The organism is Alteromonas sp. K632G, assembly GCF_017653625.1.
Classification (GTDB): domain Bacteria; phylum Pseudomonadota; class Gammaproteobacteria; order Enterobacterales; family Alteromonadaceae; genus Alteromonas; species Alteromonas naphthalenivorans.
In genome coordinates, this window is record NZ_JAGGDM010000004.1 from 1 (window position 1) to 57671 (window position 57671).

A 57671-nucleotide genomic window follows, 5' to 3' on the forward strand; every position below is an offset into this window, starting at 1 on the left:
TTTAGCAACTGGCTGATATGCTATTTACGACAAAATCGCTCGGTAATTAGACCGACACAATCCCTTGGTAATCACACTAGTACAAATTATGTTGTACAAATTATGTTGTACAAATTATGTGATAGAACGGTGTTTGTACCATCTGATTCATGTCTTGACATGGTAGAGGTCCCCTGTTCGAATCAGGGTAGTCGCACCATTTCTTAGATTCAATTTATTATCACCTGATTTCTACCGTTTTCTTTTGCCTGATATAGCGCATTATCGGCATGCTTAATTAATGTATCTAATGATTTGTTAGATTTATTCCCAAGCGATACCCCAACGCTAAACGTCATGCTTAAATCTTCCTCAAGGGCATCAATGTTGTTGCAGTACTTTTGATAAGTTGCAGCTAGCTTTTCAAACATCAGTCGAACCACTTTTTCGTCCGACGAATGTAAAATGAATAACCATTCCTCGCCGCCGTAACGGCCAAAATCATCATGTTTAGACAGTGTCTCTTTTGCAGCATTGGCAAAAGCAATCAGCACTAAATCACCCACATCGTGTCCATACTCGTCGTTAATTCTTTTAAAGTAATCTAAATCAACGATGGCGATGGTTATGTTTTGTTGGGCAAGTTTAGAGTTGGCAGTAGCCAATATTCCCCGACGATTAAGACAGTTTGCTAGGTGATCAGTGGATGCCATACGATGATATTTTTTTCGTTGGCGTGATTGTCTGTAAACTAAAAGCGAGGCGACAAGAACTAAAATAAAAGCGATGGTAGCACTTAAGCGCCATATGATTTTTTGCTGATATTCCTCTTTAGCTTGATGGTTACTAATATCTTTTTCGTATTCTAACTTACGGATTGTGTCTTCTTTTTCTTTTACTTCAAACTTTACTTGTAAGGCTTTAATGTTACTTTCGCTCGTGGCCTCGAAGTGTTTTTTAGTATAAAAAAACTTTTTTTCTATGGCATCAAATGCTTCATCAGTACGATTAAGTTTTCGCTTTAATTCGTATCTTTCACCAAAAAATTCCGCTTTATAAATACTACGGCTAAATTTATCTATGATGAGAAAAACGTCATCATTAATTTTATTAGCTTTCTCTAATGCATCTTGTTTTATATATACATTGCTTAGCAAAATCATCGAAGCAAGTTGCATATCATTAATGCCCGCTGACATAGCAAGCTCGATATTTTCTTTAGCTAATATCTGCGCGCTATCGTAATGGGCCTGAAGATATTGAATATTTGCAATTGAGTATTGGGCAAAAGCGAGCCCCTTGTTCATATTAACTTTTTTAAAATAGGCTAATGCTTTGTTTAGATAGACTAATGCGCTTTGTGGGTCGCCAGTCTCAAGAAGTATATTACCCAAGCTCCAATACGCTTTTGCCGTAAAAAGCCCATCATTTGTTTTCTCGAATGTCTCTACGGCCTTTTTCGCGTAACTTACCGCTTTGTCCTCATCTTCCTCTAAGTACCCATAGGCATCGGCTATCTTTCTGTAAAAATAGCCTTGCGAAGGAATGTCATCGCTTTTTATTGCTAATTCAAGACCTTCTAACGCGGCACTCAGCGTTTTTCTCAACGCATCATCAGCCGTATAGTAATAAGCTAACGCGCGAAAAATAATAATTTTTTCATTTACTGAGTGTTGCGAAATTTGCGCTTCTAGCTTTTTAGAAAGATTTTTTGCTGGGGTGGAATCATCTAATCTGGTAAGAGCTTTTAGTTTTGTCTCTAAGAACAGTAGATAAATATCTTTTCGATTTATTAATTCTTTGTGATTTAAATAGTGTGATAAATGAGCCGTTAAATCAGCATATTTTTCTTGTCTAAAGAGGAGTTCAGAATAGAGCGCTGCTGCTTCTAGGTGAAGCTCCTCCCAGCCTTGTTCCTGACTTACTTTAAAGGCACTTTCTAATTTTTCTTTGTTACGCAGGTAATCAAGTTTGTTTTGCCTAATGTCATTAATAACGCTGCGTGTACTTTCAAAGTCGGGAACGCCTAAAAATGGGTTTGAAGCGCTTTCGGATGCACAACTAGTTTGAGTCACAGACATTTGAGTCAAGCATAAGAAAAGTAAGATCGCCCAAGCGTTACGCCAACGCCCGTTAAATAACCCTTTATTCTGCAATTTCTTATTGATAATTATCACTTGTAAACCAGTAGATATTTATTGCACCTAGCACTGTAGCATTAGCCGAAAAATTAATGGCTTATGCTTAGAAAGTAATACTTACTCAATTGTTATAAATTGAACATATATTGTTTGCATCATGGTTGTAAAATTACATACCTAGTTTGCTTTGTGAACGCTACAAATAGCAGGGTTATCTCTACTCATCAGTCATAGCATCTAATTCTCTGTATCAAGGTTGCCAACCTTACCTTTGTCAAAAAAGCTTCAATTATTACGTTAATAAAGTGTAATGCATCATAATCCAACGCAATCTGAAAATGTTGACTACACTTGAAGTTTACATTGGATTTGTAGCGTAGCGGGTAGTGAATGGATAGTGCGGGGCTAATGAGAGAAAAGGATATTTTTGAAAAAACATTTGAACAATGTGGCGTAGGATTAGCGCATGTTAGCCCGCATGGTGACCTTATCCGTGTGAACAGTAAGCTAAGTGGTTTTTTAGGATATGATAGCGCGACACTTGTTAAAATGTCGTTTCAAAGCATTACAGAAGCTTCACACGTTCAAGAGGATTTATACCTTCTTCACCAAGTGCTTCGCGGCGAAATAGACACTTACAGCATAGAAAAAAAATACATTCATGCTAAAGGTCATCACGTTTGGGCAAAATTAACGGTTTCTTTGGTTCGTGATGAAAGCGGAGAGCCTGATTATTTTATCTCGGTCGTCGAAGATATCGATGATAAGAAACGCATTGAATCAGAGCTATATAAAGCAGAGGCGCTTTTCAGTAAAATAGTGGCCGCGTTTTCTGCGCATTCTTTTGTTTGGGTTGCGAACCCAGAACTAACCCGCCTTCATTACATTAACGAAGGTTATCGTAATATTTACGGGCGTGATGAATATGAATTGCATGCTAAGCCCGATGCGTTTTTGTCTTATGTGCATGAAGACGATCGTTTGCTTGTAGAAAAGGTATATGAAGCGAAACCGTTAGAAAGTTGGGACTTACAATATCGCATCAAAAATAGTAGCGCAGAGATAAAGTATATTCACGATAGGGGCATGCCACTATTTGACGAGAACGGGCAACAGATACTGGTGGTAGGCACTGCGGACGATGTTTCTCATGAAAAAGAGCAACAGCAAACATTGTTAGAGGCTATTTCTAAACTTGAGTATCTTTCCAAGACAGATTCACTCACCGGCATTTCAAATAGACGAGAAATGTTCATTCAACTAGATAGAGAAATACAACGAATGAACCGCGGTCAGAAACCGTCAACGCTTGTATTTATCGACCTAAACGACTTCAAAAGTATCAATGACACCTTTGGCCATAAAGCCGGAGATAGAGCATTGGTGGGTTTTTCAGACATTATGAAAAATACCCTGCGAGAAACCGACCGTTTTGCTCGCTTAGGCGGCGATGAATTTGTTGTGCTTTTATTTGGTTCAGATGACGCCGATGCCGAGGTGTTTTTCGAACGCTTAGCAGAAACCTCATTCGATATTGAATTTGGCCGTGAGTTTGACAGTGAATTAGCAGATTCCGACGCTAACCAAGACAGTCGCGTGAATAGTGGAAGTGATGGTATCACTACCACCGGAACCTCTCTGTCATTTAGCTTGGGCTGGCACACGTGGGATGCAAATATTGTGACGGCACAAAACTGGGTAGATGCCGCTGATGAAGCCATGTATAAACAAAAACGCCAGCACAAAAGGCATGCTGACGTTTAAAGATAGGTTGAAACATTGGCTTATTCTAAACTAATCCAATTACGCTAAACCTCTTAACTTAGAAGCAGTGAAGGTATACGATAACATGAATGGCAATGCTACATTGCCCCATCAGATTTTAATTTTCTCTTTTGGCATGCGAAGTAGCAAACCACGCCGCTATTTCAGCCCGCTCTTCCTCTGTCATGCCGGTTTTATTTAAAAATGGCATGTCTTTGGTCACGGTAGTGCGTCTTACTAACTGAGGCGCATACCGCGTGATACCTTCCCAGCTATCTAACACCACACCTAATGGCGCAACTTTAAAAATTTCATCGGTAGGGGTGCGTGAATGACAGCCTACACAATGGGTATTCACAAGCTCGGCCACGCGTTCATCAGTTACCACGGCTACACTTTCATTTTCAGTACCCGCTACCTCAACATTCGCTGGCGTTTTCGGCCACGAAACCCATAACGCAATGGCAAGCATAGCAACAGCACCTGTGACTAATATCGATGGTTTAGTTTTGCCAACATGACGTAGGTTGAAGAAGTGACGAATCCATGCGGCAGCCGCCATTAGCGCAATAAGCACTAACCAATTTTGCTCGTGTTGATAAGTCATAGGGTAATGGTTTGAAATCATGATGAACAATAACGGCAAGGTGAAGTAGTTATTGTGCATGGAACGCAATTTAGCGCCCGCGCCCCATTGAGGGTCGATACTTTCTTTCGCTTGTACTGCAGCAACCATTTTACGTTGGTTGGGCATAATGTTGAAAAACACATTACCCACCATAATGGTGCCAATTAATGCCCCAACATGAATGTAAGCGCCGCGGCCGCTAAACCATTGTGTTGAAAGGTAAGTGACTACACAAATAAGCGTAACCAAACATAACGCAAAAACAATAGGATATTTAGCTAGCGGGCTTCTACAGGCAAATTCGTAAATGGCTATGCCGCCAAAAATAAGCCCTAAACCTAACGAAATAGCAGTAGTAGGCGACATATTATTAACTTGAGGGTCAATCAAGTATGCCGAAGCACCAAAGTAATACACAATAATGAGTAGCGCAAAGCCTGATAGCCAAGTGGTGTAAGCTTCCCATTTAAACCAGTGTAGGGTTTCAGGCATTTTTTCTGGGCCATAAGCATATTTGGCTACTTCATAAAAGCCGCCGCCATGTATCGCCCATAAGTCGCCTTTTATGCCTTTATCTTCTTTCCACTTAGGTGGGGTGCGCAAATTATTGTCTAACCAGACAAAATAGAACGACGCACCAATCCACGCCACACCGGCAATTACGTGAAACCAGCGTACAAATAAGCTTATCCAATCAAGCCATGGCATAGTGTGTTTCCTTCTTATTATAACAACATTGACCGCTTATCCAGGTTTCTGCAATAGCGCGATCATCACCCAAAATACTGAGTGCAAAAAAGACATCGTCAAATTCTGCATTGGGCTTAATTCGTAATTCCATGAGTTCATCGTAACGGGGCGTTACAATAATAAAATCGGCAACCGTATTAGGGTTTAAGTTTCCAATTTCGTCATCGAGTTTATGTGCTACCGCAGCGCCTTGGGTCATTAAGTAAAACCCTTCAATAGGATCGATAGGCGCGTGGCGCAATTGGCTAACCTTATAGGCATCGCCGTAGGTTTTTAACATACTAAAGCTCGTACCTGCGCCTACATCGGTAGCTAATGCAACATGCACATTATTGGCTCGTGCGGTTTGCAAATCAAACAATCCGCTCCCCAAGAATAGGTTTGATGTGGGGCAAAACGCCAATGTAGCGTCTGCTTCACCTAAGCGCTGCCATTCTTCGCTAGAAAGGTGAATACCATGACCGAACACCGCGCGTGGGCGCACTAAATTGTACTTATCGTAAACATCTAAATAGCCAGATGCTTTCGGGAATAAAGATTTCACCCATGCAATTTCATCTACATTTTCAGACAAATGGGTTTGCACAAAGACATCTTTGTATTGGGTTGCCAGTTCACCTAAAGCGGCCAATTGCGCCTCTGAGCTAGTCGGCGCAAACCTTGGGGTTATTGCATAGCGATTTCGGCCTGTGTTGTGCCATTTTTCTATTAATACAGCACTGTCTTTTTGGGCGGTTTCTGGGCAATCTTGTAAGTCTGCAGGGCAGTTTCTGTCCATACACACTTTACCTGCCACAATAGCCATGTCTATTTCGCTGGCGGCACTGAATAAGGCGTTACAACATCCTTGGTGTACCGATGAAAAAACGAAGCCAGTGGTCGTGCCGTTTTTCAACAACTGTTGCAAAAACACCTTGGCAATCTTTTGGGCATGTTCCACGTTAGCAAACTGTTTTTCGGTAGGAAATGTATAGTTTTCAAGCCAACTTAATAATTGCTCGCCATAGCTAGCAATACTTTCAGTTTGCGGGTAGTGCAAGTGGCTGTCGATTAACCCAGGTAAAATCCAGCTGTCTTTATGATCATGTAACAATGCATTGGGGTACTGCTCACGCATGCTAGAAAACGAGCCAGTGGCGATAATTTTTTTACCATCTATTACCAAGCCGCCATCGTGAATAACGACAATATCTTCGGCAAACGTGGATGACGCAGTATTAGGCGTTGGAAAGTGTGCAATATTCGCACGAAAAAGCTGCATTATAATTAGCTGCCTCTGTAACTGCTAAAACCAAAAGGAGAGATAAGCAAAGGCACATGGTAATGGCCGCCGTCGCTTTCAAGTTCAAACGCAATATCAATATGAGGGTAAAAACTCTTGCCATGTGTAGCAATTAAGTAGTCATGGCTATGAAAACGCAGTGTATACACACCTGCTTCAAACTTCTGACCCCATTGATTGAAACGTCCATCGTTATCGGTTTTACCAGTAAGTACGTCGCCATTAGGCAAGGTAAGGGTAAGCGCAATGCCTTCAACGGGTTTGCCCGATGTAGTATCTAATACATGACTTGATAAGGTATTCATTAATTTTCGTCCTTGGCAGTTAACGCTTTGTCTATGCGCAACAGGGTAATTTTAATTTGTTCTTGGGCGGCGGTGCGAATTTCTTCATCGGTGCTGTTCGGTAATCGCGTTTGCAAGGCGTTAAGCATCGCGTCGGCCGAAAGCCCAGTGGCACAAATGATGAAAATAAAACCATGCTTATCAAGATACGCTTGATTCGCTTCTTTTAATGTAAGCAGCGTCGCTTCTGATGCACTGGCTGTGCCTGATTGTTCGCCGCTGGCTATGGTTTTCGTGTTGGCAAACTTTTTACGCAACGAATCAACATCGCCAATCATTGGATGGGCGGTGAAAGCCTCTAAAAAATCGTCTTTGCCGCATTTTGACCAAGCGGTTTTCGCATATTCTTTTACATCGTTAGCGGTGTCAAAAGGGCGGCCGTTAACCATGCTATATATCCACGACTGTGCTGCGCAGGTTTGTTGAAACCAATCGCTAGCATCGCTGGCCGATAGGGTATTAAGTTCGTTTAAGGTCATACATTATGTTCCTTAGTGTTAAATCTATCGGCGTTAGTCACCGTAGCACCTTCAACATTGTCTTCACCGGCGTGTAAACGCTGAATAATTTGTGAAGCAATTGATACCGCCACTTCAATAGGACGCTTGCCGGGTATTGAAGTATCGCCAATAGGGGTTGCTAATCGAGCTAAGTCATTTTCATCAAAACCGCGATGTTCCAATTTAGTGATAAAACGCTTGGCTTTGGTTTGTGAACCAATAAGGCCAACAAAGGGCAACGCAGGGTATTTTAATGCTTGCTCGGTAATGCGGTAATCGAGCTGATGATCGTGAGTTAATATTACTAACCAGGTGTTTTCTTCCAGCCCACGCACTTCAGTCTCTGGCGCTTCTTCTACCACCATTTTTACGTTTGCTGGTAGCGGGTGGCTGAACAAATCTTCACGGCTATCAATCCAGGAAATACGAAGTGGAAGCTGGGCCAAAATAGGTACTAAAGCTTTTGCTACATGCCCTGCGCCAAAAATAGCGATGTGCTGCGCATGGCGATTGCACACTTCAAACAATACTTTAACAGCGCCGCCACAGCATTGGCCTAGCTTACTGCTAAGAGGGTATGAGCGTATTTCGGTGCTAGTATTATTTTTACCACGAGTACCGCCACTTAGCATCTCACGGGCTGTGTTGATTGCATCGAACTCTAAATGCCCGCCGCCAATGGTATCTATGCTTTGTGCATCGGTAACTACCATTTTGCTACCGGCTTCACGGGGAGTAGAGCCAGCAATACTAATCACCGTCACAATAACGTAGGGCGCACCGTCTTGTTGACACTGCGCTACCGCTTCATACCAGGTACTCGCTTTCATTGCTGTGCCTGTTGCAACTGCATTACAGCATTCAGTACACGCTCTGGCGTGGCTGGTGTATCTAGTTGCGGGTCTTGGGTGTAACCAGAAATACTTGAAATGGCATCTTTCAAAGCACACCATACTGAAATTGCTAGCATAAATGGCGGTTCACCTACCGCTTTTGAATGGTAAATACTGTCCTCAGCATTTTCTCTGCCAAACAGTTTTACATCAAAATGTTTAGGGGTATCGCCAATAGCAGGAATTTTGTAGGTGGCCATGTTTTCACTGGTTAAGCGACCATCATTATTCCACACCAGTTCTTCGGTAGTAAGCCAGCCCATGCCTTGAATAAAGGCACCTTCTATTTGGCCAATATCAATAGCAGGGTTCAAGCTATTACCCACATCATGAAGTACGTCTACTTTATCAACGCAGTACTCACCACTTAAGGTATCAACAGATACTTCACTTACCGACACACCATAAGAGAAATAGAAAAACGGGCGGCCATCGCCAGTTTCGCGATTGTAGTGTATTTTAGGGGTTTTATAGTAGCCATTGGCCGATAATGACACGCGGTCAAAATACGCCACCTGAACTAAATCGCTAAACGCTTTTTGGTGTTCACCTAATACTAAGTTACCGGCAGTAAACTGTACCTTTTCAGCTTGCTCTGGCATGCCTAGCTCGGTAGCAAAGCACAGTGCTAAGCGTTCCTTCAACGTAATACATGCATTTTGCACCGCTTTACCGTTTAGGTCTGTACCGCTCGACGCCGCCGTTGGAGATGTGTTGGGTACTTTATCGGTGCGGGTGGCAGTTACTTCTATCATGTCCATAGACACACCAAATTCATTCGCCGCAATTTGGGCTATTTTGGTGTGCAAGCCTTGGCCCATTTCTGTGCCGCCATGATTCACTTGAATGCTACCGTCAGTATAAATATGTACCAGTGCGCCTGCTTGGTTCAAATGCTTTGCGGTAAAGGAAATACCAAACTTAACCGGAGTCAGAGCTAGGCCTTTCTTAATGACAGGGCTATTGCGGTTAAAGTCGGTAATCGCGTCTCTACGTGCCCAATAATCGGCGTCTTTTTCAAGCTTTGCGATCATTTCTGTCAGTAGGTTGTGCTCTACTTCCATGCCATAAGGAGTAGTGGTACCAGTTTCTGGCCCGTACAAATTTTGTTTACGTACGGTAAGCGGGTCTACTGCTAGCTTGCGTGCCATGGCATCCATCATGGCTTCAGCCATGATCATACCTTGCGGCCCGCCAAAACCACGGTACGCCGTGTGCGATACCATGTTAGTTTGCAAGCGGTGACCTACAATGTTGCTTGCACCTAAAAAGTAACCGTTATCGGCATGAAACATGGCTCTGTCGACAATAGCGTCAGACAAGTCAGGTGAATGCCCACAATTACCGTTTATATCTACTTTTGTGGCAACAATTTTACCGTTTTCGTTAAAGCCAACCTCAAAGCTATTATCGAAAGGATGGCGCTTGCCTGTCACGTGCATATCAGTGCTGCGAGGTAAACGACACTTCACTGCACACTGGTTGCGAGAAGCTAACAAAGACGCTAAACACGCCCACTGAGCGGCTTGGGTTTCTTTACCGCCAAAACCGCCACCCATGCGGCGCATATCTACCATCACATGATGCAGCTTAATATCGAGTACTTCAGCCACTAGCTTTTGCACTTCACTAGGATGTTGGCTTGAGGTATATACCTTCATTCGCCCGTCTTCATCGGGAATGGCAAGCGACACTTGCCCTTCAAGGTACATATGCTCTTGGCCGCCAATAGAAAGGTGGCCTTTACAGCTTAAAGGTGCAGTGGCAAGTTGAGTATCAGCATCACCTTGGCCAAACCTGTGAGTAGGGCGCACAAAGCGTTCATGTTTATGCGCTTCTTCGGTGGTAAATACCGCGGCGGTAGGAATAACCTTAATAGTGCCTTTTAGTGCCGCTTTACGGGCTAAATGTACCGAAGTTGCAAGCACTGCAAAATAAGGCTGGCCGTAAAATTTTACTTCGCCATTAGCGAGAAGGGGGTCGCCTTCAAAAACCGGCCCAATATCTTTATGGCCAGGAACATCGTCGATGGTAATAACATCGACCACACCTTCACTTGCACTTACGGCAGATAAATCTATTGATTCAATAATGCCCGCCGCGCACCTGCTGGTCCCTACAGCGGCGTAAAGCGTGCCTTGCGGCTCTACCAAATCGTCAATATATTTCGCGCTTCCTTGAACCTGTCTGGCAGCACTTTCATGCTTTACCGACGTATGAACAACCTGTGTTGAGGCTGAATCTTTCGCGCTATCGATAAGCTTACGCATGTTGCACCACCCGAGTTTCAATCTTGTTTTTTACATGGCTGCTTGTACCACTGGCTGATTGGCTAGTGTTTTGATGCTCTAGCCAGAATCGATGCCATAAATTAGCCAGTACAGTTTTACGGTATTCTGCACTCGCTCTCACATCATCTATTGGGGAAAATGCTTCGCTTAAAATTTGTTTACCAATACTCAAGCATTCGATACTTGCCCATTGTTTGCCTTTTAATGCGCTATTTAATGCTTCGCAACTAACTGGCGTTGCGGCAACACCACCAAACCCAGTGCTAACGTGTTCAACTTTACCGTCATTCAAGGTTACGTTGAACACAGCACACACGGCAGAAATATCATCTTCCATGCGTTTTGAAATTTTGTACGCGGCCACTAACTCATTGGCCGTCAGGTAGGGTATTTCAATGTCAGATAGCCATTCGCCTTTTCCTAGCGCCGTTTGGCGATAGCCAGTAAAAAACTCACTTACAGGTATAGCGCGAGTTTGTGTACCATTATCAATATGCAGCACGGCCTTTAAGGCTAGCAATACAGGCGGCATATCGCCAATAGGCGAAGCGTTTGCCACGTTACCGCCCAAGGTGGCTTGGTTACGTATTGGCAACGAAGCAAAGCGGGTGATTAATTCTGCTAATTGAGGAAAGTGCCCTAACAAAGGTTGCGTCAAATCACTTAACGGCGTGGTTGCACCAAACGTGATCGAATGTTCGTTTGTAGTGCATCCATTTAATGATTTGACCCCACTTAAACTAATTAGCGTGTTCACATCTTTCAGTTGTTGAGTAAACATCAAGCTTAAGTCGGTGCTACCTGCTACTAAAAGCGCATCTGGGTGCTGAGCGATAGCATTGGCTAAGGCCGAGCGAGAGTCTGGAACAAGTAAATTACTGGAGCCAAGTACGGGGGTAGCGGCTAGTTCCTTCAACGCGCTTAGCGTAGAAGACTCATTACGTGCGAATGTGTCATCAGGCGTGTTTCCACACACAGATAATGCCGCATCAATAATAGGGCGATAGCCAGTGCAGCGGCATAAGTTACCGGACAATGCATGCAATACATCATCGCGATTTGGCGTGCCATCTTGATGATACAACGCAAACATAGACATGATAAACCCTGGCGTACAAAAGCCACACTGCGAACCATGAAAGTCGATAAGTGCTTGTTGTACAGGGTGTAAGGTGTTGTCTTGAGTTAAATGCTCTACCGCAATAAGTTGTTTGCCATGTACAGCCGACATCAAGGTAATACAACTGTTTACCGTGCGGTAATGTAACCCATCGAACTGTGGGTTAGGCTCGGCAATCACTACGGTACATGCACCGCAATCGCCTGCTGCACAACCCTCTTTAGTACCGGTAAGTTTTCTGTGCTCGCGTAAGAATTGAAGTAACGTCAGGTCAGCCCGGGTATCGTCCAATTCAACGAGTTGTTGATTAATAAGAAAGCGAATCATACCCGCACCTCATCACTATTTTCATTGATATATCCATTAATATAACGGTATTCTTGATAGAAAAGTAGACCATTTGGTCAAATAATTGCTTTAAAAAAAAGGCTTCCCTGAGAATAGCCCCTAATTTGGTAAGCAAAACTGCATACTTGTTGGTGTAATACAGGCAAGAATCGTGCAAGGTTGAACATAGAGAACACAAAGTTAAGTAGGGGTAACGGTATAGTGATTACGTTTTCTATTTTACGCTAAAACCGTGATAACGTAATACAAACGGATGCCAGACGTGTAGTGAAGGATAAAAAAATAACGATGACCAAATTAAGAGACACGGACGCAGGCGTAGGTGCCACAAACAAAAGAAATATTCTGCAAGCCGCTGAAAAATGTTTTGCCCAGTTTGGATTTAAGGGCACTGCGGTTCAAAAAATTGCAGATGAAGCGAACCTGCCTAAAACCAATGTGCTTTATTATTTTAAAACGAAGCAAGAATTGTATGTGGCAGTGCTAGAAGAAACATTGTCGTTGTGGAATTCCCATTTCGACAGAGCCACTGTAGATGACGATCCTGCTGAAGTGTTAGCGGCGTACATTACAGAAAAAATGGAAGTATCTCGTACCCATCCACAAGCTTCTAAAATCTTCGCGATGGAAATTATTAACGGTGCGCAGAACTTAACCGGTTATTTTGACGAAGAACATGCCAAATGGATGGAAGGACGATTAGCACTTATCGACCAATGGATTGAAGTAGGTAAACTCCCTCAGCTTGATGGTGAATATTTACTTTACACGATTTGGGCTAGCACCCAGCATTATGCAGACTTCTCCGCTCAAATTACTCGTCTTCGTGGCCGTAAAATGATTAAAGCTGATTTTGAAACGGCCACACGCCAATTAATTCAATTGGTGCTAGGTGGGTGCAACCTGCCAGTGCCAAGTCGTTATATTGAGAATATTGATGCCGAATAATTCCCATACTTACCCTCGCGACCTTATTGGTTACGGGGCTGATGTACCTAAGGCCAATTGGCCGAACGGCGCTAAAATTGCGCTCCAGTTTGTTTTAAATTATGAAGAAGGTGGTGAGAACTGCGTACTACATGGTGATGCGCACTCCGAAACCTTTTTGTCTGAAATTATTGGTGCGCAAGCATTTAATGATAGGCACCTTAGTATGGAGTCTATTTATGAATACGGGAGTCGTGCGGGATTCTGGCGACTTCATCGTTTGCTCACCAGCTACAATATTCCGGTAACGGTTTTTGGTGTCACTATGGCCATGCAACGTCACCCAGATGCCGTGCAAGCCATGTTAGATGCTAAATGGGAAATTGCCAGTCACGCTATGCGTTGGGTTCATTATCAAGATATGGACGAAGAGACTGAACGAAAAGAAATAGACGACGCTATCATGTTGCATGAGCAACTTACTGGTAAGAAACCGGTTGGCTGGTACACGGGGCGAACCAGCCCTAATACGCTCAAATTGATTGCTGAGCGTGATGACATTCTCTACTGCGCCGACTCTTATGCCGACGATTTGCCTTATTTTGATAACCATTACAGCAAACCTCTTTTAATGGTGCCTTATACGCTAGATACCAATGATATGCGTTTTGCTGCCCCACAAGGTTTTAACAGTGGCGAGCAGTTCTTCCAATATCTTAAAGATGCGTTCGACGTGTTGTACGACGAGGGCAGCGAAGCACCTAAGATGCTGTCGATAGGCATGCATTGCCGTATTTTAGGGCGGCCAGCGAGAATGGCGGCGTTAAAACGTTTTATTGAATATGTGCAATCTCATGACAAAGTATGGCTTGCTACCCGTGAAGACATTGCCCGACATTGGCTAGCCGAACATCCTTTAGTTGAAAAATCCCAGTAAAGTGTAAAGCTATAAGAAGCAAGCTACGCTATATAAAGTGGAGATATAAAAATGAAAGTAAAAATTGCCTTATGTTTATTAACTGCGCTCGTATTAACGGGCTGTTCAAAGCTAAATAAAGAGAACTACGACAAATTAAAAATGGGTATGTCTAAAGATGAAGTCTCATCGGTAATTGGGGCGGCAGATAATTGCTCAAAAACCATGGGCGCAGTATCTTGCGTTTGGGGTAACGAAGAAGCGAAGCATGTAAAGATAGTCTTTATGGGCGATAAAGCCGTTACCTTTAGCTACGATGGTTTAGAGTAGGGTTAGCAAGCTCAATTTCTATGAGCTATGTAATCTAAGTTGCCTGAATAGATTACCCAAAGCATAAAAAAAACGGTGAAGATTATCTTCACCGTTTTTTTTGTTAAGCATAGGCTACCGCTTGCTATTTTAAGTCAAATATATAGCGCAGTATAAACACACCCGCTAACACGTAGGTTAACCCACTGACTTCTCTGAATTTACCGGTCCCCACCTTAATGCCAACGTAGGTAATAAAACCTAGTGCAATACCTTCACTAATACTGAACGTGAGCGGCATAGCTAATAGCGCAACGGTTGCGGTAGCAAGAGCACCTAAATCGTCGAAATCTATCTGGCGAATGGCTTCCATCATTAGAATGCCTACCATGATAAGCGCTGGAGTAGTGGCCATCAAAGGAATAACCTTCATTAAAGGGGTAAGGAACAAGGCAAAAATAAAACACAGTGCAACCACTACCGCGGTTAATCCTGTTCTACCACCTGCAGACGCCCCAGTAGCAGATTCTACGTAACTGGTTACTGGTGATGTACCAATAAATGCACCTACCACACTGGCAGACGCATCGGCGGTCATGGCAGGGCCAATTTTAGGCAATCTTCCGTTTTTATCTAGCAAGTTTGCACGGCGAGAAACACCGATTAACGTACCTATAGTGTCGAACATATTCACAAACATTAGTGCAAATATTAAATCCCAAGTTTCAGCGATATGGTCAATAGGGTACCAAAAGTCCATTGCCATAAAGGTATTCGAAATTGGTTCTGGTAAGCCGATAATGGCTTCAGGCGTTGCGGTTAACATGCCATTCTCGGTTGGCACGAAGGCACCAATTACGGTAAGCAACACAATAGATATAAGAATGCCTCCGGTAACCTTTTTCACTACCATCACAATAGTAAAAATAATACCAAGTAGCGCAAGCATTACCGCAGGGTCAGATAAATCACCAAGACCCACAAAGGTAGCCGGATTGTCTACAACCAGCCCCGCATTTTTAAGGCCAATAAAGGCAATAAATAACCCTATGCCGCACTGCACACCAATTTTGAGGGCCGGGGGAATAGACTCAGCAACTTTAGTCCTCACCCCAGTTAAGGACAGAATTAAAAAGAGAATACCGTTCCAAAATACTATGCCAAGGGCCGCTTCCCAGGGAATCTCTCGAGATAAACAAATAGTAAAAGCAAAAAAAGCGTTTAAACCCATACCTGGCGCAAGCGCAATGGGGTAGTTAGTCATAAACGCCATCAATAAAGTGCCCAAACAGGCAGCTAGCGCGGTTACCGTTATTAACCCTTCGATAGGCATGCCACTTAAACCAAGGATCCCAGGGTTTACCACTAAGATGTACGACATGGCAGCAAAAGTGGTTAGCCCCGCTACCACTTCTGTTTTTATTGTGGTTCCATGCGCCTGAAGCTTAAAAAGGCGCTCTAATACGTTATTAGACATGTAGATTTCTCTATGCGTTGAGTCATTTATCATTATTTGTTGTTGCATGAAGCAAAAACTTGACCACTTAGTCAGTTTGTTGGTGCGTTTTGTGCTACGGTAAACATAGCCAGAATACGCAAAGTCAGTGTTACGCCAGTGAAATTAACTAATAAAGGTTTTAAAAACCGCGTATTTCACATTGGAAGCGTTATAAAAACGCCTGACTAAATCAACGCTAGAAAAGAAGTTGCGCACTAATTAAGATCAAATTGCATCAAAATGGTGCGCTTCTAACTGTGAGGGGCCATGTCGCTATCAACAATAATTCAAAAACTCCCGAAGGCTGAACTGCACTTGCATATAGAAGGCAGCCTAACACCTGAGCTTATGTGGCACCTGGCAAGTAAACATAGTATCACGTTGCCATATAAAAGCATTGAAGAGATAGCTGCTGCCTATCAATTTACTAATTTGCAAAGCTTCCTCGACATATACTATGCCGGTGCGGGCGTGCTCATTGATGAAGATGATTTTTACGCGTTAATGTGGGCGTATTTCACCCGCTGTCATGAAGATAACGTGGTTCACACTGAAATCATGTTCGACCCGCAAACCCATACCGCAAGAGGTATAGGATTTGATGTGTTCATGCCAGGTTTTTTACGGGCCATGAAAGATGCACAAAAGCAGTACGGTATTTCTAGTTACTTAATTATGTCTTTCTTAAGGCATTTACCAGAAAGCGACGCGTTCGCCACACTTGAAGCTGCCAAACCTTATTACAGTGTTATAGATGCGGTGGGTTTAGACAGTTCTGAACTGGGTCATCCACCATCTAAATTCGAACGGGTGTTTCGAGAAGCGCGAGCTCTTGGGTTTAAAATAGTCGCGCATGCAGGTGAAGAGGGGCCGCCAGAATATATTTGGGAAGCATTAGACTTGCTTAACGTTGACCGAATTGATCATGGCGTAAGGTGTCAGGAAGACGAGAAGTTAATGGCTTACATAAACGCCAATCAAATTCCTCTTACCGTGTGTCCATTAAGTAATCTGAAATTGTGTGTGGTAGATGACTTAGCCAAACACAATATATTATCGCTACTCGATGAGGGTTTAATGGTTACTGTAAATTCGGACGATCCTACCTATTTTGGTGGTTTTTTGAATGATAACTATATAGCCCTGTGTGATGCGTTGCCTGTAACCGAAGCACACGTGAAGCAACTTGCTATTAATAGTTTTGCGGCTAGCTTTTTACCGGATGACATTAAACAACAACACATTGCGCATATACATTCGTTAACACGCTAAAATGATAAGCCGCTCATCTCATCTTTCTAGGCGTGGGCGGCAGCCATTTCTGATTTGGTGGCGTCGATTACTGACGCCAACGCGCTAACGTTTACTTCAATTTCATTCCAATCACCTGATGCCGACAATATTTCGATGGATGAGGCTTTCTGGCGCAATGCCTCGGCGCCCACATCACCCGATACACCTTTAATAGCATGGCTGGTAAAGCGAACGTCTTCTAAATTTCTATTTGAAACCGCTGTAGTAAGCGTTAAGTGTTTTTCATCGATTTGATCAATGAACATTTCAACAACACGTTTTAAAAGCGCGTGGTTTCCTGCTAAGCGTTGCAGTGCTTTTTCACGTTGCCAAAGCGACGTACTTTCAAAACTCATAAGTTATTTTTGCCTTGTAAACCAAGTGTGTAGTGAGAACATTTACTGTAGAACGAAAACTGTATATCAAAAAAATTTAAATGTGAACCCAGTTCTAGCGAGATTTCGGCTGTTTTAATGAAGACAGACTTAAGTATTTCTTTATCGCTCTTGTGGCACTTATCGTATAACAACGACTTCTCAGTAGCGCTTTAGGACATAATCGGTACTGTAAATGCATCAGCAATTACAATCAGCAAGAACAATCAGCAAGAACAATGCCGACAACATAAGTGCAGTTGAATGTAGACTAAAGGCTAATAACGAAAAGCATAGCATGGCCGATACTTGATAGAGAAAAAGGTAAATAAGGAGAAACGATAGCTATGGATATGCGAGCGCAAAAAGTGCTTATTGTTGATGACGAACCCGTTAATATCGTCATTATAGAATCTGCTGTAAGTAGTTTAGCGAACGTAATTAGCATCAGCAACAGCTTAGAAGCCCTTCATCTTATTGAAATTCATAAACCTGATTTAATTATTCTTGATATTAGTATGCCTAAGCGCTCAGGGTTCGACATCTGTAGAGCGGTTAAGGCTGATATGAGCTTGCGAGATATACCGATACTTTTTGTAACGTCTTTTACCGACAGTCAGAACGAGCGAAAAGCACTCGAATTGGGTGCAATTGACTTTATTGCTAAGCCTATCGATATCGAAATTTGTAGGATGCGGGTAAAAAATCACCTTTTAATACAACGTCAAAAATCACAGTTATCTATTTACAACGAAAGAATTCTTGAAGAAAAAGAACAATTAAACATTACGCTTAATGCTATCGCTGATGGCGTTATTGCCACCGACGCAGAAGGCGTTGTGACTTTCATTAACCCTGTTGCTCAGCGCTTAACTGGCTTTAATGAATTTCAGGCGTGCGGGCGAAAGGTTGACGAAATTATGGATTTACGAGACGCCACGACTAATGCCGGAATGATTAACCCTGCGTTATATACCATGAAGGTTAAGCGGCCGGTTTCTATAGCGTTCAACGTAAAACTAATCAGCAAGCAAGGTAAAGAGTGCAGGGTAGAAGATACCGCTTCACCGATATTAGACACACAAGGGAGAGTTAAAGGCTCAGTCGTTGTATTCCAAGATGTGTCTGAATCGGTGGCGATGGCCGTTCAAATGACCCATGTCGCTAATCACGATCAACTTACTGGCTTACCTAATCGGGTGTTATTGCACGACAAAATTGTTCAGTCTATTAATCGCACCGACAAAGCGCAGCATAGTGTCGCTTTGTTACTTATAGACATTGATAATTTCAAATATTTGAACGATGCGCTAGGCCACAAAGTCGGCGACTCCATTATTCTATCTGTATCGAAACGTCTTCAACATGCATGCGGTTCGTCAGCAACGTTAGCAAGGGTAGGCGGTGATGAGTTTGCGTGTTTATTAACCCATGAAGATAGTGGGTTAAGTGCAGATGAAGTCGCAATGAGCTGTTTACAAAGTGCAAGAGAGCCTATTCATATTGATGGGAAGCATCACCAACTTAGTTTAAGTATTGGTATAAGTTTGTTTCCTCAAGATGCTGCTAGTGCAGAAGAAATGATGCGTCACTCAGACACGGCCATGTATCGCGCGAAAGCCACAGGTAAAGATAAATTCAGCTTCTTCTCAAAAGATCTGAAACTTGCTATGCGCAAGCGGGTTGAGACCGAAATAAAGCTTCGCACAGCGCTTGATAACAACAGCCTGACGGTATTTTTCCAACCTAAATATGATTTGAATTTGAATAAAGTCGTTGGCGCGGAAAGTCTAGTTAGGTTAATAGATGAAGATGGCAACATAACGCCACCAGATGAATTCATTCCTTTGTCTGAAGAAACAGGGTTGATACATCGGTTAGGTAAGCAAGTTTTGGTCAAAAGTTGTGAGTTTATTGCTAAATGTGTTGAAGCGAATGAACTGTTTAAAATTGCGGTAAACGTGTCAGCGCAGCAAATAGCGAACCCTTACTTTGCAAAAGAAGTTGAGGAAGTCATTGTGTCGACCGGAGTCGATCCGGGGCTATTAGAATTAGAGGTAACGGAGTCTGCATTGATGGCTGATTTCGATCAAACGCGAAACGTATTACTAGCGCTTTCCTCGTTAGGGCTCTCGTTAGCACTAGATGACTTTGGCACCGGCTACTCAAGCTTGTCTTACTTACGTCAGTTTCCTTTAAACGTACTTAAGATTGATCGATCTTTTATAAAAGACATGGATACCGAACCCCAAGCGCTTGATATAGTGACGGCTATTGTTCGTCTCGGTAGTTGCCTTAACATGGTCTTAGTGGCAGAGGGGCTTGAAACCGAATTGCAGTTTCACTCGCTTAGGCAGTTAGGCTGTGAATATGGTCAAGGCTACTACATGTGTAAACCGGTATCAGAAGATGAATTTACTGAACGATTTTTGAATAAGGCGCCTATAATGACCTAAAGGCAAAGTATAAAAACCTGAAAAGATGGCAGTTTGTCTTTTTTGGCTTAATATCTTTTAAGTAATGCTGTAACATGACTTAATGCTTTTTTCCCTTCATTCTTTTAAGACAGTCCTGTTAAATTTATGCAGTTAGAACTAAAACCATACTCGGCATGCAAGGTACTCGTGGTCGATGATGAGCCTATTAGCAGAATGCTGCTTACTTCTATACTTGAGTCTTTTGTTAACTGTATTGCTGCGTCAAACGGTGAAGAGGCTATTGACCAATGTGTGATGCACAAGCCTGATCTCATTCTATTAGATATGAATATGCCGGATGTCGATGGCCTTACTGTTTGTCGTACCTTAAAAGACAAAGCTGATACCGCCCAGATACCTGTTGTCTTTGTCACCTCTACGATTGATGTCGAAACTGAAAATATGTGTTGGGAAGTGGGAGCCTCTGACTTTGTGTTGAAGCCGGTTACCGCCTCTACACTGGTTCACCGCATAAAAAACCACTTGCAAGGCAAGCTACGCACAGAGCTGCTTGAAAGATTGACGTTTCACGATCAATTAACGGGCTTATACAACCGGCTGTACTTAAGTAATGAAATTCCATTATTAGTAAAACAAGTGGCTCGTGACCATAGCACGCTCGGCGTCATTATGATGGATATCGATTTCTTTAAGCTCTACAACGATAACTATGGCCATCTTCAAGGTGATATCTGCCTTCAACAAGTAGCAGCCATTATTGAGGAGCATGCGCGCCGTCCCAAAGATGCAGCCATTCGATTTGGCGGTGAAGAGTTTATGCTGGTATTGCCGTATACCGACATGAACGGGGTTAAGAAAGTTGCTGAAGACATTGTGTCTGCAATAAGAAGTGAGAATATCACGCATTATGCGGGCAAGGATGGTAAGCTAAGTATTAGCGCTGGCTATGCTGTTAGGCTCGCTAATGAATTAAAGGACACGGGCGTATCTTCACTTATCGAATCAGCTGATATTTTCCTTTTTGAAGCCAAAGAAGCTGGGCGTAATCGCGCAATAGGTTAATCGGCTTCTCCCTTAGAATAATAGCCTATTGTTTAATTTTTTTTCTTTTCTAAAACCACTATTATCTCCTTAATGGAGCAGTGTAAAAACTGTAGTAGCTCCTCTCTCCCTTAGAGGGCTTCTTGATTTTAATGGCGGTTTGCTATGTCTCAACAATTCGATAGTAAAGAACAGTACCCTATTTCCGTTTCATCAACAGTGCTTAACTTTGAAAAAGTACTTAAATCTGGTTGTGACATATTATCCATGCAGCAAGGCTTACTCTTGCACGTTACGGGTGAGCATATAGACGTTATCGCTAAAGCCGCCGCCTCTCTAGCGCCTAATAAATACCTACTACCCCCTTTTCCTGTTGATATTGACTCTCTTCCTTCCAGTCAGTTAGAAAGCTGCGCTGAGGTTAAACTATGGGCAAAGCAAAATTTATCGGCGAAAGACTTTATTATTGGCCGTATTCACCGTGTTGGTCACTACCACGTTGTGTTAATACTGGCAAACAGCATAGAAGATGTCGATTTTTCCTACGATAAAGGGAAGTTATCGTTGCTCGATAACTGGCTGGAAAGCGTTTTACAAAAAGAACGTGGAGCAGACGACAATTCACTTAAACATGCCGAGTTATTTGAAAAGCTACAGTCAGTGGCAAATATCGGTGTGTGGGAAGTTGATATCGTTGAAAATGCCCTTTTCTGGTCTTCTCAAACCCGCGTTATCCATGAAGTGCCTCAAAACTACGCCCCAGAGCTTGGCTCTGCTATCGAGTTTTATAAAGAGGGTGCAGATCGTGATGAAATAACAAGGTTAGTTAATCACGCTATAGAAACAGGTGAACCATGGAGCGCTACCTTGCAGATCATAACTGCAAAGGGAAAACCTATATGGATCGAAAATCACGGCATGGCTGAAATGTTTGAAGGCCAATGTGTTCGGTTATTCGGTACGTTTCAAAATGTTGATAAGTCTGTAAAGCTTCGCCTGGAGCTTGAAGCAAGACAGAAAGAGGTAGAAGCGGCCTTTAACGAACGAGGTAATTTGTTATCTCGTATCAGTCACGAACTAAGAACGCCGCTTAATGGTATTACGGGAATGTTACAGGCCATAAAGTTTGAGCAGCGAGTGAATATTCGAGAGCGAAAAACTGATTTGGCGCTAAAAAGCGCCGACCGCTTACTGCTGCTAATAGATGATGTTTTAGACTATACCGAAATTTCCAGTGGCGAGCTTACACTGAAGAAAAATGACTTCTGCGTGCGGGCAATGGCAGAAGAGTTGATTGACGTATTTAAACCCTTGTGCAAAGAGAAAAGCCTTCGTTTATACGCGGCACTGTCGTTGCCTAAGAATACCTATATAAATGGTGATGCCAATAGAATAGGTCAGATTATTTCTAAGTTACTGCACAACGCCATTAAGTTTACTTCACGAGGGCACATTTCCATCCAATTAACGCTTAGAGAAGCGTTGACTGAGCCTAACTTGCTTATTTCGATAGAAGACACGGGTGAGGGTATGGATGAGGCAACTAAAACCTCGTTGTTCACTCCTTTCATACAAGGGCAAACGCAATCGGCAATTAAAGGCAGTGGAACAGGGTTAGGACTGTCTATCGTAAAGCAGTTAGTTGAGAAAATGGATGGCGAGATAGATTTCCGCTCTGAAATGCATGTAGGTACTAACTTTGATATTGTGCTTCCTGTCACCCTGACGGATGTTAAGCAGGGGCTGCTTGACCACGACGATGCTTTATCATCTAGCTTACTCTCTATCCCATTGTCTATTCTGGTGGTGGACGATAATGATATTAACCGCATTGTGCTTACTTCAATGTTGGAAAGGTATAACTTTATTGCCGATGAAGCTGAAGATGGTGAAGTTGCAATACAGAAAGCCAGAGAAAAAGACTACGACCTTATTTTCATGGATTGTGCTATGCCCGTGCTTGACGGGGTGTCAGCCACACAAGTCATACTTGAAGAGGGGTTGATGCACAGCCAAGGTAGTATCGTAGCAGTAACGGCTAATACGTCTGAAGAAGACAGAGAAGTGTGCAGAGAGGCGGGAATGTCGGCGTTTTTATGTAAACCAGTCGACCAACGTAAAGTCACGTTAGAACTTAAGAAAGCCTTGTTAAGTAAGTCACATGAAATACATAAGTGACAGCGGGCTCCGCTGCCACCTAATATTCATTTTTTAACTATTACTTAACTGGGATGTCCGTTTTCACCGTATCCCAATTTGCTGTAATTTTTTCAATAACCACAGAACCTACAGCGTATGCTGCTTCTACCGCTGATTGAAGTGCAGCGTAGCCTTCTCCTGAACTCTCTAATTCAAGGTTCTTAGCTGCCGTTAGCCCTGCTGGCTGCATAGTAAAGTTACTGGCAGTGCGAAGAATAAGAACACGGTCTTTATCAACCAAGTTAGCATTGTCTAGGTAAGTCAGGGCTTGTAGTGTGGCTGAATCTTCCATGCCTGAAGTCACAAAGTTACCCTTGTTTTGTGTCCAATAGCCCACCCAATCGTTTGCCCAGTCATTAAGTAATGCACCGTGCCAGAAGGTCGAAGCCGATAAATGGGAGCCTGTCATAATACTTGGTTTCTCAAGTGCTTTAGGATAGCCCGTATAGGTGGCTCGTAGTTTATCCATAGCTGGCGTGTTCGGTAATGACGTACCTTTAGTTAGGTTGAACGCCCAATCTCTTAAACTCGCATTTAAAATATACACTTCACCGTTAGGGGCCTGTTCTGGGTTTACCGATGCGGCGTTAGCGTAAGGTGAGTGGGTGAAAAGCGGGAAGTAGCCTGTTTTCCAGTCGCTTGGAATTTCACGTGCATCTATTTGGTGGGCAAGGTCGCCATCCACTACGTAGTCAGTCCAGACAGCAGAACCAATGGTGCCATCAGCAGGATCCATACCTGCAATGCCGGCTACAAGCCAGTAAGCATGCGTTAGGTCGAATCTAGGATCTAGACCAAGTGCCATAATAGCAGCCGAGGCGCGGGCTATACCCATTCCCGTTACAATACCTAATACCCCGGTTTCTTCATTAACAAAAATATCATGATGAGCATGGGGCAGGGCATAGCGGGTTGAAAGCTTTTGGCCTTTTTTCCAAAGTTGGAATTCACCAGGTTTGTCACCTTCGTCTTCACCAATTTCAAACATGGCAACCACAACGGCTTTAATCTCAATAGGGGAAGTATCGGTTGTTTCAGCGCAGTGCCCAGCAGAAGCGAAAAAAGAAAGGGCGAGAATAGCATTAGCAAAATAGCGCATTAATAATTGTCCTCTTAGGTATAAAAAAAGGTAAATCTACGAGGGTAGATTTACCTTTATAACATTTTTTATTACAACAGCTTATAATGCAGTGTCTTAGAACTTATAAGCGAACTTCGCGCTCCAATGACGTGGTAGTTCTGGCAACACAACTTGGCTACCGAACAAGTCAGGGAAGTTAGCGCGGAAATAACGCTCATCAGTTAAGTTCTTAACAGTAAAGTTTACAGACCAGTCATCTGCCTGATAAGAAACACCTGCATTCACTAGCGTGTACGCTGGAAGCATTACCGAAGCAGAGAAGCCAGAAGCTACTTCTTCAACGTCAACTACACTCACGTTAGCCGCATAACCGTTTTGGAAGTCGTAAGTTGCCGTTACTGTGTACACGTTTTCAGGGATACCCGCTTTACGTGCATCAGTGTTAGCAAAGCCTTCACCAATTAAGTTCAAGCCAATCACGTTACCACCAAACACGAGCGACGGATCGGTAAGACTTGTTAAGTCTTCAGCACCAAGGAAACCAAACTGGCTACCATTTTCAAGTGCAGTAAGGTTAATAACCTTAATGTTCGTGTAGCCTGCAGACATCACTAAGTTTTCGTTAACAACCCAACGAAGTTCAAATTCAGTACCTTTGTTGTTTGTGGTGTTGTTAGTAACCGTGTTTTGGCTGCTAAAGTCGGTTCTTTCCATTTCAAATGAAGAAAGTGCAAAGTAAAGGGTATCGTCTAGCAATGAACCTTTAACACCGAACTCGAATAACTCAGACGTATCGAAAGCACCGTCTTCTAGTTGGCCAACACCAATTTCTGCACCTTGACCCGCAACAATCGTTGCTTGCTCAGCAGCCGTGATGTAAGGAATTAAGCCAAACGGAAGTTCGTATGAAATACTGGTATTCCAAGACCAACCGCCTACTGTATCCTCAGCATATACAGGTACTTCATCGCCAGTTGCGCCAAGTAGCAGGTCGGTACGAGATGTCGTTTCAATATCAATCGTATCGTAGCGAACACCAAGTACAAGGTTTAAGCCCCAATCCCAAGTAAGGTCGGTCATGGCGCCAATACCTAAATCAAGGTAGTTACCTTCATCGTAGTTATCGTAGTTCATACCAGAGCGAGTAGATAGCAAGCGTCTATCAAGCGCCGAAGAAGGCATTGTTAAATCACGACGGTTAAAGTACTCGTACGTAAAGTCATCACCGTGTAAAAAGTCGGTGTAACGAATTGACGGAGAAATTTGGAATTGTGCTAACAAGCTGTCGTTTTCATATTCGGTAGCGAAAACAATCTTATCTTCAATTACCCAGCTATCGTGGAATTGAGAGAAGCCGTACGCATTTTCGTTGATGTTATCGTATGAATCGTAGAAGAACTGGTTACGAATTTCCCAGTTGTCTGCGTAATAAATAGTATCGAAGTAGAAAGTAATCGCTTCGTTACCCAATTGGTCATCTGGTGCAACCAATACTTGGCTACCGCTTAGGGTTGTAGTACCTACGTTTTCAAGTGCCATTAGAGCAGTGGCTTCATCATCGGTAAATGCAGCACCAGGAACATAGAAGAAGCTGTTACCCGCAATGTTTACGGCGCCATATTCTTCGTGACTAATTGAGCCGTCGCCGTCTGTATCAAGCGACTGTGCAGTACCAGTAATATACGTACCGTCGTCAATTAGCTCTTGTGTTAAACGGTTCCAACCAGCAACTTGGTTACCATCGTAATCATGATACATACCACCAAATTCAACACGTAGGTTATCAGTAATATCTATGTTGAAAGCGGCTTGTAGAATAGTTTGGTCAGTCTGTGTGTTCTCGTAGTAACTATCTGAGTTTTCAACTTCACCGTACAGGTAGTAACCTACAGTTTTGTCGCCAACCTGCGCTGGACCACCAACCTCTGCCGTTAGCACGCTCTTATCCCAAGAACCCGTAGTATAAGAAATTGCGCCTTCTGGCTTTTCTAAATACTGACCCGATGAAGCACGAGCAGATTTAGGGTTAAAGTTTAAGTAACCACCAATTTTAGACGGGCCATAAATAGGAGAAGCAGGACCACGAACAATATCAATTCGGCTAGAAGCACCAATTGGGGTAGGGTAGTTACCCGGGTTATCTAGGCGTTTAACACCACGGAAGTAAGTTTCACCAGGTGTACCACGTACATCAAGTGAACCTGCTACACCAAAGAATGACTGGGTAAATGTACCAGGTGCAAATGCCACTAGCTCATCAATATCTGAAACGTTGAAACGCTCCATTTGTTCTTGAGAAATCGTTGATGCAGAACGCGGTGTTTCAAGAATTGATTTTCCAAAACCAAAAACTGATTCAACATCTTGACCAGGCAAACTGCCCAGAGAGCCTGTTACTTCAATTTTTTCAACGTCAGCGTCTTTCGGCGCAGATTCAGCCTCTTGTGCAAGTGCGATTGAAGGCACTGACAATGTCAGACCGAATGCTAGCGCACGGGCTAGTGGGTTAAGCTTGAATGTAGTGTTAATCATGGTTTCCTCTATTTTTAATAACCTTTTAAAAGGCCTTTTATACTTTTTTATTTTTCTGTCTGGATAAAAGCACGATGAGTGCCAGCTTCTTGTCCAGTTGGTCAGGAAATTAAATAAATTTAAATTTATGATTTTATTGAACTTTTTTCTAGGCTAGAAAAATGATGATGTTATCAAAATGTGAAGCAGAACAATGCTGATGGCTCACTGCACCAGCATTGTGATATTTAGCGTGAGTATTGCACCAACTTCGCTCTTTACACTTCACCTTGAGTCTTTGACGCCGTGCTGGAAGTTTTTTGCGGTGCACGTGGTAGGGTAAGATCTAAAATGATAGCGGTTAAACCCGCAGAGGTAACCGGTGAAAGTAAAACGTTTTCAAGCCAAGTGGGTAATTGTGATAATGCGCTAGGTACCATCATTACACCAATGCTCATCCCTAACGCACACGCGGTGATTAAGCTGCTTCTTCTATCTAATGCGTAGCTGGCAAGTAGCTTCAAACCACCCACGGCCACCATGGCAAACATAACTAACGTTGCCCCGCCCAACACCGGCTTAGGTATAGCTTGTAGCACTCCGCCAACCGCAGGGAACAAGCCAACAAATACAAACATGCCCGCCACGAAGAAACCTACTTTTCTACTCGCAATACCCGTTAGCTGAATAACGCCGTTGTTTTGGCCAAAGGTGGTATTGGGAAATGTGTTAAAGGCGCCCGCAATCATAGAGTTAAGTCCGTCACCTAAAATGCCACCTTTAATACGCGATAAGTAAAGTGGGCCTGACACGGGCTCTTTGCAAAACAAGCTATTCGCGGTTAAGTCGCCTGCGGTTTCAATAGCGGTAAATAAGTAGATAAGTGCGATAGGTAAAAACAAGGTTATGTCGAAGCTAATACCAAACGCAAAAGGGTGGGGAACGGCAATAGCGGGTAAATCATTTAAGTGGGAAAAGTCTAATCCTTTAGTGAACCACACATAGGCGGTACCCAAGGTCATGCCTATAAAAATAGCCGATAGCCTTACCCAATGATTATTCGACGCGTTCAAAAATACAATAATAAGTAAAACGCTTACTCCTAAGCCTAAATTATCTAAGCTTGCGAATGATTCAGCATTAAACCCACCGGCTAAATCTGTCATTCCAACATTAATCAGTGATAAGCCAATGGCAGTAATCACAATACCAGTAGTCAGTGGTGTGATAATGCGTTTAAGTTGAGTAACAAATAAACTAAACACCACCTCAACCAAGGCGCCCGCTAGGGTAAGGCCAAAAAGAAGTGATAAAATTTCTTCGCTACTTCCACCTTCATTTTTTACCTTCATGCCAGCCAAAAGCAACGCGCTGATAAACGCAAAGCTGGTGCCCTGAATGGCCACCAAGCCACTGCCCACTGGGCCAAATTTTTTAGTTTGAATAAAGGTGCCCACACCACTAACAAAAAGCGCCATGCAAATTAGGTAGGCAGTGTGTTCTGTAAGCCCTAAGGTGGCAGAGATAATTAATGTAGGCGTTATCACGCCAATAAAGCTCGCCAGCATGTGCTGAAACGCAGCGGTTAAGCACGCTACCGCATTGGGTTTGTCGTGCAGGCTATAGAGTAAATCTTGATGTTTCTCTTGCATGATTAATCCTTATTGCCGCTGCACAGTTCGCTTTCAAATTTACAGATGAATGCACGAAACATTGGGGGAGAGGTAGGCACAGTATCTGATGCCACCTGAGTTTCAAATTCAGCAACACGTTGATGAAATAAAGTAAGCTGCTGCGCTTTTACATTTGGTTGTAAAAAGCTGTACTGCAAACTGTTGGTGCTTAATGTGAGTACTTCTTCCCAGCTTAAGTTGAATTCGGTTACCGCGACATAAAACTCATCGGTTAATGTGGAGTCGAACATGCCTCTGTCATCGGTAGATAGCGCGGTAGGGATACCTGTTCGCAAATATTCTGGAAAGGGGTGGGTATCGTAGCTGGGAATGTATTCAAGCAGTAAGTTGGAAATAAGGTTAATTTCGATAAGGTACTGGCTGTTTCTCATTAGCAATAGAGTATCTGAGTCGAAAATGGTATTTAACCCGTGCCCAATGCGCTCTGCACCAAGCAATAAGGTGTCTCGCACATTTGAATCGGCGGTTTCAGACTCACCAGCATGAAAGGCCAATGAAACTTTAGGGTATGTAGCACGAAGCTTACGAAGTGTTGATGCAAACCGTTTCGGTTGCCCGTTTATATCATCTTCTCTGCCTACTAAATTAATGCCTACGTACAATTCTCTGTGGCTATCTACAAAGTCATAAATCCATTCTAGTTGTGCTTCGGCGTCGGGTAAAAAGCGAACAACAGCATATTGTAAACGAACAGTAACTTGCGTGGCTTGCGCCTCTTCACTGGCAAGCATGTCGGTATAAATGGCTAATGCTTCGTCGGGCGTATAAGTGCTTCCATCAGGTTTTTTTGTATAGCGAACATTTACCTGGGTTTCCAAATATTGCAGATTTTCCTTTTGGTAAGCTTGCATATTACGTAGCAATATTTTTGACACTAACGTGGGGTTTGCGGTCAATTCGTTTAACCGTTGCCAATGGGTAGAAAAGAATTCTTCTCGTCCTTCCGACGCCGTATGTAAGCGAATACTATCCATAAACTCGCGTTTTAAATTGTTATCAAGCAAGCCTAATTCAGTGTAATTTTTCTGAATGCACTGAGGTAATTTAGCCCATGTCGTTTCGCTGATGGTATGAAAGCGTAAGGCACTTTGTGGGTCTGAATGGCATGGTTTGATACTTACCTGGGTGTAATAGGTATACCCACCATTTTTTGTAGGATCGGCCGCCAGTTCGTACCACCATTCACTAAACCCTGAACCTGACAAATGATGATGTAAATCACCGCCTTTTGGCATGGCGTGTAAAAATTGATACATCTGGCGTGGTGTCGCTGTTTTTTTGAAAGCTTCAAACCACAACGGCATAGAAAAGGGAGTAGAAGTAGAAGATGAAGAATTGGCTACGGCACTGGGTGCGGCAACACTTTTATAAGCAAAACTGGTAAGAGAGATAAATACAACAAGATAGAAAGGCAAAAAGGTAAGTCGCAAACGCATGAGTACTACAGCAGTATTAAAATTATAATGCGAGTTTTTGCAAGAAGCTGACCACTTAGTCTACGTCCTGCAAGAAGGTTAACTTAATGATTAACAGCTATTTTTAATTAGAAGAAAGGTGGGAAGAAAAAAGTGTAAAGGTGCAGCGCACCAAGTTGGTGCTCTAAAACGAAAAGCGCGCCAATATGACGCGCTCAAATTAACAGCAAGGCGATGAAAGTAATTAAAATTCAACACCTTCATCTAGCGTAACAAAGATGGAGTGACGCACTTCGTTGTACATGGCTTTTGAGCAGTGACCTTCACCTTCCGTATCTTCTAGCAAGATAACATCACCAGAACCAAATACATGGCGTTCACCGTTAGAAACCGTAAACTCTGCGCGGCCTTTTAAGATAAACAGAAGTTGGCGTGCTGGCGCAGGGTGCCATTTAAAGTCATAGTCTGCTGGCGTTTCCCTAAAGATGATTTTATCGGCGCCAAACTTTTCTGATAACAGTCCAATAGGCCCGCCATCTTTCAGTGGAATATCAATTTCTCCAAAGTGGCTCTTGCCTTCATCGTCGTTATATATCCTTGCTATCTTCATCTTACTCATACCTGTTTCTTATCATTTAACGAATAATGCTTAAACGTGAACCTTGCGTAGGCTAGAACTAAGTTTTAGTACTTTAACGTGCGAAGACTATGGTGCATTACCGCTAAGCTCGCGGCAACATCGTCTGTGGTGATAGACTCAGCCGGATGGTGACTAATGCCACCCTTACAGCGTGTGAATAACATAGCAACAGGGCATATTTCAGCCATTGCCATTGCATCATGCCCTGCACCCGAGGCCAGTACTTTGGGTACTATGCCTGCTTCAGTTACACCTTTAAGCAATGTATTTTGTAGGGCACTATCACAATGAACCGCTGGCGCACTGTGTGTTTGCTCTATCTTCAATTCCACATTGCGTAACACGGCAATGTCGTTGATTTTTTGCAAAATCTCTGCCAATGCGGCATCTCTCAATGGGTCTTCTTCACTGCGAATATCTAAAGAGAACTGGCATCGGCCAGAAATCACATTCACGCCATTGGGCGCGTTCTCAATTTTACCCACGGTAGCCACAACACCTGGACGCTGTTGACTAATAGACTCTACCGCTAAAATCATTTCGGCGCTGGCGCATAAGGCGTCGTGGCGCATCGACATAGGCACAGTTCCCGCGTGTCCTGCCATGCCGGTAACCGTTAATGAAAAGCGTTTCGCACCAGCAATAGCATTTACTACACCTACAGGTAAGTTCTCTTGCTCTAACACTGGGCCTTGCTCAATATGCAGTTCTAAGTAACCCAGCAAGTCAGTTTGTGCAATGGTGGCGCTGTTAATAGCATCAAAATCCAGCCCAAAGTTTTTCATCGCATCTTCTAGGGAAATGCCATCTTCGTCTTTTAGCCTGCGCCATTCGTCTTGCCACTTGCCTGTTAACGCACGGCTACCTAATAGGGTAGTACCAAAACGGGTGCCTTCTTCGTCACAAAAGCCAACAATATCAATGTGAAAAGGAAACTGTCGACCTTCGCCGCTGAACATGGCCATGAGCGTTACCGGTGCAACTACACCTAACATGCCGTCGTATTTACCGCCATTTGGCACCGTGTCTAAATGACTGCCAATAATTAAGCGAGGTGCATTGGGTACGGCTGATGTATAGCGGCCCCAAATGTTACCTACGCTGTCTTGCCAGGTTGTCATACCGGCTTCTATCATCCAGCCGGATGTTAGCTGATTGGCCAGTTTGTGTTGTTCGGTTAAATAGCGCCTGTCTAAACAGCTTGGGTTTTGGCTTAGTGAACCTAGTGCTTCACAGCGCGCCATTACTAGCGCGGCCGCATCAGAAAATTCAGACATTCATGGCTCCCGAATACACAGCAAGTGCAGCGTCTACGCCAGCACCAGCCGGTAGCGACATACCTTGCTTGCGTAATACGGTTTCTAGCGACTGAAGGGTATGCAACACCGCATCTTGGCGCGCGTTATAACCCATGGTGCCTATTCGCCAAATTTTCCCTTTAAGGGGGCCAAAGCTGGTGCCAATTTCAATGTTGAAACGCAGTAGCAGGTCTTCACGTACTTGTTCGCCGTGTACGCCATCAGGAATAACCACGCCCACTACATTGCTCATTTTGTTAGCAAGGTCGCCAAATGGTGTAAGCCCTAAAGCTTGTACACCTGCTAGCATGGCATCGCCTGCCACTTTATGGCGTGCAATCACATTTTGCTGGCCTTCTTCAAGGTGCAAAATAGCGCATTCACGGGCGCAATAAAGCATGGTTGCGGCTTCGGTATGGTGATTTAAGCGTTCATCACCCCAGTAATCCATAATCATACCAAGATCGAAATAGTTAGAGCGAATTTTCGGGCCACGGGCACTTTCATGATGTGCATCGCGAATACCAGCTTCAACGTGATGGCGAGTACGCACCACATCAACAAACTTTTGGCTCATGGTAATGGGCGCACTGCCTGAAGGGCCGCCTAAGCATTTCTGCAAACCCACTGACACTGCATCTAGCTTCCACTTGTCTACTTCTAACGGGTTACCCCCTACCGATGCGGTGGCATCGCAATAGAACAACACGTCGTTGGCTTCACAAATAGCGCCAATGTCTTCAAGAGGTTGAAACATAGTGGTAGACGTATCGCCTTGTACTATGGCTAATAGTTTAGGCTGTACTTTCTTAATGGCCGCTTCTATTTGCTCGGGTTTAAATACTTCACCCCACGGCACTTCAATAGTGTGAACTTCTGCATCGGCGCGCTCTGCAATTTCAGCCAATAGGTGGCCAAAACGCCCGAAGATAGGCACTAGCACCTTATCGCCAGGTTCAATAGCCGACACTAACACCGCTTCAATACCTGCCCGCGACGTACCATCAATCAACATGGTTTGTTGGTTTTTGGTATTAAATAGCGTGCGGTACAGCGCCATGGTTTCGTTCATGTAGCCTGTCATTACAGGGTCGTATTGGCCTACTAGCTGAGTAGACATGGCCGACAATACACGCGGATAACAGTTAATAGGGCCTGGGCCCATTAAAAGGCGTGGTGGAGGTGTTAATGGTGCAAAACCAGTCATAATAGGCTCCTAGATAAACACCTGCGCAAGCATGCGCAGGCCAGTAATAATGAGAACAACAGCAAAAATTTTCTTAAGCAGACCAGCATCTAACTTGTTGGCGATGCTTGCACCAATTGGCGCAAAAATTACCGTTAGCGGCACAATGCACGCGAAACCAAGTAGGTTAACGTAACCGTAGGTAGCAAACGGCGCATCAACAGGCGTAGTGCCTACGAATAAAAGAGTAATAGCGGCAGGCAGCGAAATAATTAGGCCAACAGCGGCTGCTGTACCTACTGCTCTGTGCGCTGGGTAATTACAAAAGGTAAGTGTAGGGACGGTAAGCGTGCCGCCACCAATGCCAACCATGGAACTAAAAAAGCCGATACACGCTGCCATAATAGACTGTCCAACACGACCTGGTAGGCCGTTAAACAAGGCATCTTTTTTACCAACTAGCATGTTAATAGCAGATAACGTGGCAATAACACCAAACATCAACGTTAGAAAGTTAGCGTCCAGTACCGTGACTAAGTAACTACCTGCTAATACGCCCATTAAGATAAACACTGCCCAAGCCTTAAGTAGGGCAAAGTCTACGTTGCCTTTGCTATGGTGAGCGCGAATAGAGCTAATAGACGTAGGTACAATAGTGGCTAGCGATGTTGCAGTTGCAATCACCATGGCGCTTTCAGCCGATACCCCTAGTGCTTGAAATAAGAAAAACAGGACCGGCACTATAACAATACCGCCGCCTACACCTAATAGGCCAGCCAATAATCCGGCGAACACGCCTGTACCAATTAACGATAAAATTACCGTCATGTTATCGAGTAAAAACTGCATAAATTAAAGATCTCGTTGTGAATGTGTGCTTGCTAAAACATGTATGCCCAATGAAATTATGGCGGGTTGCTCTGGCTTATCTTAAAAGGGGTGGACGTCCTTTAAAAACAAGCCAAAAGCAACACACCGATAAAGCGGCTTGGGGTAATGTTGCTGCTAGATGTTATCGTTTGATTAAACCTAGAATTTAGATTTTTCGCGGCGTTACACCTTATCAGTGAACGCTTTACCGTCGCTTCGCGGGTCGCTTGCTGCGCTTACTGTGCCTGTTGGCGTGCGAATAACCGCGCCAGCGTGGCCCATCAATTCGTTACAAGGGTCGACAGTCACCATGTCGTGACCTCGGGCAATAAGGCTTTCGCCTACATACTCGGCTAAGTCACGCTCGGCTTTTAAGTTGTTACTTTCATCACCCCAAGTACGGCCTAATAACCAGCGGCCTAGGGCAATGGCTTTATCAATAGGTTGGTTGTGATAAATATGGCGGGCAAATAAAGCCGCTTGTGTTTGTGGCTGACCTTCACCGCCCATGGTGCCGTAACTCATGCGTCGCCCATCGGCTAAATCGGCAAACGCAGGGTTAAGCGTATGAAACGGTTTCAGACCAGGTTTAAGGTATTGGTTGCTGTTTGGATCTAACGAGAAAGACGTTCCTCGGTTATTCCATACAATGCCGGTTTGTGGGCTAACAATGCCTGAACCGAACTCCCAATAAAGCGATTGAATGTAACTTACCATTCGGCCTTCGCTGTCACACGCACCCATCCATATGGTATCGCCAGGTTTGGCCACGTGCGGCCACGGTTGTGCTTTTTCTACCGAAATGTGTTTAACCATTTCATCTAGCGATTCATCAGTTAATAAACTAGACAAATCAACAGGCGTGCGTGATGGGTCGGTAACATTTGCATTTCGCGCAATAAACGCTTGTTTAGTGCATTCAATTAATAAGTGCACCATGTCGGCATCGGTAGAGCCTAGGTGCTGCACTTTATCGTACAGCGCTAAAATAATTAACGACGCCACACCTTGGGTAGGTGCAGGCAAGTTATACAAAGTGCCTTTGCTGGTGGTTACCGAAAGCGGCTCGACAATTTGCGCTTTGTATTGATTAAAATCTTCAATACGAATAGGTGAACCTGCGGCTTCTAAGTCGGTAGCCAGTTTGCTAGCTAGTTCGCCATGATAAAAATCATCAAGCCCTGCTTTTGCCAAGTGGCTAAGTGTTTTAGACAACGCCGTTAGTTTAAGAATTTTGCCTTTCTTAAGTGCTTTGCCCTTTATTAAAAACTGGTCGAAATTCGGGTCACCGGCTAAATCGTCAAAGGTTTTATTGCTGGCATCTACCAAGCTTTGGGTTACTTCTATACCCCAATTAGCCTGACTAATCGCAGTATCAAACAGCGTATTAAGCGATAAGCCATCTTGCCACTGGTGACTTATTTTTAATGCTTCATTCCAACCTGCAACAGCACCGGCCATAGTTAAGGCTGATTTTCCGCCTCGGCTAGGAATGGCACTTTCGTCTTTGTAAAATTCAGGAGTAGCACCTAATGCGGCAACGCCCGAGGCATCAATGCCAATAGGAGCTTTGCCAGGTTCACTAATTAGCCAAAATCCATCGCCACCCATACCATTCATGTGAGGGTACTCAACGGCAATAGACGCAGCAGCGGCCACCATAGCTTCAATCGCGGTGCCGCCTTTTTCTAAAATATTCAAACCCACTTGCGATGCCGCAAAGTGAGGGGCTGTAAAGCCTACGTTATGCTTTTCACTCATTGTCTTTTTTTATCCATTTGTTATTTGGCCAATGCAACCTTGTATATTCAGTAAGCCTAGTATGACCAATTAATTTGCTGTCAGTGCTTTCGCTAGCTTAATGAGTGCAAGATCGCTGCCTTTTTTGCCTACCAGTGATAAACCACACGGGGCATTTTGTAGGGTAAATAGCGGCATATGAATTTGTGGAAGCTCTGCTAAACCTGCAATTGAGGTAAGCGCCAGCAGGGCATTCCTATCGTTCGCTAATGTTTCTCCGTCAGCATCACACCGTGGTGCAATGCCGGGGGTAGTGGGTATCAACAATACGTCTACAGTTTCAAATAAGCTGTTTATGTATTCTTGAAACGCCACTTGTTGCTTCTTGGCGTCATCAACTTCTTGTTCAGAAATCGTTTCACACCAATTTAATCGAAGCATAATATCGTGGGCAATGTCAGGGGATGTATCTGTTATCCACTGGCCATGTTGTTGCCAAATTTCAGCACCTTGTAATACGCGAAATGTCGCGGCAGTGTTCAGTGCCGATAAATCCAATTCGTGTTCGGTAATAGGGGTAATAGTAAAACCCGCTTTGTCGCTATCCGCTTTTTCATTAAGTGTTTCAAGCCATTTTGTGGCCAAAGCGCCGTGTTTCGCGCTTTGCAGCAAATGCTGAACAGCACCAATTCGTACTGTGATGTCGTTAGCTTCGTCTGCAGTGTTAAATAGCGCTTCCTGCGAAGCATCGGCTAAACAAACGTGGCTCACTTTTTCTAGGGTGTCGAGATCGCGGGTCATCCAACCTATGGTGTCGAAAGACGGTGCCAACGCCACCATGTTGTCACACGGTATAGCATTGTGCGTGGTGCGTAGCCCCCATAACCCTTGATAACTCGCAGGAACACGAATAGAGCCGCCTGTGTCTGTACCTAAACCAATGTCAGCTAAATGTGCCGACACCGCAACGGCCGAACCTGAAGATGAACCCCCAGGGATGTGCGCAGGTGCAACGGGGTTTACTAGTTGCGGATAATGTTTATTTTGACCGTGTAAGCTATAAGCGAGTTCATCGGTAATTGTTTTACCTTTAAAGGTAGCGCCTGCATCAAGTAACTTTTCAACTGTGCTATTGGTGGCCGTTGGTACAGGATGTGTGGCCAACCAATCGGGGTTACCCGCTGCGGTTGGTAGCCCTTCAATATGAAATAAGTCTTTTACCGCTAAAGCATTGCCTTTCAGAGCATGGCCTGTTAATTCGCAAGCTGGTGAAGCATTAGCTGCTACAGAACTTGATTCAGAATCTGAAGCGCTTTTGGCGTTGACTTTATTATCAGCAGGAATCGAAACAAAAGGAGAAGACACGGCACATTCGCAATAGTTGTAAATATACCTCCATGAAACAATCGTTTCTCTTTGTTGTCAAGTGAAACGTTTGTTACTGGCGTGTAATATGCTTTGTTTTTGTGGGTTAGTTATGTGGTTTAGTTTTTAGGGCGTATCTTTAGTGGCGTATCTTTAGTGGCTTAGATTATGAAGTGTTTTCAATAACCCAACTACAGGCGATGCGAAAGGTGAGTGAACAACCAGTACAAGGGCGAAGCCGTGTTCGTATTAAAACCGACTGCCAGGCTTCAAAAGAAACGCTTCTTCTTCTTTTGTACTGGTTCTGCCCAACACCAAGTTTCGGTGCGGATATCGCCCAAATTGCTTAATAATGTTCACGTGTTTCAACTCATATTCATATTGTTGTTCTAAACCAGGAACCGCAAAAAGCTGAAGCGCAATATCATGTATAGCCAAAGATTCGCTGTGCATAAATGGCATGTACAAAAATATACATTGCTGAGGCGTAAGGGTTTTATCGGCCTCAACACTCACCGCTTCTTGGGCCAATACTAAAGCCATGGGGTCTTGCGAGAAAGCGTGGGGCGTGTCTCGGTATATATTTCGTGAAAACTGATCAAGCAAAAGAATTTCCGCTAACCGACCTGTAGGCGTTGCTCGCCAAGGCCATAGTTCACCTTGTGATGCAGCGCGGTGCAAGTTTAAAAATTGCGATGCAATAGTGCGATCAAGGGCAGAATCTTGAGTAAACCACTGTGAAGGGGTGAGTTCATTAAACCAAAATGCTAAAACTCTGCTAGACTCTTCTATAACAAGGTGGGATTTATCCATTTCAACTCCAACATCAAATGCTTGGTTGCCTTACTTACGGGAGAACGGCGCGTGTTTGTTTGCATCTCGGGTGGCAACACGAATTGTTATACGTGCTTAACGACTTATTCGATCTTCTATTCTTGCTTAAACATTATCTAAATAAAAGCAGTTAATGATACTTTAAGTGTTACTTCACATACTACTTTCGCTCGGAAGGCTCTAATTCATCAAGGTCGCCATACAGGCTAGTAATGGCCTCAACACGTTCCGATGCACTGTTTCCTAAGGCAGAATACGTAAAGTTACACAGGGTAGAAACCAAGCTCATTGGGGCTGCGTAACTGTCGAATGGCGTGTAATTATCTACCTGCGAACTTAAATGATTGCCTAAATGACACACCAATAAATGCTTTACGTTATCTCGGTATACTTGCCCGGTAGGGTCGGTGATTAAAATAGTTTGGCAATGAGAAAGCGTATTTAACACATGCTTGAACTGCCGAGTGCGCCTGCGAAAACCAAACAACACCACAACATCATCTTCACCCAAATCGACTAAATCTTCCCCTAAGGTTTGGCCTGGTTGAGGCAAAAGCCTTACCGAGGTACGAATTTGCTTAAGTTGCTGGCGAAAATGCAGCGCTAATGGGTAAGCGTTTCTAAACCCGATAAGGGTAATTTGTTGCGCGTTTGCCAGCTTTTCAGCAATGGCTGTAAGGGTGGCAATATCAATATTGTCGAAAGTTTGCGAAATATTATTGAGTTCTTGCTCATGCTGCAGAACCGCAGTGGTACCAGGGCTAATAGGCACGCCCTGTTCGCGTAAGGTAAGCAAGGTATTTTTTGCTTCTTGATGCGACTCAAAACCAAGCTGACGAAAAAAACGACTTACTGTAGCTTTCGATGTGTTGGTTTGTTCAGCAATATGAGAGGTTGATTGGGTAACAACCGCAATAGGGTTACGCTGTAAATACTGAGCAATAGTTTGGCCTGATGGCGATAAAGACGCGTAATGCTTCTCTATTTGCTTAATAACATCATTCGAATTTTGGGCCATAAGGAATAATCTTCAACTGCTCAGTGTGTGTCGCGTTCTTTTGGGTTGGCAACTATATTGATGCTTTTTAGCAAATAACAACATTACCCTGAAGGAAAATCACCGTGAAGGAAAATATTTCAGCAATAGTGCTTATTTGCGTGTTATTTATACATACAAAGTTACCGCTTCTTGCCTGTAAATAAGCAAACGGCCACCCTTGTACCTTAGTTATGCATCATCATGTTCCATTCTCACACTTTATTCTACCGCCAGAACTCCAAAAACTCGCTGAATTTTCGTGACTTACTAATTTACGTCTAATGTATAACGCCGCAGTGTAAGACTTCTAAGCGAATTGGCACTATAATTTCATTATCTTTTATAGTTCATATTTCTGTCATCATTTTGCAATTAAGTAGGGGTTCTTCGTGGTAAAGCTGTGGTCTGAATTGGTCATTTTGTTCGTTGTACTGCCCATTGCCGTGCTTTACTGGATTAACCACGTCGCCGACTGGCTTATGCCTATTTTAGCCACAGTGTGTTTGTTTTGTTTAAGTGTGCTGTTAGCCGATAAACAATTCCAACGAATTCGTTTATGGCATTGGGAAGATTATGGGCCTCATTTAAAAAGTACCCTTAAGTTCTTTTTACCATGGGCAAGTTTGCTTGCGCTGTGCGTTTACTTAGTTAAACCCGAGCTATTTTTGCACTGGCCGATTAACGAGCCATGGATGTGGGTAGTCACCTTATTGGTATATCCTGTGGTGTCGGTTATTCCGCAAGAAATCATTTTTAGAACCTTCTTTTTCCACCGCTATAAACGCATTTTACCTTCTCGTAATGCACGCTGGATTATAAGTACCTTTGTGTTTGGTTTAGCGCATCTAATTTACGGGAACTGGGTGGCAGTGGTTATATCTTGGTGTGGTGGCGCGATATTTGGTTATCGCTACATGCAAACAAATTCAACACCCATTGTGGTAATAGAACATGCTATTTGGGGCAGTTTCCTATTTACCATTGGCTTAGGCTCATATTTGGTAGTGGCTGGCCCTTAGCCTGAGCAAAAAACAAAGGCTAAGTAGCGGTTAGGTTTAAGCCAATGCGTTAACTAATACGTTAATCTATGCGACCACCAATGAAATAGTGAATGTGTAAAGCTTGAGTAAAAGCGGTTTCAAAGGCTGTATCTAAGTTTATATCCGGGTCTATATTCAAGCCTATATTTAAGCTTAAGCCAGATTTTATACCAGAGCGTAAACCTGTTCATGAACCTGTGCGTATCATATATATAATTATAGCAGCTAGTATGATTTAACAGTTAGCAGTTAGCAGTTAGCAGTTAGCAGCTAGTAGCAGTTAGCGTGGGATGGCCATATTGTTAGGCTGCACCCGTGGTAAGTAACCTCATTTCAAGGAGCGAAGGTGGGCATCATCAATTCCCTAACAGCGTTTTTCAATTTAGACCTATCACATTTCGCACTAGCAAACATATTGCCCTTAGCTTTATTGGCAGCAGATACAGTTGCGCCTTCCTCTGGGGTAGAAAACTTTACCGAAGCCCAGTCGGTGCTATTAGATTTATGGCATGGCTTTTTGTATCGCTTACCCGGCCTTGGTGTAGGCTTGTTAATTATGGCGCTGTTTATTATTGCAGCGGGCCCGCTATCCCGGTTGCTGCTCAAGCCGTTTTCTTTGTCTTCGCTGACCCCGTTAATTAAGTCGGTAGCGCAACGTTCTATTAGCTTGGTTATTATGTTGCTAGGCGTGTATTTATTCCTCTTTATGGCAGGTTTAACGGGCTTTGCGGTGGCGGTTATAAGCGGAACTGGCGTAGTAGGGTTAATTCTTGGTTTTGCCTTTCGTGATATTGCCGAAAACTTTATCTCTAGTTTGTTGCTTACCATTCAAAGGCCGTTTCGAATAGGCGATATTGTTGAAATAAACGAGTTTACGGGCATTATTCAAAAAGTAACGTCTCGTGCCACTACCATGGTCGATTTCGACGGCAACCATATTCAAATTCCCAACGCCACAATTTACAAGGGTGTGATTAAAAACCTGACGGCTAACCCACTCATGCGCGGACATTTTGTATTGGGTGTAGGGTACGATGCCGACATTCGCAATGCACAGAATTTGGCAGTCGAGATAATATCCAGCCATGCAAAGGTGCTTAAAGATCCGGAACCCCAAGTGCTAATCGATAATTTGGGCGCATCCACCTACAATTTAAAAGTGTATTTTTGGGTGAATGTTGAAGACACCAGCGTGCTTAAAATGTCGTCGCTGCTGATGCGTCAAATTGTAGGCCGATTCACTGAAGAAAATATTAGTATGCCTGACGATGCTCGCGAACGTGTATTCCCCAATGGATTAGCCATAGTGTCTAATCAATCGGTAAGTAAAGAAGATACCGCTGATGATGCCCTTGGTTTCACATCGCTTAATAAACCCATCTCCGAAAGTAATAATTTCCCGTTAGCGACTAACAAAAAATCAGCGGCAGGAATAGCGGGTGAGTCGGAAGAAAGTAGAGCGCCGGCATCTGCAACTCAAGCAGATACAGCGCAGGCAAGCACAGCTCGCAGCAGTGCTAATGCAGCGCTTGAACACGAAAATAACAACGAAGACGTTAGCAGTGAAGCAGAAGATATTAGGGAGCAAGCGAAGAAAGCCCGCGACCCTGAAAGCGGTGAAAATATTCTTTAGCTTGCAGCAGATATAAGTGAGCACGCTACGTTGAGTGATGAAACGTTCAGCAGCCTTACGATAACTAGGGCGCGGTTGGCGATAAATTGCAGCGACCTAGAAAGTCTTGCCATAAGGAAACATGGGCTTTCATTGTGGCACTGTATTGTACAAAATTATCAATAGCGTGGGTGCGTATGTGCGCTTTAAAGGGGGCGCTCAATGCAGTGTTTCCGGCCCATTGTTTCCATAAAGGTTGTAGCTGGTAGTGGTAACTATTTAGCGTGCTCGCAATGGGTTGAATTTCTTCTATAAAGTACAAGTAAAACACATTTCGAAGAATGGTGGCTTTGTCGCTTGTTACACCATTTTTGCACTGTACGCTGTTTAGCGCAGGCGCTAACACTTGGTTCAGTGAAACTAAGCGGTTGTGCAATATAGCTTGTGTTTGCCATAGCTTTGCTGGAAGCCGAGAAGACGCAATAATTTGTAATTGTTGTTCAAGCTCGCCATTGTTGTTAGCGCTGGCTTCTACGTTAATATCCACAACATTTTTTTGCTTCAACGTTTCTGCTAAACCATTAATGAAGTTAAGCGCATTAACCGTTGCCTTAGCATCTTTATTTTCACTTGCCTGTAATGGCGACCCCGCCATGCTTAACCCTAGTTTCATCTCAGTGCTGGTTTGCACTACATTTGCCCACACGCTTTGATATTGAACCTGCTTTTGTTTACGCCATTCCGCCACGGTACTAGCAATGGGGTTATCAGCGGCCTGTAACCTAGCTTCGCAATTTGCCAATACGTTCAATAGGCGATGCTCGTACTGTAAACGCTGTGAAGGTAACTGTGTTTTACCCAACGCCGTGTTTCTTTCAGCCACTATTCGGCCAAGTTCGCAATCTTGTATGGCGTAGAACTCTCGTATATTAATATTCAACGGGGTCACGTTGTTGCCAAGCTCAGCAAGTGTTGGGTAGGTGTGAGAAGGCAGGGCGATATTGCTTGTCGCCAATGTGCTGTTTGTCGAAGCCTCTTGTGACAAAGCCTCGTATGTTAAAGGCTTATCCAGCACCCTAGACAAACGGGCGGTGTACTCATCCATGGTGTCATCAATGCTAGGCGCACCAAAGCACCCTTGTAATAAGCTAACCGCCATCACAACGCTAACTAGCCGTATGGTTTTTCCAACCATCACGTTTGCAGCGCAACGGTTCGCGTCATAAAGGCACTTGCTATCAATCATGCTTTTTACATTAACGTACTTATGCCGACGCATTCGTGTGTAGGCTTCGGCCACCATCCACATAAATAATTTGCCCCGTAATATAATTAGCTGAAATTAAGAATGTTGCGGTGTTTGCTATATCTTCAGGCGAGCCAAGACCACCCAATGGAATGCTGTCGAGTAATCGTTGCTTTTGGTCGTGCTCCAATTCTCTTTCAGGCCACAATATGGCGCCTGGTGCAATACCATTTACCCGCACCTCGGGTGCCATTTCAACCGCCAGTGAACGAGTAATAGACGCCAACGCCGTTTTAGCAAGGCCGTATACCGTATGGTGCGGTAGTGGGCGGTCTATGTGCATATCAACCATATTGATAATACAGCCATTGCATGCTTTTAAAGTAGGCCATAATGCTTGCGACAAAAACAAAGGGCCTTGTACGTTACTGCCCACTAATGCTTGCCAGTCGTTGGCAGAAATGTCGCCAAGGGGAGTAGGGTAAAAGCTAGATGCGTTATTAATTAATACATCAATGCGGGCCTTAGCTTTCACATTTGAGCCGGCTTTCACGTTTAAATCAGCTTTCACACTTGAATCAGCCTTCAGTTTCGAGTCGGCATGCACTGTGTTACTGCCAAACGAAAAAGCGTCTGGTGCAGTGGCTTGTTCAGCTAGGCGGGTAATATCCTCTAACTTACACAAGTCTGCCTGTAAGCAAATAGCACTATTAGGCCGTTCGGCATTTAACGAATTCACCAATGCGTTAGCGTCTTCTGCTGAATGACCGTAATGTATAATTACACGATAACCTGCACTATGAAGGTTTTTTGCCATGGTGGCACCAATGCGTTTCGCTGCGCCGGTTATTAGCGCAACCGGCGAATTTTCTTCAAGCGCTAATTCGGTAGCCATGTCTGCATTCGCGGCTTCATCCATAGTGTTGTTGGCAATTTTTGGTTTGTTAGGCATTGGCAGGCACTACTCCATTGTTCGTTTTTTATTCAGCGTAACTTTTTATTCAGTATAACTTTTTGCTCGGTATAACTTTTTGCTCGGTATTACTTTTGGCCTAGCTTGTTTGCAAAAGCCCGTTTGCATAAGCCTGTTCGCATAAGCGTGTTTGCGTAAATTTGAATACACAAGTTTGACAGCATTTCCAACAATTTAAAGATAAGAATAAGTAAGCTTTGCAGCCGCTGGTGGAATATTTCACATGTTGTTTATACCCCGTAAGCACAAAATATAGGCCGCAATGTATCGAAAATACGCTTGCCCATTGCATGTGTGTTTACAGCCGTTATAATCGCCCATCGATAATTGTTTATACCGCCAACCCAAGTATGTGTGTTGACAAAGAGTAAACGGTTATAAGGCTTATATGGTTTATATAGCACTTCAGCCTATGTAATGAATATAACAACTACGCGTAAACACCAAAATGAGTGTTTTTATAATTAAAGATGCAAGTGGCGCAGAGTAGGCGTCACCACTGTAAAGGATATATCATGCCAGTAATTACCCTTCCTGATGGAAGCCAGCGCGCTTTCGACCAATCAGTTTCTGTATTAGATGTTGCCAACGATATCGGCCCAGGTTTAGCGAAAGCGACCATTGCGGGTAAAGTGAATGGCGAATTGGTAGACGCAGTTGACCTTATTGAGTCAGACGCTCAACTACAAATCATTACCGCTAAAGACGAAGCAGGCTTAGAAATCCTTCGTCACAGCTGCGCGCATTTGTTAGGTCATGCTATTAAGCAACTTTGGCCAAACACCAAAATGGCGATTGGCCCTACTATCGACAACGGTTTTTACTACGATGTTGATATGGAAGAGAGCCTAACTCAGGAAGATATCCAAAAGCTTGAAAAGCGTATGCTTCAACTAGCTAAAACTAACTATAACGTGGTTAAAAACAAAGTTAGCTGGCGAGAAGCCCGCGATGCATTCGAAGCTCGCGGCGAAACTTATAAAATGGAAATTCTAGACGAGAACATCAGTCATGATGATCGCCCAGGGTTATACCATCACGAAGAATACGTAGACATGTGCCGTGGCCCTCACGTGCCTAACATGAAATTCTGCCAAAACTTTAAGCTTATGAAAGTAGCCGGTGCATACTGGCGTGGCGACAGCGACAATAAAATGTTGCAACGTATTTACGGCACAGCGTGGGCTGACAAAAAGCAACTTAAAGCCTATTTACAGCGCTTAGAAGAAGCTGAAAAGCGCGACCACCGTAAAATTGGTAAAGCGTTGAACTTGTTCCATTGGCAAGAAGAAGCGCCGGGCATGGTGTTTTGGCACAACGATGGTTGGTCTATTTACACCGAGCTTGAAAAGTTCGTGCGTGAAAAGTTACGCGACTACACTTACGACGAAGTAAAAGGCCCATTAATGATGGACCGTTCGTTGTGGGAAAAATCGGGTCACTGGGAAAAGTACGCCGAAAACATGTTCACTACCGAATCAGAAAAGCGTGAATATGCTATTAAGCCAATGAACTGCCCAGGCCACGTTCAAATATTTAACCAAGGCTTGAAGTCTTACCGTGACCTTCCGTTGCGTATGGCTGAGTTTGGTTGCTGTCACCGTAACGAACCTTCTGGTGCGCTACACGGTTTAATGCGTGTTCGTGGGTTTACCCAAGACGACGCTCATATTTTTTGTACCGAAGAACAGATCCTAGAAGAAGTAAGTGGCTGTATAAAGATGGTGTATGAGACTTATGCAGCATTTGGTTTTGAAAAAGTAGCGGTTAAACTATCTACTCGCCCTGAAAAGCGCGTAGGCAGTGACGAAATTTGGGATAAATCGGAAGCAGCATTAGCCGAAGCACTTAAAGCCAACGATATTGAATTTGAATATCAGCCAGGTGAAGGTGCGTTTTATGGCCCTAAAATTGAATTCACATTGCACGATTGCCTAAATAGGGCATGGCAGTGTGGAACGGTTCAGCTAGATTTCTCTATGCCGGGTCGTTTAGGTTCAACTTACGTAGCTGAAGACGGCGAACGTAAAGTGCCTGTTATGATCCACAGAGCTATTTTAGGTTCATTAGAAAGATTTATCGGTATTCTTACCGAAGAATTCGCTGGCTTTTTCCCGCTGTGGTTAGCCCCTCAGCAGGTGGTAATTCTAAATATTACCGATAGCCAAGGCGAATATGCACAGGAATGTGTAAAAAAACTGCAAAAAAGTGGATTTAGAGCAAAGTCGGACTTGAGAAATGAGAAGATTGGCTTTAAAATCCGCGAGCACACTCTCAAGCGTGTTCCGTATATGCTAGTAGTAGGTGATAAAGAGATGGAAGCTGGTGAAGTAGCAGTACGCTCTCGCAGTGGCGACGACCTAGGCAAAATGAGCCTGGAATCTTTTATTGCCATGGCAAATCAGGAAGTGGCAGAAAAGACCATTAAGTAGTTTGAGGGTTTTCGTGTATACTACACGACGGTGTTTGCTTACCAGTACTGAACATTATCCAGATGGTAAGCAAACAGAAGAATTAAATGTTTGGAGGAATGCACATTAAAGGCGCTAATAACAAGGCTCAGGGCGACAAAGCCCGCATAAACGATGAAATTAAAGCCAAAGAAGTTCGCTTAATTGGTAAAGACGGTGAACAAGCCGGCATTGTGACGTTAGCAGAAGCGACGAAACTTGCTGAGGAAGCCAGTCTTGATCTAGTAGAAATCAGTCCGAATGCTGAGCCGCCAGTCTGTAAAGTTATGGACTATGGCAAATTCCTCTTTGAAAAAAGTAAAGCTCAAAAAGAGCAGAAGAAAAAACAGAAGCAAATTCAGGTCAAGGAGATTAAGTTCCGCCCTGGCACTGATGAAGGCGATTACCAGGTAAAACTGCGCAACCTGCGTCGCTTTCTTGAAGGTGGTGATAAAGCCAAAGTTACGATCCGTTTCCGCGGACGTGAAATGGCGCACCAAGAGATCGGTATTGAACTTCTTAACCGTGTTAAAGCGGATTTGGAAGAGATTGCTGTGTGCGAGTCTTTCCCACGTCGTGTGGAAGGCCGCCAAATGATCATGGTGCTAGCCCCAACTAAGAAGTCGTAGTGGTCTAAAAGTTTTTGAGGTACTGCAATCTCAAAACACCCTGCGGCTAAACACTAACCGACAACCGGTAACTGCATACCCAGCGTCGATATTAACAATGCGGAGTTTTAGCAATGCCTAAAATGAAAACTGTAAGCGGTGCCGCCAAACGTTTTAAGAAAACGGGTTCTGGCCGCTTTAAAAGCAAACAGTCTCACTTACGTCACATTTTGACTAAGAAGAGCTCTAAGCGTAAACGTCACCTTCGTGGCAAAAAACTGGTTCATGATTCTGATACCAAATTGGTTCAGCGCATGTTGCCGTACGTATAGACTTAGGAGACTGATTAATGGCTAGAGTAAAACGCGGCACGGTAGCACGTGCACGTCACAAAAAAGTCCTCAAGCAGGCAAAAGGTTATTACGGTGCTCGTTCACGTGTTTATCGCGTAGCGGTACAAGCCGTAACTAAAGCTGGTCAATATGCTTACCGTGACCGTCGTCAGCGCAAGCGTCAATTCCGTCAATTATGGATTGCACGTATTAATGCTGCTGCACGTCAAAATGGTATGTCATACAGCCGTTTCATTAACGGTTTGAAAAAAGCGTCTGTTGAAATCGATCGTAAGATCCTTGCCGACATCGCTGTACATGACAAAGCGGCTTTCAGCGCACTAGTCGATGCGGCTAAAGGCGCATTAGCTTAATTATTAACTAATTAAGTTTAAGTTCTTTCGGAAAAAGGCGAGCAGGATGCTCGCCTTTTTTCGTTTCTGGCGTTTATGAAACGCTATGTTAGATTTTAACTTAGTAGGGTACGGTTAAATTTATCCCTTCGCTCATATAAATATCGTCGTAAGCCAAACCCCCATTGCCATAAGGTTGCTTAAGTGGCCCTGTATTACAGTTAGCCAAAAAGTAAATAAGCGGTAACTCTCGCTTCATTCTAAAATTGGCATTTTCGTAAACTAACGACTGGCTTGCGAACTCGCCGCCTTTTACATAAACACTATATACTTGCCCGCCATTTTGAGCGGTGGCGTTATTAACCACATACCAAATGCTATACCATTCACCTTCTTGCAAAGGCTTAGCATCCTTGTTGGTGTCAATATTTTTTACATTGGCATATTGGCGGTATTTGTCCTCGCTATTTATTTTAACCATCAGACTACCATTGTTTTTAAAACCATTAGATTCGGCCTTGTCGGTAACCCGTAGGGTAGGTTCAAACGCGTTGTAACCATGTTTGATTATGTCGGCAGGTTGCATATTGCTTAACCCAAAAGCATGGTTATTACGAAAGCGCTCAACGCGAATTCTGGTATAAAAAGTGTAAGTTTCACCTACAGGTACTGGCTTGGGCAATGCTTTAAACGAAAGGGCTTTTCTATTGCCTACTACACCATCTGGCGCGGGCTTTTTAATTAGGTAGCCGTTGTTAACACCTAGATCTGAAGTAGGCTCAAGCGCAGGCACAGACGACGACATAGTAGTGGGCGCGGTAGCTGTGGCGACTTTAATTGAATTTGAAGCTGATACTGAAGCTAAATCTGAATCGAAAGGCCGAATTTCAGTAATTTGGGCATTCTCTATAAAGGGGATAGTGTTATTTTGCGTGTCTGCTAATTGCCAACCGGTTAGCGTTTTAGTATTAAAAGTATCAATCACCAGCCAAGGCGATGGCTTTTGTGTGGGTAATAAGTAACAAGCAGTGAGTAAAAATGACGTACTAACCAGTAATAGGTACTTCATTACGTGCCTTAAAATGTAATAGGTGTTGCTTATTTATACACGTAAGGCACTGAAAACTTCAATGTGAAATAACCACTCAAACGGCCTAAACGTTGCTGCTAGTTTTTGTAATTAACGTTAAACGCCTAACACTGTAAAACAAAAAAGCCTCAACACAGGGTGTAGAGGCTTTGTTTATCAAAATTTTACAATCCTGAACTGACTTATTCAGAACCGCTAGGGTTAGTAGGCGTTCTTATTCGCCAACCCACCAAATACCGTCATGAATACAATTTTAATATCGAACCAAACAGACCAACGGTGAATATAATCTAAATCGTACTCTACACGTTGTACCATTTTGTTCACTGTCTCTGTTTCGCCACGTAGGCCGTTTACCTGGGCCCAGCCGGTAATGCCTGGCTTCACCTTGTGGCGTAGCATATAACCGGTAATAAGCTTACGGTATTCTTCATTGTGTGCTACTGCATGAGGGCGGGGGCCCACAATAGACATTCTGCCCTGCAGAACGTTGATAAACTGTGGAAGTTCATCAATAGAAGAGCGTCGCAAAAAGCCACCAATCTTGGTTAGGCGCGCATCATTCTTGGTGGCTTGTTTAACCACTGCCCCGTTGTCTTGCGTAGTCATAGACCGGAACTTATAAACGGTAATTTGTTTTCCATCTAGGCCGTAACGCTTTTGTTTGAAAATAACGGGGCCTTTAGAAGTCAGTTTAACCGCCGCCGCTATGCCTAACATAGGGATGGCTAACATCATTAATATTAAGATGCTTAACACAATGTCTTCAAAGCGTTTTAAAACGTCGCTAGCACCCTGAAACGGGGTGTCGTACACACTTAACGCTTGTACCGACCCAATCGATTGCCAGCGGGCATTAAGCAAGTTATACATAAAGAAGTTAGGGATAATATAAACATTAGCCGTTGTGTCGCTGCACTTTTCAAGAATGTGACGAATACGGTTCTCTGCACTCATTGGCAGGGCAATATAGATGTAATCCACTTCGTTGCGTTTAGCCATTTCAATGGCCGACTCAATATTACCTAGTACTTGGTTTTTAAACTCATGAGGTAAGCGGTCTTCGCTTCTATCATCAAACAACCCTAAGAAACGAATACCCAAATGTTCATTTGAAACGATTTGATTAGCCATGTTGTAACCCAACTGGGTTGCACCAATAACAATCGATTTTCTAGAGTTTAACCCGCTGCGGCGAAGGCGAAAAAGAAACTTTCGCATTACGAAGCGCCAAGCCAGTACAACAACAAATGAAGAGGCGGCCCATAGTAAAACGCCGGGAGGCGTAATTTTTAAATCGCCAAAGAAAAAGAAACCAAAAGCAGTCGTAGCTAACATACTCAGTGCCCACGCTATAGCAGCTGCACGAAGCATTTCATTCGTTCTGTGCCCACGCCAAGAACGATAAAGCTCTACGAATTCCCCTGAAAACTGGAAACTAATAACATAAACAAAAAGGAATAGAAGGCTGCCAGCCGTAACAGGGCTGTCGTAATAAAATGCTGAAGCGTAATAAAGTAAGGTGACAAGGCATAAATCAATAAGCCTATAAATGGTTGAAAAACCACTTTGGTTCCTAACTATAAGCCCGCCAGAAGCATTGGGTTCAACCTCGTGAGATTTGAGGACTTGGTTAGGTGCTACTTTATTATCCATGTGTGTATCTCTTTAAAATAAAAAGTCACGCCGACTTCAATTGTCAATAAAGCAAAAGACCACTGCGTTAATTATTAGCTTTAACTTATAGCTAGATAAAGCAAAAAATGTACCGAAAAAGTGCAAAAGCAAAAAGAAAAATGACATCTGGTGCAAAAACTTATGCTAACAAAAGGGGTAAAGATAAAAAACTCGTCACCCGCGAAAAAGCATCAATGCGTGTACTGCTAAAGTATAGTATAAGCAGGTTGTAATTTTATTACAAAACTATTGAAAGCAATTACCCAATTGATATTGTAAGATAACATATAACCATTATACTGCGTGCCAAAGATTTTAAACTTACAGCAATTAAATTAACGCTACGTCTTGTATTCAAGCATGTGTTAGATCATGTATTGAATCGTTTATTAGGTCATGTAGTAAAACGTTGTTTTTGCTTAACCAGCAAGCCTGTAAGTTAGACACATTGCTGCAATAATTTTTCGTTAAGCTAACGGGAATAATTGAATGTGTTGGCAATAAAACGTTATTAAAGCAAAGTGTTTGCACGCGCACTACGCCCTGTATGGCACAGTATTAGCATGCCATCCGGCCAATAGCTGAAAAATTATAAATATCACACTCAAAGCGGTTAAATAAATATATTGGTGTTGCTTTTGTGAGCATCAAAACTGATGTTGCACTGTTTTACCCCAATATTTAACTGCATAAGACAAAAATTTTAGGAGCGAGTATGTTTAAAAGGACAACAAGCCTTGTTGCACTGTCGGTAATTAGCGCCATATCGAACGCACAAGAGGCTGGCCGTATTGAAGCAGGCCAATTCGACATTATCCCCACATTCAATACATCTATGAGTTATGTAGATAACGTTGCTTATGCTCGCGATGGTGAACCTAAAATTTACAGCTGGCGCGCCACGTTTTCGCCAGAAATTATTGCCGCCACAGAAATTGATGGTAACCCTGTTCAATTTGGATACCGATTAGAGCGTGGTGTGTATTTTTCAAGCAGCGCCGACGATTACACCGATCACTTTTTTGAAGCTTCCGGTGAATACGAACTAAATAGCCGTCATCGCTTAAGCGGCACCGCGCAATATGAAGATGGTCACGAAGACCGTGGTACGGGGTTCTCACTAGGTGCCGGCGACGACATTACTTCGCCTGATACCTTTAAAAGTATGTATGCGGGTGGAGAATATAGTTACGGCGCGTTAACCTCAAACGGCATGTTAACGCTCAAGGCAAATCGTGAAACGTTAGATTATGACCGAGAAGAACAAGCTTACCTGCTTCGTGATCGTGCCAAGAATCAAATAGGTGCTGAGTTTGCTTATAAAATTGCACCTTCAACAGCGTTGGTGATTGATGTAACCAATACATACACTCGCTACGACCGCCAGTTGTCAGAAGCATCTAGTCTAGACAGTGACACGCTACGTGTTTTAGGCGGTATTACCTGGGAAAGCACCGCTGCAACTACAGGCTTTGCTAAAGTAGGTTACACAGAAAAAGATTTTGAATCTGCAACCCGTAGTACTTTCTATGGGGTGGATTGGGAAGCGGGTGTTGAATGGCAGCCTGTTACTTATTCAACGTTTCGTTTTTCTACCAGTGCCGATACACGTGAAACCAACGGTGAGGGTAACTTTATTCGTGGTCGCGATTATACAGCATCGTGGGAACATGAATGGCTTCAGCGCTTAAGCACGTCTACTAGTATCAGCAAACTTACTGATGAATATGTATTAGACGATGAAGGCATTGCTAACCGTGAAGATGACTTAATGCGTTATACCGCTGCAGTAAACTATCAAGCACGCCGTTATTTAAGCTTTTCGCTGTATTACACATTAAATGACAGAGACAGTAACCGAGATGCCATTGGTTACGACAGAAGTGTAATTGGTTTATCTGCCGAGGTTAGCCTGTGAAGCAAAGTGTAAACAGTATTTTCGCCTTCCTTTTTGTTGTAGTGATGTCGTTCAATGCTCTAGCACAGGAAGGTAATTTGAGCATGAGCCGCTACCAATTAGGCTCAGGTGACAGAATTAGTATAAATGTATTTGGGCAAGACGACTTGTCGATGGAAGTACGTTTACCCGATGTTGGCACTATTAATTACCCGTTTATGGGTGAAGTTAAATTGGTAGGGTTAACACTAGGCGAAGTAGAACAGCTTATTTATGAAGGTTTAAAAGGGGATTACTTAGTAAACCCGTCGGTATCAGTAACCATTATCGATTACCGCCCCTTCTTTATAGACGGTGAAGTAAAACGCCCAGGTGGTTACCCTTACCAGCCAGGTTTGTCGGTAAACAAAGCTGCAGCGTTAGCAGGCGGCTATACCGAGCGCGCCGCACGAGACAAAATAACAATAGTTCGAGAAAAAGATGGCACTACACGTAGTTTTACCGTAACGGTAAGCGACATGATACAGCCCGGTGACATTATTACTGTTAACCAACGCTTTTTCTAATTAGCAAAAATTTCAGGATACAAAAATAACATGGCAGTAAATCATAGGGACGACGTGAATCATGGCGTGCTAGATAGTGAAACTATCGATATTGCACACTATCTTGGCATATTGAAACGCTACGCTTTTCGCATTGTTTCGTTAGCCATCGCTTTTACTATATTGGTGGCTTTGCTGGTAATGCGGATGACGCCACTTTATACGTCGTCTACCACTATATTGGTCGATTCTGAAAATGCGAATGTGGTATCTATAGAAGAAGTGTATGGCTTAGACACTAAGCGTAAAGATTACATGCAAACCCAATACGAAATATTACGTTCGCGCCAAATTGCCGAACGTACCGTAGAGGGAATGAATTTACATTTAAACGATAAATTTATGCCGCCTGAAGAAGGTCCAAGTGCTATCGACTCGCTAATAGATAGTGCTAAAGACATGCTGCCATTTCTACCGCAAGAAGAAGTGGTAGAACGTACTGAGGCGCAAATTATTGCAGCAAAAAAACGTTCCGCAGTATTCAGATTAATGCGTGCCGTAGAAGTCAGTATGGTTGATAACACCCAGGTAATGAAGATTTCCGTTACTACTGAATCTGCTTCTTTGTCGGCTCAAATTGCCGATACTATTGCCGATGTTTACATCGAGAATTACCTTCAAGCTAAACTAGATATGACAGCAAAGGCCACGTCGTTTCTTACAGAAAGCTTAGAAGGCTTGAAAGATAAGCTTGATATCGCTGAAAAGAACCTATCGCAGTTTTATGAACGTAATCAAGTGGTAAACATAGATGGCGTAGTGGGCCTTGCTGCCGACGAACTAGAGCGTCTAAGCACGCAATTGCTTGACGCACAAACCGCATTAAAGTTAAACGCGGTAATATATCGTCAAACGCGTAACAACGTGACCCTTGAAGACATTGCACGGTTACCTGAAGTACTGAATCACCCTACCATTCAAGGGGTACGCCGCGACGAAGCCAAAGCTATGACCCGCGTGTCTGAACTTAGCAAAGTTTACGGCCCTAAACACCCTAAAATGATTGCGGCAAATGCTGAGCTGTCTTCCATTCGAGAAACGTTAACTACCCAAACTCGCGATCTTATTTCTAGTATTACTACCCAATACCAAGTTTCAGAGCAGCGCGTTGCGCAACTTAAGCAAGAAGTAGAAGTGGCAAAAGCTGAATTCCGTGGTTTATCTGCGTTAGACAATCAACGCAAAGCCCTTCAGCGCGATGTTGATATTAACCAGCAGTTGTACAATTCATTCTTTACTCGTTTAAAAGAAACTGACGAACTAGGTGGTTTTGAATCGGCAAATGCCAGAATTTTAGATAGCGCTGTAGTGCCATCGGTACCTTCTGAACCGAATAAAAAGTTGCTAATTGGGGCGGCTTTTGTATTTAGTATTGGGTTTGGTGTGTTCTTGGCCATTACCATGGAAACACTTAATAGCGGTATTCGTTCGGTAGAAGATGTAGAGCGTAAGTTAGGCCAGCGTATGTTGGGTTTAATTCCTTGGCTTGCCCATAAAAAGAAAACCAATTTACCTATTCGCACTTATTTCGACGGTAAAAAGCATCAGTTTGCAGAGTCGGTTAGAACCTTACGTACTAGTTTGTCGTTGTTGAATTTAGATAAAGATAATCAGGCTATTATGGTTACCTCTAGTGTGCCTAAAGAAGGTAAAACTACTGTGTCTATTAACCTAGCGTTCGCGCTAGGCCAGTTAGATAAAACCATTCTTATAGATGCGGATTTACGCCGCCCAAGCATTGGTAGGCAGTTTAATATTCCTAATTACCAGCCAGGTGTTGCTAACCTTATTCTTAAAACTCACAGTTTCGATGAATGTTTGGTGCGTGACGAACAAGCGAATATCGATATTCTTTCGGCAGGTACAATACCGTCTAACCCACAAGAGCTTCTTGCCGATAAAGGGTTCGATGCGTTAATTAAAGAATTAAAAACCCAATACAAATATGTGGTGGTAGATACCGCGCCTACTCAAGCGGTAAGTGATTCAATGGTAATTGCTAACTCGTGCGACTCTATTATTTACGTAGTACGCGCCGACAGTACCAGCGAAAAAGTGATTAATACAGGGTTGTCTCGTTTCTTACAAGTGGGACATCGCCTTGATGGCGTAGTGCTAAATCAAGTAGACTTACGAAAGTCTGATGTAGCACAGAGGTACGGCGGGTTTTATGATCAGTATGATTATACTAGTCATAAGGACAGCTAATAATTAATTGATAGACCTTCACAGTCATATATTACCTGGCATTGACGATGGTGCCAGAACCATGGCCATGTCGATTGACATGGCCAAACAAACACTTGAATGCGGCGTGACGCATTTAGTTTGTACCCCACATATACACCCAGGGTTCTTTGATAATACGCCCGCTATTATTGAAAACGCGTATAACGAACTTGTGTTAGCGCTTGAACAAGAAAACATTCCCCTTACCTTATCTTATGCCGCCGAGCTTCGTGTCTCGGAGCACATTCCTATATGGATAAAACAAAATGCGGTGCCTTTTTTAGGCCAGATTAACGGCAAAAACGTGATGTTGCTTGAAATGCCTCACAGTCATGTGCCATCGGGAATGGAACCGTTAGTAAAATGGTTATTAAAAAACAACGTGCAACCGCTTATTGCACACCCTGAACGTAACCGAGAGCTATTGCGCGAGCAACACAAGTTTGACTGGTTGCAGCGCATAGGCTGCTGGTTTCAGGTGACAGCAGGCGCACTTACAGGCCGATTTGGAGAGCCTGTACAGAACTTTGCGTTAAGCTTGCTTGCCAACCAAAGCTTTCATGTAGTGGCTTCAGACACCCATGACACGGTTAGGCGACCTAACGATATGGGTGAGGCATTTGCGGTGGTATCGGCAGTAGACGCAGATTACGCCCAGCAAGTTTTCGTTACTACACCGGGTGAAATAGTAGGGGCACCTAGTGTCGTTATCTAACGTGTATGAGCGTCATCAGTTATTAATAAAACGTGTGGTGCGCACTGTGTTTTTTATCACAGCGGCATGGGGCGTAATATGGAGCGCACAGTTTTTTATATCGGGTAACTATTATTATCGGGTGAACAACCAATTAGAGGCTTGGCAGAATAATCCTGAGCGCGTAACCGCTAGCAAAGTAAGCGATGCTATTACTAAAATAGATTCAGCCATTTCCATGTTTCCCAATAACGCGCTTTATTATCAAATGCGTGGCCAGCTTTACGAATGGCAAGCGTTTGTATCTCAGCACGCTGATCAAAGCACTGCTGAAAGTGCTGCTGAAAACGCTGCTGAAAACGAGAAGACAAATAGTTTGAAACTGGCCTTTAGTAATTACCAGCACAGCTTATTGCTACGCCCGCTTTGGCCAGCAAGCTGGATAGGGTTAGCATCGGTGAAATGGAAGCGTAACCAAGTAGACGACGCTTTCTATCAATATATGAATAAAGCCATTCAGGTAGGCCCACAAGACGCTATAGTTCATAAATTCATAGTAGAGTACGGGTTAGCGAATTATGCAGCACGGTCGCCTGAATACATTAAGGTTATTCAGCCATTAAAACACCATATGAAGTTGGGGTTAGTAAACCCTCATAGCAGAGACGCAATAGTGCAAAGTATTGTGAGCTATAATGCAGAAGAGCCTGCATGCCGATGGATGCGCTTGGCCGCTTACCCAGTTAGAAAACGCATTCCCAACTGCATTACTTACGACTAGTAGTATTAAACTAGCATTTAAAACTTACTTTTAAGCCAATCCCACAAGCCTAGTGAATAGTTTTCGAATAAGTTAATACCCAGCCACGATTTTAGTATGTACAGCAGTACCATACCTACCAGCAATGAAAATAGAATAAACAGGGTAAAACCGAAAGCTAACGTAAGTTGGCCAATTTTACTTTCTATACGGGAAGGGTCGCGTTTATCTTTACCGCCTAACAGCACAAAATAGAAGCGGCTGTAACCAATGCCAAGGGTGCCACGTAAATCTAACTTATGCTTGCCCCAGCGCCTGCCTGCTAACGCGGTATTTATATGGGTAAGCTGTTCTTCACTAAACGAGTTGGCCACATGCTTGGGCATTCTCTCTAGCATGTGTTTTACGTTGGGTTCTTCCTGAATAGGGTGATTAACTTTTAACACCACGACTGATTTTCCATAACTGAATCCATTAGTAAATACTTATTGAAATCCCTAATTAGGCACTTACAAAAAACCTAACTTTACGGCTTACGATTACGTTTTGTTGATTGTCGAACCCGAATTCGATTACTCATGGCTCCAAGTGCAAGTAGAGTAATAAAGATAGCAGTGTTAGCAGGCGCTTGTAAGGGAAAGTCTACGCTGGTGTGCATTGCCATACCAATAATAGCCATAAAACACGCAAATGCCGCACCGCGTGGAAGGGGGTGGTGGCGCTGACGAAAAGCATTGAACGCATTAATGCCGCAAATCAACACAAATACGCCCATTAGTAGTGCGCCAACAACGCCAAACTCAATACTAAACTGTAAGTATTCATTATGAGCATGGTCGTAAAAGTGTTGAATACTCTCACTTTGATATTGGGGGTACACAGTATAGAAGGTTCCGCCACCTGTACCTATTAATGGGTACTGCGTTAACAAGGGCAGTGCATCAGTAACCACTTCGTCTCGGCTTTCATGGGTTAAATCGGTTTGTTCAAGGCGTTGCTTTACTTCGTTTAACCCAAACACGCTACTTACTATCATAATGTCGATAACTAACATGCTAACAAACAGAGCAATGTAGCTTTTTTGTCTAGGTTTGAAATACCACAAACCAATGGCGGCAGTTATTGTCATGCTAACAAAAAACGCCGTATTGCCCATTCGTGAACGCGACATTACCAGTGCAATAACCATAATAATTATGCCAATACGAAACAGAACTTTATTGCCTAGCCAAAACTTAAGCCATTTTCTAAGGCGCTCTCGTTTTGATAGCCCATCGTCATCACCTAAACTGGCAATCAGATACCCTAATGCAGCACTCAATGAAAGCAGTAGGTAATTTGCAAAATGGTTTTTGTAAATAAAGCTGCCGGTAGCAATGTGCGTAACCGGTTGTTTG

47 protein-coding genes (1 of these 47 running past the window's edge) are annotated in these 57671 nt (G+C 43.5%); 19 read left to right on the top strand and 28 right to left on the bottom strand.

The genetic code is table 11. The features are described 5' to 3' along the window. Positions 1–209: 209 nt before the first annotated feature. Positions 210–2156, bottom strand: a complete 1947-nt coding sequence (locus tag J5X92_RS05280) for a tetratricopeptide repeat-containing diguanylate cyclase (protein ID WP_208804913.1) — start codon at positions 2154–2156, stop codon at positions 210–212. A 372-nt stretch (positions 2157–2528) separates the two neighbouring features. Between J5X92_RS05280 and J5X92_RS05285 the strand changes: the two genes are divergently transcribed. Further along, positions 2529–3884 carry a diguanylate cyclase gene (locus tag J5X92_RS05285; protein ID WP_244360298.1) on the top strand — a complete coding sequence of 452 codons (1356 nt, stop codon included), beginning with the start codon at positions 2529–2531 and terminating at the stop codon, positions 3882–3884. Between the two features lie 118 nt (positions 3885–4002). On the opposite strand, the gene J5X92_RS05290 is transcribed toward J5X92_RS05285, so the two are convergent. From J5X92_RS05290 to xdhA, 7 genes are read right to left on the bottom strand one after another with little or no spacing between them, the layout of a single operon-like run. Further along, positions 4003–5220: a urate hydroxylase PuuD gene (locus J5X92_RS05290; protein ID WP_208804916.1), complete on the bottom strand. Its 1218-nt coding sequence runs from the start codon at positions 5218–5220 to the stop codon at positions 4003–4005. After that, positions 5207–6523 (bottom strand): guanine deaminase, encoded by a 1317-nt coding sequence (gene guaD, locus J5X92_RS05295; protein WP_126873639.1) that lies wholly within the window; start codon positions 6521–6523, stop codon positions 5207–5209. Before guaD ends, J5X92_RS05290 begins: the two co-directional genes overlap by 14 nt. A gap of 5 nt (positions 6524–6528) precedes the next feature. After that, entirely contained in the window at positions 6529–6849 is a 321-nt protein-coding gene (gene uraH / locus J5X92_RS05300) for a hydroxyisourate hydrolase (RefSeq protein ID WP_126873641.1), read from the bottom strand. Then, the gene (gene uraD / locus J5X92_RS05305; RefSeq protein ID WP_126873643.1) at positions 6849–7367 is read right to left on the bottom strand and encodes a 2-oxo-4-hydroxy-4-carboxy-5-ureidoimidazoline decarboxylase; all 519 of its coding nucleotides are present in this window, start codon (positions 7365–7367) and stop codon (positions 6849–6851) included. The genes uraH and uraD overlap by 1 nt, the downstream gene beginning before the upstream one ends. After that, on the bottom strand, positions 7364–8218 hold the full coding sequence (xdhC, locus tag J5X92_RS05310; RefSeq protein ID WP_126873644.1) for a xanthine dehydrogenase accessory protein XdhC: 855 nt from the start codon (positions 8216–8218) through the stop codon (positions 7364–7366). Before xdhC ends, uraD begins: the two co-directional genes overlap by 4 nt. Then, positions 8215–10551 carry a xanthine dehydrogenase molybdopterin binding subunit gene (gene xdhB, locus J5X92_RS05315; RefSeq protein WP_126873646.1) on the bottom strand — a complete coding sequence of 779 codons (2337 nt, stop codon included), beginning with the start codon at positions 10549–10551 and terminating at the stop codon, positions 8215–8217. The genes xdhC and xdhB overlap by 4 nt, the downstream gene beginning before the upstream one ends. Continuing rightward, complete coding sequence (gene xdhA / locus J5X92_RS05320) at positions 10544–12019, bottom strand: xanthine dehydrogenase small subunit (protein ID WP_126873648.1); 1476 nt, start codon at positions 12017–12019, stop codon at positions 10544–10546. The genes xdhB and xdhA overlap by 8 nt, the downstream gene beginning before the upstream one ends. Positions 12020–12328: 309 nt before the next feature. On the opposite strand from xdhA, the gene J5X92_RS05325 reads away from it, so the two are divergent. From J5X92_RS05325 to J5X92_RS05335, 3 genes are read left to right on the top strand one after another with little or no spacing between them, the layout of a single operon-like run. After that, a complete protein-coding gene (locus J5X92_RS05325; RefSeq protein WP_126873650.1) occupies positions 12329–12988 on the top strand; it encodes a TetR family transcriptional regulator C-terminal domain-containing protein in 660 nt (219 codons plus the stop codon). After that, positions 12978–13904 (top strand): allantoinase PuuE, encoded by a 927-nt coding sequence (gene puuE, locus J5X92_RS05330; RefSeq protein WP_126873652.1) that lies wholly within the window; start codon positions 12978–12980, stop codon positions 13902–13904. Before J5X92_RS05325 ends, puuE begins: the two co-directional genes overlap by 11 nt. 51 nt (positions 13905–13955) lie before the next feature. Continuing rightward, positions 13956–14213, top strand: a complete 258-nt coding sequence (locus J5X92_RS05335) for a DUF3862 domain-containing protein (protein WP_126873654.1) — start codon at positions 13956–13958, stop codon at positions 14211–14213. A 124-nt stretch (positions 14214–14337) separates the two neighbouring features. On the opposite strand, the gene J5X92_RS05340 is transcribed toward J5X92_RS05335, so the two are convergent. Further along, positions 14338–15669: an NCS2 family permease gene (locus tag J5X92_RS05340; protein WP_126873655.1), complete on the bottom strand. Its 1332-nt coding sequence runs from the start codon at positions 15667–15669 to the stop codon at positions 14338–14340. Positions 15670–15957: 288 nt separating this feature from the next. Here J5X92_RS05340 and J5X92_RS05345 point away from each other — a divergent pair, with 288 nt between their 5' ends. Continuing rightward, entirely contained in the window at positions 15958–16962 is a 1005-nt protein-coding gene (locus J5X92_RS05345) for an adenosine deaminase (RefSeq protein WP_013784616.1), read from the top strand. A 26-nt stretch (positions 16963–16988) separates the two neighbouring features. On the opposite strand, the gene J5X92_RS05350 is transcribed toward J5X92_RS05345, so the two are convergent. Beyond that, entirely contained in the window at positions 16989–17339 is a 351-nt protein-coding gene (locus tag J5X92_RS05350; RefSeq protein ID WP_208804918.1) for an Hpt domain-containing protein, read from the bottom strand. A 365-nt stretch (positions 17340–17704) separates the two neighbouring features. On the opposite strand from J5X92_RS05350, the gene J5X92_RS05355 reads away from it, so the two are divergent. From J5X92_RS05355 to J5X92_RS05365, 3 genes are all read left to right on the top strand, one after another. After that, positions 17705–19813, top strand: coding sequence for an EAL domain-containing protein (locus J5X92_RS05355; protein WP_208804920.1), 2109 nt, complete (start codon positions 17705–17707; stop codon positions 19811–19813). 126 nt (positions 19814–19939) lie between these two features. Next, a complete protein-coding gene (locus tag J5X92_RS05360) occupies positions 19940–20857 on the top strand; it encodes a diguanylate cyclase (protein WP_208804922.1) in 918 nt (305 codons plus the stop codon). Positions 20858–21001: 144 nt separating this feature from the next. After that, on the top strand, positions 21002–23014 hold the full coding sequence (locus J5X92_RS05365) for an ATP-binding protein (RefSeq protein WP_208804924.1): 2013 nt from the start codon (positions 21002–21004) through the stop codon (positions 23012–23014). Positions 23015–23054: 40 nt separating this feature from the next. On the opposite strand, the gene J5X92_RS05370 is transcribed toward J5X92_RS05365, so the two are convergent. From J5X92_RS05370 to J5X92_RS05425, 12 genes are all read right to left on the bottom strand, one after another. After that, positions 23055–24134: a purine nucleoside permease gene (locus J5X92_RS05370; protein ID WP_208804926.1), complete on the bottom strand. Its 1080-nt coding sequence runs from the start codon at positions 24132–24134 to the stop codon at positions 23055–23057. A gap of 96 nt (positions 24135–24230) precedes the next feature. Next, a complete protein-coding gene (locus J5X92_RS05375; protein ID WP_208804928.1) occupies positions 24231–26648 on the bottom strand; it encodes a TonB-dependent receptor plug domain-containing protein in 2418 nt (805 codons plus the stop codon). A 257-nt stretch (positions 26649–26905) separates the two neighbouring features. Then, positions 26906–28279: a nucleobase:cation symporter-2 family protein gene (locus tag J5X92_RS05380; RefSeq protein ID WP_208804930.1), complete on the bottom strand. Its 1374-nt coding sequence runs from the start codon at positions 28277–28279 to the stop codon at positions 26906–26908. Between the two features lie 2 nt (positions 28280–28281). After that, complete coding sequence (locus tag J5X92_RS05385; RefSeq protein ID WP_208804932.1) at positions 28282–29757, bottom strand: adenosine deaminase; 1476 nt, start codon at positions 29755–29757, stop codon at positions 28282–28284. 223 nt (positions 29758–29980) lie between these two features. Next, entirely contained in the window at positions 29981–30346 is a 366-nt protein-coding gene (locus J5X92_RS05390) for an AraC family ligand binding domain-containing protein (protein WP_013784606.1), read from the bottom strand. 74 nt (positions 30347–30420) lie between these two features. After that, positions 30421–31653: an allantoate amidohydrolase gene (locus J5X92_RS05395; RefSeq protein WP_013784605.1), complete on the bottom strand. Its 1233-nt coding sequence runs from the start codon at positions 31651–31653 to the stop codon at positions 30421–30423. Next, positions 31646–32881, bottom strand: a complete 1236-nt coding sequence (locus J5X92_RS05400) for an alanine--glyoxylate aminotransferase family protein (protein WP_013784604.1) — start codon at positions 32879–32881, stop codon at positions 31646–31648. The genes J5X92_RS05395 and J5X92_RS05400 overlap by 8 nt, the downstream gene beginning before the upstream one ends. A gap of 9 nt (positions 32882–32890) precedes the next feature. After that, positions 32891–33709: a sulfite exporter TauE/SafE family protein gene (locus J5X92_RS05405; RefSeq protein ID WP_208804934.1), complete on the bottom strand. Its 819-nt coding sequence runs from the start codon at positions 33707–33709 to the stop codon at positions 32891–32893. A 204-nt stretch (positions 33710–33913) separates the two neighbouring features. Continuing rightward, the gene (locus tag J5X92_RS05410; protein ID WP_208804936.1) at positions 33914–35491 is read right to left on the bottom strand and encodes a gamma-glutamyltransferase family protein; all 1578 of its coding nucleotides are present in this window, start codon (positions 35489–35491) and stop codon (positions 33914–33916) included. Between the two features lie 69 nt (positions 35492–35560). Next, positions 35561–36835 (bottom strand): amidase, encoded by a 1275-nt coding sequence (locus J5X92_RS05415; RefSeq protein ID WP_208804938.1) that lies wholly within the window; start codon positions 36833–36835, stop codon positions 35561–35563. Between the two features lie 249 nt (positions 36836–37084). Continuing rightward, positions 37085–37648: a DUF924 family protein gene (locus J5X92_RS05420; RefSeq protein ID WP_129737672.1), complete on the bottom strand. Its 564-nt coding sequence runs from the start codon at positions 37646–37648 to the stop codon at positions 37085–37087. A gap of 181 nt (positions 37649–37829) precedes the next feature. Beyond that, positions 37830–38687, bottom strand: coding sequence for a MurR/RpiR family transcriptional regulator (locus tag J5X92_RS05425; RefSeq protein WP_208804940.1), 858 nt, complete (start codon positions 38685–38687; stop codon positions 37830–37832). Positions 38688–39097: 410 nt separating this feature from the next. On the opposite strand from J5X92_RS05425, the gene J5X92_RS05430 reads away from it, so the two are divergent. Both J5X92_RS05430 and J5X92_RS05435 read left to right on the top strand, forming a co-directional pair. Then, positions 39098–39727, top strand: a complete 630-nt coding sequence (locus tag J5X92_RS05430) for a CPBP family intramembrane glutamic endopeptidase (protein ID WP_208804942.1) — start codon at positions 39098–39100, stop codon at positions 39725–39727. Between the two features lie 367 nt (positions 39728–40094). Then, positions 40095–41381: a mechanosensitive ion channel family protein gene (locus J5X92_RS05435; RefSeq protein ID WP_208804943.1), complete on the top strand. Its 1287-nt coding sequence runs from the start codon at positions 40095–40097 to the stop codon at positions 41379–41381. Between the two features lie 64 nt (positions 41382–41445). Here J5X92_RS05435 and J5X92_RS05440 read toward each other — a convergent pair whose 3' ends face one another. Beyond that, on the bottom strand, positions 41446–42606 hold the full coding sequence (locus tag J5X92_RS05440; RefSeq protein ID WP_208804945.1) for a DUF3080 family protein: 1161 nt from the start codon (positions 42604–42606) through the stop codon (positions 41446–41448). Positions 42607–42625: 19 nt separating this feature from the next. After that, the gene (locus tag J5X92_RS05445; protein ID WP_208805118.1) at positions 42626–43501 is read right to left on the bottom strand and encodes an SDR family oxidoreductase; all 876 of its coding nucleotides are present in this window, start codon (positions 43499–43501) and stop codon (positions 42626–42628) included. A 593-nt stretch (positions 43502–44094) separates the two neighbouring features. Between J5X92_RS05445 and thrS the strand changes: the two genes are divergently transcribed. The 4 genes from thrS to rplT all read left to right on the top strand — a co-directional run bounded on the left by thrS (position 44095) and on the right by rplT (position 47343). Then, on the top strand, positions 44095–46011 hold the full coding sequence (gene thrS / locus J5X92_RS05450; RefSeq protein WP_208804947.1) for a threonine--tRNA ligase: 1917 nt from the start codon (positions 44095–44097) through the stop codon (positions 46009–46011). A 98-nt stretch (positions 46012–46109) separates the two neighbouring features. Further along, entirely contained in the window at positions 46110–46658 is a 549-nt protein-coding gene (infC, locus tag J5X92_RS05455) for a translation initiation factor IF-3 (RefSeq protein ID WP_126873690.1), read from the top strand. 113 nt (positions 46659–46771) lie between these two features. Then, complete coding sequence (gene rpmI, locus J5X92_RS05460; protein WP_012518091.1) at positions 46772–46969, top strand: 50S ribosomal protein L35; 198 nt, start codon at positions 46772–46774, stop codon at positions 46967–46969. A 17-nt stretch (positions 46970–46986) separates the two neighbouring features. Further along, a complete protein-coding gene (gene rplT / locus J5X92_RS05465; protein WP_013784592.1) occupies positions 46987–47343 on the top strand; it encodes a 50S ribosomal protein L20 in 357 nt (118 codons plus the stop codon). Positions 47344–47443: 100 nt separating this feature from the next. Here rplT and J5X92_RS05470 read toward each other — a convergent pair whose 3' ends face one another. Beyond that, positions 47444–48391, bottom strand: coding sequence for a hypothetical protein (locus J5X92_RS05470; protein ID WP_208804949.1), 948 nt, complete (start codon positions 48389–48391; stop codon positions 47444–47446). Between the two features lie 222 nt (positions 48392–48613). Further along, entirely contained in the window at positions 48614–50068 is a 1455-nt protein-coding gene (locus J5X92_RS05475) for an undecaprenyl-phosphate glucose phosphotransferase (RefSeq protein ID WP_208804950.1), read from the bottom strand. Between the two features lie 736 nt (positions 50069–50804). Here J5X92_RS05475 and J5X92_RS05480 point away from each other — a divergent pair. Genes J5X92_RS05480 through J5X92_RS05500 form a run of 5 tightly spaced genes read left to right on the top strand, consistent with a single transcriptional unit; the run spans position 50805 to position 56295 of the window. Next, positions 50805–52007: an outer membrane beta-barrel protein gene (locus tag J5X92_RS05480; protein WP_126873672.1), complete on the top strand. Its 1203-nt coding sequence runs from the start codon at positions 50805–50807 to the stop codon at positions 52005–52007. Further along, entirely contained in the window at positions 52004–52552 is a 549-nt protein-coding gene (locus J5X92_RS05485) for a polysaccharide biosynthesis/export family protein (RefSeq protein WP_232043559.1), read from the top strand. The genes J5X92_RS05480 and J5X92_RS05485 overlap by 4 nt, the downstream gene beginning before the upstream one ends. 30 nt (positions 52553–52582) lie before the next feature. Continuing rightward, a complete protein-coding gene (locus J5X92_RS05490) occupies positions 52583–54799 on the top strand; it encodes a polysaccharide biosynthesis tyrosine autokinase (RefSeq protein ID WP_126873673.1) in 2217 nt (738 codons plus the stop codon). A 7-nt stretch (positions 54800–54806) separates the two neighbouring features. Beyond that, positions 54807–55535 carry a CpsB/CapC family capsule biosynthesis tyrosine phosphatase gene (locus J5X92_RS05495; protein WP_208804952.1) on the top strand — a complete coding sequence of 243 codons (729 nt, stop codon included), beginning with the start codon at positions 54807–54809 and terminating at the stop codon, positions 55533–55535. Next, positions 55522–56295, top strand: coding sequence for a VpsP family polysaccharide biosynthesis protein (locus J5X92_RS05500; RefSeq protein ID WP_208804954.1), 774 nt, complete (start codon positions 55522–55524; stop codon positions 56293–56295). Before J5X92_RS05495 ends, J5X92_RS05500 begins: the two co-directional genes overlap by 14 nt. 17 nt (positions 56296–56312) lie before the next feature. On the opposite strand, the gene J5X92_RS05505 is transcribed toward J5X92_RS05500, so the two are convergent. Continuing rightward, on the bottom strand, positions 56313–56723 hold the full coding sequence (locus J5X92_RS05505; protein WP_208804956.1) for a 3-phosphoshikimate 1-carboxyvinyltransferase: 411 nt from the start codon (positions 56721–56723) through the stop codon (positions 56313–56315). A gap of 77 nt (positions 56724–56800) precedes the next feature. Beyond that, a protein-coding gene (locus J5X92_RS05510) for an O-antigen ligase family protein (protein ID WP_208804958.1) crosses the window boundary here: on the bottom strand, positions 56801–57671 show its 3' portion. 542 nt of this gene lie beyond the right edge of the window; 871 of the gene's 1413 nt are visible here — the last part of the coding sequence; its start codon lies beyond the right edge, outside the window; it ends in the stop codon at positions 56801–56803.

Excerpts from the sequence above, each read along its gene's own strand:
- J5X92_RS05285 (WP_244360298.1), top strand. The coding sequence starts at position 2,529 with ATGAGAGAAAAGGATATTTTTGAAAAAACATTTGAACAATGTGGCGTA.
- J5X92_RS05290 (WP_208804916.1), bottom strand. The coding sequence starts at position 5,220 with ATGCCATGGCTTGATTGGATAAGCTTATTTGTACGCTGGTTTCACGTA.
- guaD (WP_126873639.1), bottom strand. The coding sequence starts at position 6,523 with ATGCAGCTTTTTCGTGCGAATATTGCACACTTTCCAACGCCTAATACT.
- uraH (WP_126873641.1), bottom strand. The coding sequence starts at position 6,849 with ATGAATACCTTATCAAGTCATGTATTAGATACTACATCGGGCAAACCC.
- uraD (WP_126873643.1), bottom strand. The coding sequence starts at position 7,367 with ATGACCTTAAACGAACTTAATACCCTATCGGCCAGCGATGCTAGCGAT.
- xdhC (WP_126873644.1), bottom strand. The coding sequence starts at position 8,218 with ATGAAAGCGAGTACCTGGTATGAAGCGGTAGCGCAGTGTCAACAAGAC.
- xdhB (WP_126873646.1), bottom strand. The coding sequence starts at position 10,551 with ATGCGTAAGCTTATCGATAGCGCGAAAGATTCAGCCTCAACACAGGTT.
- xdhA (WP_126873648.1), bottom strand. The coding sequence starts at position 12,019 with ATGATTCGCTTTCTTATTAATCAACAACTCGTTGAATTGGACGATACC.
- J5X92_RS05325 (WP_126873650.1), top strand. The coding sequence starts at position 12,329 with ATGACCAAATTAAGAGACACGGACGCAGGCGTAGGTGCCACAAACAAA.
- puuE (WP_126873652.1), top strand. The coding sequence starts at position 12,978 with ATGCCGAATAATTCCCATACTTACCCTCGCGACCTTATTGGTTACGGG.
- J5X92_RS05335 (WP_126873654.1), top strand. The coding sequence starts at position 13,956 with ATGAAAGTAAAAATTGCCTTATGTTTATTAACTGCGCTCGTATTAACG.
- J5X92_RS05340 (WP_126873655.1), bottom strand. The coding sequence starts at position 15,669 with ATGTCTAATAACGTATTAGAGCGCCTTTTTAAGCTTCAGGCGCATGGA.
- J5X92_RS05345 (WP_013784616.1), top strand. The coding sequence starts at position 15,958 with ATGTCGCTATCAACAATAATTCAAAAACTCCCGAAGGCTGAACTGCAC.
- J5X92_RS05350 (WP_208804918.1), bottom strand. The coding sequence starts at position 17,339 with ATGAGTTTTGAAAGTACGTCGCTTTGGCAACGTGAAAAAGCACTGCAA.
- J5X92_RS05355 (WP_208804920.1), top strand. The coding sequence starts at position 17,705 with ATGGATATGCGAGCGCAAAAAGTGCTTATTGTTGATGACGAACCCGTT.
- J5X92_RS05360 (WP_208804922.1), top strand. The coding sequence starts at position 19,940 with ATGCAGTTAGAACTAAAACCATACTCGGCATGCAAGGTACTCGTGGTC.
- J5X92_RS05365 (WP_208804924.1), top strand. The coding sequence starts at position 21,002 with ATGTCTCAACAATTCGATAGTAAAGAACAGTACCCTATTTCCGTTTCA.
- J5X92_RS05370 (WP_208804926.1), bottom strand. The coding sequence starts at position 24,134 with ATGCGCTATTTTGCTAATGCTATTCTCGCCCTTTCTTTTTTCGCTTCT.
- J5X92_RS05375 (WP_208804928.1), bottom strand. The coding sequence starts at position 26,648 with ATGATTAACACTACATTCAAGCTTAACCCACTAGCCCGTGCGCTAGCA.
- J5X92_RS05380 (WP_208804930.1), bottom strand. The coding sequence starts at position 28,279 with ATGCAAGAGAAACATCAAGATTTACTCTATAGCCTGCACGACAAACCC.
- J5X92_RS05385 (WP_208804932.1), bottom strand. The coding sequence starts at position 29,757 with ATGCGTTTGCGACTTACCTTTTTGCCTTTCTATCTTGTTGTATTTATC.
- J5X92_RS05390 (WP_013784606.1), bottom strand. The coding sequence starts at position 30,346 with ATGAAGATAGCAAGGATATATAACGACGATGAAGGCAAGAGCCACTTT.
- J5X92_RS05395 (WP_013784605.1), bottom strand. The coding sequence starts at position 31,653 with ATGTCTGAATTTTCTGATGCGGCCGCGCTAGTAATGGCGCGCTGTGAA.
- J5X92_RS05400 (WP_013784604.1), bottom strand. The coding sequence starts at position 32,881 with ATGACTGGTTTTGCACCATTAACACCTCCACCACGCCTTTTAATGGGC.
- J5X92_RS05405 (WP_208804934.1), bottom strand. The coding sequence starts at position 33,709 with ATGCAGTTTTTACTCGATAACATGACGGTAATTTTATCGTTAATTGGT.
- J5X92_RS05410 (WP_208804936.1), bottom strand. The coding sequence starts at position 35,491 with ATGAGTGAAAAGCATAACGTAGGCTTTACAGCCCCTCACTTTGCGGCA.
- J5X92_RS05420 (WP_129737672.1), bottom strand. The coding sequence starts at position 37,648 with ATGGATAAATCCCACCTTGTTATAGAAGAGTCTAGCAGAGTTTTAGCA.
- J5X92_RS05425 (WP_208804940.1), bottom strand. The coding sequence starts at position 38,687 with ATGGCCCAAAATTCGAATGATGTTATTAAGCAAATAGAGAAGCATTAC.
- J5X92_RS05440 (WP_208804945.1), bottom strand. The coding sequence starts at position 42,606 with ATGATTGATAGCAAGTGCCTTTATGACGCGAACCGTTGCGCTGCAAAC.
- J5X92_RS05445 (WP_208805118.1), bottom strand. The coding sequence starts at position 43,501 with ATGGCTACCGAATTAGCGCTTGAAGAAAATTCGCCGGTTGCGCTAATA.
- thrS (WP_208804947.1), top strand. The coding sequence starts at position 44,095 with ATGCCAGTAATTACCCTTCCTGATGGAAGCCAGCGCGCTTTCGACCAA.
- infC (WP_126873690.1), top strand. The coding sequence starts at position 46,110 with ATGCACATTAAAGGCGCTAATAACAAGGCTCAGGGCGACAAAGCCCGC.
- rpmI (WP_012518091.1), top strand. The coding sequence starts at position 46,772 with ATGCCTAAAATGAAAACTGTAAGCGGTGCCGCCAAACGTTTTAAGAAA.
- rplT (WP_013784592.1), top strand. The coding sequence starts at position 46,987 with ATGGCTAGAGTAAAACGCGGCACGGTAGCACGTGCACGTCACAAAAAA.
- J5X92_RS05470 (WP_208804949.1), bottom strand. The coding sequence starts at position 48,391 with ATGAAGTACCTATTACTGGTTAGTACGTCATTTTTACTCACTGCTTGT.
- J5X92_RS05475 (WP_208804950.1), bottom strand. The coding sequence starts at position 50,068 with ATGGATAATAAAGTAGCACCTAACCAAGTCCTCAAATCTCACGAGGTT.
- J5X92_RS05480 (WP_126873672.1), top strand. The coding sequence starts at position 50,805 with ATGTTTAAAAGGACAACAAGCCTTGTTGCACTGTCGGTAATTAGCGCC.
- J5X92_RS05490 (WP_126873673.1), top strand. The coding sequence starts at position 52,583 with ATGGCAGTAAATCATAGGGACGACGTGAATCATGGCGTGCTAGATAGT.